Origin of the sequence: Paraburkholderia sp. RL17-368-BIF-A (assembly GCF_046054045.1) — a bacterium.
GTDB lineage: Bacteria > Pseudomonadota > Gammaproteobacteria > Burkholderiales > Burkholderiaceae > Paraburkholderia > Paraburkholderia graminis.
On sequence record NZ_JARESN010000031.1, the window covers coordinates 1 to 55,783 of the forward strand.

General features: G+C 64.4%; 47 protein-coding genes. 33 read left to right on the forward strand and 14 right to left on the reverse strand.

The features are described from left to right. Nucleotides 1-79: 79 nt before the first annotated feature. Entirely contained in the window at nucleotides 80-817 is a 738-nt protein-coding gene (locus P0D87_RS30900) for a glutathione S-transferase (protein ID WP_053858170.1), read from the reverse strand. Nucleotides 818-1,019: 202 nt separating this feature from the next. After that, the gene (locus P0D87_RS30905) at nucleotides 1,020-2,123 is read right to left on the reverse strand and encodes a YeiH family protein (protein ID WP_053858169.1); all 1,104 of its coding nucleotides are present in this window, start codon (nucleotides 2,121-2,123) and stop codon (nucleotides 1,020-1,022) included. A gap of 115 nt (nucleotides 2,124-2,238) precedes the next feature. Here P0D87_RS30905 and P0D87_RS30910 point away from each other — a divergent pair, with 115 nt between their 5' ends. The 8 genes from P0D87_RS30910 to P0D87_RS30945 all read left to right on the forward strand — a co-directional run bounded on the left by P0D87_RS30910 (nucleotide 2,239) and on the right by P0D87_RS30945 (nucleotide 10,634). Further along, nucleotides 2,239-3,150: a LysR family transcriptional regulator gene (locus P0D87_RS30910; RefSeq protein ID WP_006051726.1), complete on the forward strand. Its 912-nt coding sequence runs from the start codon at nucleotides 2,239-2,241 to the stop codon at nucleotides 3,148-3,150. 187 nt (nucleotides 3,151-3,337) lie between these two features. Then, on the forward strand, nucleotides 3,338-4,111 hold the full coding sequence (locus tag P0D87_RS30915) for a sugar phosphate isomerase/epimerase family protein (protein WP_053858168.1): 774 nt from the start codon (nucleotides 3,338-3,340) through the stop codon (nucleotides 4,109-4,111). Nucleotides 4,112-4,408: 297 nt separating this feature from the next. Beyond that, nucleotides 4,409-5,392: a sugar kinase gene (locus P0D87_RS30920; protein ID WP_053858167.1), complete on the forward strand. Its 984-nt coding sequence runs from the start codon at nucleotides 4,409-4,411 to the stop codon at nucleotides 5,390-5,392. 259 nt (nucleotides 5,393-5,651) lie between these two features. Next, nucleotides 5,652-6,941: an MFS transporter gene (locus tag P0D87_RS30925; RefSeq protein ID WP_053858166.1), complete on the forward strand. Its 1,290-nt coding sequence runs from the start codon at nucleotides 5,652-5,654 to the stop codon at nucleotides 6,939-6,941. Between the two features lie 4 nt (nucleotides 6,942-6,945). Next, nucleotides 6,946-7,911: a 2-hydroxyacid dehydrogenase gene (locus P0D87_RS30930; RefSeq protein ID WP_053858165.1), complete on the forward strand. Its 966-nt coding sequence runs from the start codon at nucleotides 6,946-6,948 to the stop codon at nucleotides 7,909-7,911. A 109-nt stretch (nucleotides 7,912-8,020) separates the two neighbouring features. Continuing rightward, the gene (locus P0D87_RS30935; RefSeq protein ID WP_053858164.1) at nucleotides 8,021-9,127 is read left to right on the forward strand and encodes a LacI family DNA-binding transcriptional regulator; all 1,107 of its coding nucleotides are present in this window, start codon (nucleotides 8,021-8,023) and stop codon (nucleotides 9,125-9,127) included. 180 nt (nucleotides 9,128-9,307) lie between these two features. After that, nucleotides 9,308-10,168 carry a YhfC family intramembrane metalloprotease gene (locus P0D87_RS30940; protein WP_053858163.1) on the forward strand — a complete coding sequence of 287 codons (861 nt, stop codon included), beginning with the start codon at nucleotides 9,308-9,310 and terminating at the stop codon, nucleotides 10,166-10,168. A gap of 100 nt (nucleotides 10,169-10,268) precedes the next feature. Next, nucleotides 10,269-10,634: a DUF3022 domain-containing protein gene (locus tag P0D87_RS30945; protein WP_029968588.1), complete on the forward strand. Its 366-nt coding sequence runs from the start codon at nucleotides 10,269-10,271 to the stop codon at nucleotides 10,632-10,634. 17 nt (nucleotides 10,635-10,651) lie between these two features. On the opposite strand, the gene P0D87_RS30950 is transcribed toward P0D87_RS30945, so the two are convergent. Together P0D87_RS30950 and P0D87_RS30955 are read right to left on the reverse strand one after the other, a co-directional pair. Then, complete coding sequence (locus P0D87_RS30950) at nucleotides 10,652-11,089, reverse strand: PGDYG domain-containing protein (protein ID WP_053858162.1); 438 nt, start codon at nucleotides 11,087-11,089, stop codon at nucleotides 10,652-10,654. Nucleotides 11,090-11,332: 243 nt separating this feature from the next. After that, nucleotides 11,333-11,857, reverse strand: a complete 525-nt coding sequence (locus P0D87_RS30955; RefSeq protein WP_006051717.1) for a Spy/CpxP family protein refolding chaperone — start codon at nucleotides 11,855-11,857, stop codon at nucleotides 11,333-11,335. Between the two features lie 224 nt (nucleotides 11,858-12,081). Between P0D87_RS30955 and P0D87_RS30960 the strand changes: the two genes are divergently transcribed. The 3 genes from P0D87_RS30960 (at nucleotide 12,082) to P0D87_RS30970 (ending at nucleotide 14,877) form a co-directional block, all read left to right on the forward strand. Then, nucleotides 12,082-12,966 carry a LysR family transcriptional regulator gene (locus P0D87_RS30960; RefSeq protein ID WP_006051716.1) on the forward strand — a complete coding sequence of 295 codons (885 nt, stop codon included), beginning with the start codon at nucleotides 12,082-12,084 and terminating at the stop codon, nucleotides 12,964-12,966. A 70-nt stretch (nucleotides 12,967-13,036) separates the two neighbouring features. After that, the gene (locus P0D87_RS30965; protein ID WP_006051715.1) at nucleotides 13,037-13,495 is read left to right on the forward strand and encodes an Lrp/AsnC family transcriptional regulator; all 459 of its coding nucleotides are present in this window, start codon (nucleotides 13,037-13,039) and stop codon (nucleotides 13,493-13,495) included. A 275-nt stretch (nucleotides 13,496-13,770) separates the two neighbouring features. Beyond that, nucleotides 13,771-14,877, forward strand: a complete 1,107-nt coding sequence (locus tag P0D87_RS30970; protein WP_006051714.1) for a saccharopine dehydrogenase family protein — start codon at nucleotides 13,771-13,773, stop codon at nucleotides 14,875-14,877. Between the two features lie 70 nt (nucleotides 14,878-14,947). On the opposite strand, the gene P0D87_RS30975 is transcribed toward P0D87_RS30970, so the two are convergent. After that, on the reverse strand, nucleotides 14,948-15,535 hold the full coding sequence (locus P0D87_RS30975) for a P-loop nucleotide/nucleoside kinase family protein (RefSeq protein WP_053858161.1): 588 nt from the start codon (nucleotides 15,533-15,535) through the stop codon (nucleotides 14,948-14,950). A 265-nt stretch (nucleotides 15,536-15,800) separates the two neighbouring features. Here P0D87_RS30975 and corA point away from each other — a divergent pair, with 265 nt between their 5' ends. From corA to P0D87_RS31030, 11 genes are all read left to right on the forward strand, one after another. Then, nucleotides 15,801-16,778, forward strand: a complete 978-nt coding sequence (corA, locus tag P0D87_RS30980) for a magnesium/cobalt transporter CorA (protein WP_053858160.1) — start codon at nucleotides 15,801-15,803, stop codon at nucleotides 16,776-16,778. Between the two features lie 355 nt (nucleotides 16,779-17,133). Then, nucleotides 17,134-18,096, forward strand: a complete 963-nt coding sequence (locus P0D87_RS30985) for a sugar ABC transporter substrate-binding protein (RefSeq protein WP_006051711.1) — start codon at nucleotides 17,134-17,136, stop codon at nucleotides 18,094-18,096. Between the two features lie 287 nt (nucleotides 18,097-18,383). Then, nucleotides 18,384-19,979, forward strand: a complete 1,596-nt coding sequence (locus P0D87_RS30990) for a sugar ABC transporter ATP-binding protein (RefSeq protein ID WP_006051710.1) — start codon at nucleotides 18,384-18,386, stop codon at nucleotides 19,977-19,979. Beyond that, nucleotides 19,976-21,049 (forward strand): ABC transporter permease, encoded by a 1,074-nt coding sequence (locus P0D87_RS30995; protein WP_053858159.1) that lies wholly within the window; start codon nucleotides 19,976-19,978, stop codon nucleotides 21,047-21,049. The genes P0D87_RS30990 and P0D87_RS30995 overlap by 4 nt, the downstream gene beginning before the upstream one ends. A gap of 147 nt (nucleotides 21,050-21,196) precedes the next feature. Further along, nucleotides 21,197-22,237 (forward strand): LacI family DNA-binding transcriptional regulator, encoded by a 1,041-nt coding sequence (locus tag P0D87_RS31000; protein ID WP_006051708.1) that lies wholly within the window; start codon nucleotides 21,197-21,199, stop codon nucleotides 22,235-22,237. 60 nt (nucleotides 22,238-22,297) lie between these two features. Then, the gene (gene rbsK / locus P0D87_RS31005; protein WP_053858158.1) at nucleotides 22,298-23,221 is read left to right on the forward strand and encodes a ribokinase; all 924 of its coding nucleotides are present in this window, start codon (nucleotides 22,298-22,300) and stop codon (nucleotides 23,219-23,221) included. Between the two features lie 499 nt (nucleotides 23,222-23,720). After that, complete coding sequence (locus P0D87_RS31010) at nucleotides 23,721-25,544, forward strand: methyl-accepting chemotaxis protein (protein WP_053858157.1); 1,824 nt, start codon at nucleotides 23,721-23,723, stop codon at nucleotides 25,542-25,544. Nucleotides 25,545-26,017: 473 nt separating this feature from the next. Then, nucleotides 26,018-26,779, forward strand: coding sequence for a 2-keto-4-pentenoate hydratase (locus tag P0D87_RS31015; protein ID WP_107706770.1), 762 nt, complete (start codon nucleotides 26,018-26,020; stop codon nucleotides 26,777-26,779). Nucleotides 26,780-27,607: 828 nt separating this feature from the next. Next, nucleotides 27,608-29,530, forward strand: coding sequence for a PrkA family serine protein kinase (locus P0D87_RS31020; protein WP_013339422.1), 1,923 nt, complete (start codon nucleotides 27,608-27,610; stop codon nucleotides 29,528-29,530). A 131-nt stretch (nucleotides 29,531-29,661) separates the two neighbouring features. Beyond that, complete coding sequence (locus P0D87_RS31025; protein WP_006053195.1) at nucleotides 29,662-30,933, forward strand: YeaH/YhbH family protein; 1,272 nt, start codon at nucleotides 29,662-29,664, stop codon at nucleotides 30,931-30,933. Continuing rightward, nucleotides 30,930-32,645 carry a SpoVR family protein gene (locus tag P0D87_RS31030; RefSeq protein ID WP_006053194.1) on the forward strand — a complete coding sequence of 572 codons (1,716 nt, stop codon included), beginning with the start codon at nucleotides 30,930-30,932 and terminating at the stop codon, nucleotides 32,643-32,645. The genes P0D87_RS31025 and P0D87_RS31030 overlap by 4 nt, the downstream gene beginning before the upstream one ends. A gap of 113 nt (nucleotides 32,646-32,758) precedes the next feature. Here the strand turns inward: P0D87_RS31030 and P0D87_RS31035 are convergent, their stop codons facing one another. Continuing rightward, a complete protein-coding gene (locus P0D87_RS31035) occupies nucleotides 32,759-33,796 on the reverse strand; it encodes a GSU2403 family nucleotidyltransferase fold protein (RefSeq protein WP_053858155.1) in 1,038 nt (345 codons plus the stop codon). Nucleotides 33,797-34,064: 268 nt separating this feature from the next. Between P0D87_RS31035 and P0D87_RS31040 the strand changes: the two genes are divergently transcribed. Further along, nucleotides 34,065-35,369 (forward strand): MFS family transporter, encoded by a 1,305-nt coding sequence (locus P0D87_RS31040; RefSeq protein ID WP_006053192.1) that lies wholly within the window; start codon nucleotides 34,065-34,067, stop codon nucleotides 35,367-35,369. Nucleotides 35,370-35,418: 49 nt separating this feature from the next. On the opposite strand, the gene P0D87_RS31045 is transcribed toward P0D87_RS31040, so the two are convergent. The 6 genes from P0D87_RS31045 to P0D87_RS31070 form a co-directional block, all read right to left on the reverse strand. Further along, nucleotides 35,419-35,640, reverse strand: coding sequence for a hypothetical protein (locus P0D87_RS31045; protein WP_006053191.1), 222 nt, complete (start codon nucleotides 35,638-35,640; stop codon nucleotides 35,419-35,421). Nucleotides 35,641-35,794: 154 nt separating this feature from the next. Further along, the gene (locus P0D87_RS31050; RefSeq protein WP_053858154.1) at nucleotides 35,795-36,976 is read right to left on the reverse strand and encodes a glycosyltransferase family 2 protein; all 1,182 of its coding nucleotides are present in this window, start codon (nucleotides 36,974-36,976) and stop codon (nucleotides 35,795-35,797) included. 212 nt (nucleotides 36,977-37,188) lie between these two features. Further along, nucleotides 37,189-37,365, reverse strand: a complete 177-nt coding sequence (locus P0D87_RS31055) for a hypothetical protein (RefSeq protein WP_006053189.1) — start codon at nucleotides 37,363-37,365, stop codon at nucleotides 37,189-37,191. A 54-nt stretch (nucleotides 37,366-37,419) separates the two neighbouring features. Then, complete coding sequence (locus P0D87_RS31060; RefSeq protein ID WP_053859034.1) at nucleotides 37,420-38,340, reverse strand: LysR family transcriptional regulator; 921 nt, start codon at nucleotides 38,338-38,340, stop codon at nucleotides 37,420-37,422. Between the two features lie 201 nt (nucleotides 38,341-38,541). Next, nucleotides 38,542-39,933: a DHA2 family efflux MFS transporter permease subunit gene (locus tag P0D87_RS31065; protein ID WP_053858153.1), complete on the reverse strand. Its 1,392-nt coding sequence runs from the start codon at nucleotides 39,931-39,933 to the stop codon at nucleotides 38,542-38,544. 230 nt (nucleotides 39,934-40,163) lie between these two features. Then, the gene (locus P0D87_RS31070; protein ID WP_029968571.1) at nucleotides 40,164-40,601 is read right to left on the reverse strand and encodes a carboxymuconolactone decarboxylase family protein; all 438 of its coding nucleotides are present in this window, start codon (nucleotides 40,599-40,601) and stop codon (nucleotides 40,164-40,166) included. A gap of 229 nt (nucleotides 40,602-40,830) precedes the next feature. Here P0D87_RS31070 and P0D87_RS31075 point away from each other — a divergent pair, with 229 nt between their 5' ends. Beyond that, on the forward strand, nucleotides 40,831-41,916 hold the full coding sequence (locus tag P0D87_RS31075; protein ID WP_053858152.1) for an NAD(P)/FAD-dependent oxidoreductase: 1,086 nt from the start codon (nucleotides 40,831-40,833) through the stop codon (nucleotides 41,914-41,916). Between the two features lie 89 nt (nucleotides 41,917-42,005). Here P0D87_RS31075 and P0D87_RS31080 read toward each other — a convergent pair whose 3' ends face one another. Continuing rightward, nucleotides 42,006-42,242: a hypothetical protein gene (locus P0D87_RS31080; protein WP_006053184.1), complete on the reverse strand. Its 237-nt coding sequence runs from the start codon at nucleotides 42,240-42,242 to the stop codon at nucleotides 42,006-42,008. A 199-nt stretch (nucleotides 42,243-42,441) separates the two neighbouring features. Between P0D87_RS31080 and coxB the strand changes: the two genes are divergently transcribed. The 6 genes from coxB (at nucleotide 42,442) to P0D87_RS31110 (ending at nucleotide 48,877) form a co-directional block, all read left to right on the forward strand. Then, nucleotides 42,442-43,536 carry a cytochrome c oxidase subunit II gene (gene coxB / locus P0D87_RS31085; RefSeq protein WP_082367053.1) on the forward strand — a complete coding sequence of 365 codons (1,095 nt, stop codon included), beginning with the start codon at nucleotides 42,442-42,444 and terminating at the stop codon, nucleotides 43,534-43,536. Nucleotides 43,537-43,589: 53 nt separating this feature from the next. Then, nucleotides 43,590-45,650, forward strand: coding sequence for a cytochrome c oxidase subunit I (gene ctaD, locus P0D87_RS31090; protein ID WP_053858151.1), 2,061 nt, complete (start codon nucleotides 43,590-43,592; stop codon nucleotides 45,648-45,650). A gap of 1 nt (nucleotide 45,651) precedes the next feature. Further along, nucleotides 45,652-46,314 (forward strand): cytochrome c oxidase subunit 3, encoded by a 663-nt coding sequence (locus P0D87_RS31095; RefSeq protein WP_053858150.1) that lies wholly within the window; start codon nucleotides 45,652-45,654, stop codon nucleotides 46,312-46,314. Continuing rightward, nucleotides 46,299-46,739: a hypothetical protein gene (locus P0D87_RS31100; RefSeq protein ID WP_053858149.1), complete on the forward strand. Its 441-nt coding sequence runs from the start codon at nucleotides 46,299-46,301 to the stop codon at nucleotides 46,737-46,739. The genes P0D87_RS31095 and P0D87_RS31100 overlap by 16 nt, the downstream gene beginning before the upstream one ends. A 2-nt stretch (nucleotides 46,740-46,741) precedes the next feature. Next, a complete protein-coding gene (locus P0D87_RS31105; protein WP_053859032.1) occupies nucleotides 46,742-48,217 on the forward strand; it encodes a c-type cytochrome in 1,476 nt (491 codons plus the stop codon). Between the two features lie 165 nt (nucleotides 48,218-48,382). Beyond that, nucleotides 48,383-48,877 (forward strand): DUF421 domain-containing protein, encoded by a 495-nt coding sequence (locus tag P0D87_RS31110; RefSeq protein WP_053858148.1) that lies wholly within the window; start codon nucleotides 48,383-48,385, stop codon nucleotides 48,875-48,877. Between the two features lie 227 nt (nucleotides 48,878-49,104). Here the strand turns inward: P0D87_RS31110 and P0D87_RS31115 are convergent, their stop codons facing one another. Then, nucleotides 49,105-50,502, reverse strand: a complete 1,398-nt coding sequence (locus P0D87_RS31115; RefSeq protein ID WP_053858147.1) for an MFS transporter — start codon at nucleotides 50,500-50,502, stop codon at nucleotides 49,105-49,107. Between the two features lie 235 nt (nucleotides 50,503-50,737). Here P0D87_RS31115 and P0D87_RS31120 point away from each other — a divergent pair, with 235 nt between their 5' ends. The 3 genes from P0D87_RS31120 to P0D87_RS31130 all read left to right on the forward strand — a co-directional run bounded on the left by P0D87_RS31120 (nucleotide 50,738) and on the right by P0D87_RS31130 (nucleotide 55,458). Continuing rightward, nucleotides 50,738-50,890, forward strand: coding sequence for a hypothetical protein (locus P0D87_RS31120; protein WP_013588207.1), 153 nt, complete (start codon nucleotides 50,738-50,740; stop codon nucleotides 50,888-50,890). A 732-nt stretch (nucleotides 50,891-51,622) separates the two neighbouring features. Beyond that, nucleotides 51,623-54,175 (forward strand): bifunctional lysylphosphatidylglycerol flippase/synthetase MprF, encoded by a 2,553-nt coding sequence (mprF, locus tag P0D87_RS31125; RefSeq protein ID WP_307258495.1) that lies wholly within the window; start codon nucleotides 51,623-51,625, stop codon nucleotides 54,173-54,175. Continuing rightward, nucleotides 54,172-55,458: a virulence factor family protein gene (locus tag P0D87_RS31130; protein ID WP_053858146.1), complete on the forward strand. Its 1,287-nt coding sequence runs from the start codon at nucleotides 54,172-54,174 to the stop codon at nucleotides 55,456-55,458. The genes mprF and P0D87_RS31130 overlap by 4 nt, the downstream gene beginning before the upstream one ends. Nucleotides 55,459-55,783: the final 325 nt, after the last annotated feature.

Sequence of the window (55,783 nt, forward strand, 5' to 3'; positions counted from 1 at the left end):
CGCCCCCCCGTAACCCCCCGCCCCCCGGCGGCCCCCCGGGGGCCCGCTGCCGGACGTGAACGGGGAAGGGCGGCGCGGCTCAAGCCGCCGCCTTGTCGAGTTCGGGATAGTGCCTGAAGATGCACGCCTCGTTATGTTCAATGCGGCGCTCGGACTGCAGATAGGCGGCGATATTCGGCCGCTCCATCACCGCGGCATGCAAGGCGGCGAGCCGCGGATACTGCTCGCCGAAGCGCTTCAGCGCGCGCGGGAACGCGTAAAGCAATCCGTCGATCAACTGGAACATCGAGAGATCGACGTAGGTGAGCGAGTCGCCGACCATGAAGGTGTCGCCGGCCGGATTCTGTTTCAGCACGCGCTCGAAATACTTCATGAACTTCGGAATCCGGTTGTCGATGAAGTCATGCGCGCGCGTTTTCGCGGCGTCTTTCTGGTCTTCGTAATAGAGGCTGGCCGCGAGCGGGTGATGCGTGTCGTGGGCTTCGGTCACCACGTCGGCGATAGTCAATTGCAGGCCGTTTGCGACGTAGCGCAAGCTTTCCACGGACGGCGCGAGATTCAGGCGCAGTCCGAGATAAAAGAGGATGTTCGCGGTCTGCGCGATCACCAGGTCGCCGTCTTTCAGAAACGGCGGAGCGAACGGCGGATAGGGCTCGTCCCTGCTTTTCATGACCGCCATCATCGCGCCGGTGCCGAGACCTTCGGACGGCTCGCCGCGCGCCACTTCGACATAGTCCGCGCCGGCTTCTTCCAGCGCGAGCCTCACAAATTCGCCACGGCCTTGCAGGCCGTCCCAATAGTAGAGTTCCAGGCTCATCGATCTGTCCTCATTCGGGTTGCGGGAAGGGTGTGCGGAACGCGTCGCGCTTGCTGCTGCGGGCGCTGGCGATGCTGTTTTGCGTCGTTTGCGTTCTTCGCGTTTCTCGCACGCCAGCCAGTATGCCGCGCGGCGCGGCCGGATGCTTTCCCAGACGCACGAAACCCCGCACGCGGCGGGGTGTGTTCGGGTGAAGTGCGGCTTAGCCGAAGAAGTGCTGGACAGCCCATGTGATACCCAGTCCGCCCGCAATCAGCCACACGTACAGGATGAAGCCCGTGGTCAGCGCACGCGGACCTGCCTCGCGGATTTGCGAAATGCGCGTTTCGATGCCGAGCGCGGTCATGGCCATGGTCAACGCGAAGGTGTCGAGCGTGTTGAGCGTGCTGGTGGCGGCTTGCGGCAGCACGTGCAGCGAGTTGATCACGACGAACGCGAGGAAGCCGAGCGCGAACCAGGGAATCGCGAGCTTGCCCGGACGACGCTGTTGAACCGAAGCGCCTTGTTGCGAGCTGGCAGACGATGCGTCAACGTCGCGGCGCGCCGCACGGTTGACCCACAAGCCGACCACGAGCAGCACCGGCACGAGCAGCATCACGCGAGTCATCTTGACGATGGTGGCGATATGCGTCGCTTCCGGGCTTACGTTGCTCGCCGCGCCGACCACCTGCGCGACCTCGTGAATCGTGCCGCCAAAAAAGAGTCCGGCGCCCGTCGTGTCGAGATGCAGCCAGCCCGCCTTGAAGAGAACCGGGTAGAGGAACATGGAGAGCGTGCCGAACAGCACGACGCTGCCCACCGCCATCGCGCTTTTGTGCGGCTTGGATTGCAGCGTCGACTCGAAGGCGAGCACGGCCGCGGCACCGCAGATCGCGCTGCCCGCAGCGGTGAGCAGCGCGGTGTCGCGGTCGAGCTTCATGATTTTCATGCCGGCCCACGTGCCGATTACGAGCGTGCTCACGACGATCAACACCGATTCGGCGAGGCCCGGCAAACCGACCTGGGCGATTTCCTGAAGGCTCACGCGCAGGCCGAAGAACGCGACGGCGATGCGCAGCAGCTTGCGCGCGGAAAAATTTACGCCGGCCGCCCAGCTTGCCGGCATGCCGTCGCGCAGCGCGTTGCCGTAAATCGCGCCGGCGACGATACCGACGATCAGCGGGCTCAGCCCCAGCCCCGCAATCGCAGGGATCTGGGCGATGCGCGTGACGGCGGCGGCGAACAGGGCGACGAACAGAATGCCGTTGAGCTGGCCGCGGGCGGATGACGCTTCGGCGGTGGCGGCGGTGAGGCGGGCGGTGGTCATGGGTGCAGCCTTTGGACTGACTGGAGTCGATGGGTCTAATCCTAAGTTAGATATATGAATATGAAAAATCGTGATTTAGAATGGAAACTATCCGCTTTGCCGATAGTTCGTTGCCATGACCCCTGATCAGCTTATAACGTTTGCCGCCGTCGCCGAACATCTGAACATCAGCCGCGCCGCGCTGGCTCTGCATTTGTCGCAGCCGGCGGTGTCGGGGCAACTGCGTCAGCTTCAGGATGAATTCGGCGAGCCGCTTTATCAGCGCGACGGGCGCGGCGTGCGTCTGACGCCGGCGGGCGAGCAACTCGCGCAGTACGCCGCGCGGCTGCGCGACACCTGGCGCCAGGCGCATGCGTACCGCGACGCGCTGCGCGGCCTCGAACACGGCACGCTGCGGATCGGCGCCACCACCACGCCCGCCAGTTATCTGCTGCCTTATCTGATCGCGGATTTTCATCGGCAGTATCCGGACGTGACGCTGCATACCGCCGACGGCAATACGACCGACATCGTCGGCGCGCTCGGCTCGGTCGACATCGCGCTGATCGAGGGGCCGGTCGGCACCGACCTGCCGCCGGATACGGCCGTGCACGCGTGGCGCGAGGACGAGATCGTGGCGATCATGCCGCGCACGCATCGGCTCGCGGAGGGGATGGGAGCAGACGCGGCAAATGCGGCAAATGCCGGGCTTGACCTTGCCGCGCTCGGCGCGGAGCCGCTGATCGTGCGCGAGGCGGGCTCGGGCGTGCGGCAAGTCGTCGAGCGTGCGTTTGCCCGCGCGGGCGTGCCGATGCGCGTGGCGCTGGAAATTGCCGGCGTCGAAGGCGTCAAGGAAGCGGTGCGGGCGGGCATGGGCATCGGCTTCGTCTCGGCAATGTCGATGCGGCACGAAAACGGCGCGCTGCGCGTGTTCTCGCTGAGCCCCGAGCCGCTGACGCGGCGGCTGTCGATTGTCGTGCCGCACGCGAGCGCGCCGTCGCGTGCGGTCAAGCGGTTTTTGGCGTTGTGTCTGGAGGATGGGGCGTAGACACCGAGCGCTGCGGCGCGCCGTGCCAACACAGCCCACAGCCCCGCCTGGGGATTTCCACTATGGTCTCCGACACGAACCCAAGCGCACTATTCGCCTATCGCAAGCGCTTCGGCGCTTTTTTGAAATCCGCCTTTGGAACCGGTTCCATAGATGGAAGCGGGACGAAACACACGGTAGTGACGACATGACGGATGCAGTGGAAGTAGCGATTGTTGCCAGCGCTTTCGGCGCCGACGCGGTGCGCACGGCGGGTCATCGCAAGTGGGCGGAGGCGAGCCGGCGCGCCCGGGCGACCGGTTTCGAAGTGCGTCGCGAGCTGTTCGGCGACGAAGCCGACGCGGAGCCGGCGTGCCTCGCGGTACTGGGCAAGCAGATTGCGGAGCTGGGCCTGTGGTCGGTGTACTCGACACCGGCGTCGCTGTACGCCGAAGGCGGTCAGCTCGACGCGGCCGCGCTGCGGCGCGCAGTGGATGAAGCGACGGCCCTCGGCGCGCGCTTCGTCAAACTGCAACTCGGCGGCTTCGCGGACCGCGCGCACGGCGACGCGATCGCCGCGCAATTGCACGGCGCGAACGTTCGGCTCGTCGTCGAAAACGGGCAACTGACGCAGGGTGGTTCGCTGCATCAGTTCGTCGGCCTGTTCGACGGACTGCAGCGCGAAGGTCACGCGGATCTGCTCGGCATGACGTTCGACGTCGGCAACTGGGCGTGGTGCGGCGTGCCCGCGCTCGACGCCGCTGTGGCGCTCGCGCCTTACGTCGAGTACGTGCATTGCAAGATCGCGGCGGGCGAGGGCGCGCGGCGTTTTGCGGCCGCGCCGGCTGCCGACGATGCGCGCTTCGCCGCCGTGCTGGACCGGCTGCCGCGCCGCGTGCCGCGCGGGATCGAGTTTCCGCTCGATCCCGCCTGCATCGACGACGACGCCACGCGGCGCGTCGCCTGGTTGGCCGCAGCGTAGGCGGTGGCGAGGACTGAGGCCCGAGAGTCAGCAGCCTAGAGTCAGCGGCCGAGAGCGAGCAGCCAAGAGCCGAAAGCGAAAAGCCGACAGCCGAAAGCCGAGAGCCAGAACCTGAGAGAACGAGCAGCAAACAAGACATAACAACAGAAGCAACAGCAGCAACAGCACCAAGGCACCAAGGCACCAAGGCACCAAGGCACCAAGGCACCAAGGCACCAAGGCACCAAGGCACCAAGGCACCAACCGCAGCAACCGCACCACCGCACCACAAGCCCGACGCACAAGCAGGAGCAACGCATGACCAACCCGCCCGCAGCACTGGACATCATCACCTACGGCGAAGCCATGGCCATGTTCGTGGCCGCCGAAACCGGCCCGCTGGCGGGCGTCGGCCAGTTCACGAAACGCATCGCGGGCGCCGACCTGAACGTGGCGATCGGCCTTGCGCGGCTAGGCTTCAGGGTCGGCTGGATGAGCCGCGTCGGCAACGATTCATTCGGCCAGTACGTGCGCGACACGTTGACGAGAGAAGGCATCGACCAGCGCTGCGTGACCACGGACGAGCGCTATCCGACCGGCTTCCAGCTCAAGTCGAAGAACGACGACGGCAGCGATCCCGCCGTCGAATATTTCCGCCGCGGCTCGGCGGCGAGTCACCTGTCGGTCGCGGATTACGTGGCGGACTACGTGTTGCCCGCGCGTCATCTGCATCTGACCGGCGTCGCGCCGGCAATCTCGGAGAGCTCGCGCGAACTCGCGTTTCATCTGGCACGTGAGATGCGCGCAGCCGGAAAGACCATTTCGTTCGATCCCAACCTGCGCCCGACGCTGTGGCCGTCGCGCGCCGCGATGGTCGAAGGCTTGAACTCCCTGGCCGCGCTGGCGGACTGGGTGCTGCCTGGCATCGGCGAGGGCGAGATTCTGACCGGCTACACGCAGCCCGAGGACATCGCCAGCTTTTATCTGGAGCGGGGCGCGCGCGGCGTGATCGTCAAGCTCGGCGCCGAGGGCGCGTACTTCCGCACCGCCGACGATGCCGCGATGATCGCCGGCCAGCCGGTCGCGAACGTCGTGGATACGGTCGGCGCGGGCGACGGCTTCGCCGTCGGCGTGATCAGTGCGCTGCTGGAAGGCAAGACGCTGCCCCAGGCGGTCGCGCGCGGCAACCGTATCGGCGCGCTGGCGATTCAGGTGATCGGCGATTCGGAAGGCTTGCCGAGCCGCGCCGAACTCGATGCGCTCGAACGCGATGATGCGGCGAGCGTCGCGCATGCGGCATGACGCGCAGGCGCGGCGAACGTGGCGCAGGCGCCTCGGCGGCAGAGGCGGCGCGCACTGGCGAGCGCGCGCACGCACCGGCAGCCAGCGGCACACGCATGCATCGAAACGGCAAGCACACGCATCGAAGCGCCGCGCGCAACGAAGACAGATCCAGCAAAGCACGGCGCGAGCCGCGCACCGATAACAGCAAGAGCGCTCGACAAGCGCCGCACCAGCTCCGTCCATCATTGTTTCGGGAAGCCGTAAAAGGAGACACCCCATGACTTCATCTCTCGCGATCCGCCGCTGGTGGACGATCATGCCGATCGTATTCATCACCTACAGCCTCGCTTATCTCGACCGCGCGAACTACGGTTTCGCGGCGGCCGCCGGCATCAACCAGGACCTGGGCATCAGCAAGGGATTGTCGTCGCTGATCGGCGCGCTGTTCTTCCTCGGTTATTTCTTCTTCCAGATTCCCGGCGCGATTTACGCCGAGCGCCGCAGCGTCAAGAAACTCGTGTTCTGGAGCCTGGTTCTCTGGGGCGGCTGCGCGGCGTTGACCGGCATGGTCAGCAATATTCCGTCGCTGATGGTGATCCGCTTCGTGCTCGGCGTCGTCGAGGCCGCGGTGATGCCGGCGATGCTGATCTTCATCAGCAACTGGTTCACGAAGAACGAGCGCTCGCGCGCCAACACGTTCCTGATTCTCGGCAATCCGGTGACGGTGTTGTGGATGTCGGTCGTGTCCGGTTATCTGGTGCACTCGTTCGGCTGGCGCCATATGTTCATCGCCGAGGGCGTGCCCGCGATTCTGTGGGCCGTGTGCTGGTGGTTCATCGTGCAGGACAAGCCGCAGCAGGTGTCGTGGCTCACGCAGCAGGAGAAGGACACGCTCGCCGAAACGCTGCGCGCCGAGCAGGCCGCGATCAAGCCGGTGCGCAATTACGCCGAGGCGTTCCGCTCGTCGGCGGTGATCAAGCTGTGTGCGCAGTACTTCTGCTGGAGCATCGGCGTGTATGGTTTCGTGCTGTGGCTGCCGTCCATTTTGAAGAACGGCTCGACGCTCGGCATGGTCGAAACCGGCTGGCTGTCGGCGCTGCCGTATCTCGCCGCGACCATCGCGATGCTGGCGGCGTCGTGGGCATCGGATAAACTCAACCGCCGTAAAGTGTTCGTGTGGCCGTTCCTGCTGATCGGCGCGGTCGCGTTCGCGGCATCGTATGCGCTCGGCTCCACGCATTTCTGGCTCTCGTATGCCGCGCTCGTGATTGCCGGCGCCGCGATGTACGCGCCGTACGGTCCGTTCTTCGCCATCGTGCCGGAACTGCTGCCGAAGAACGTCGCCGGCGGCGCGATGGCGCTGATCAACAGCATGGGCGCGCTCGGTTCGTTCGTCGGCTCGTATGTGGTCGGCTATCTGAACGGCGCAACCGGATCGCCCGCGGCATCGTACGCGTTCATGAGTGTCGCGCTGATCGCCGCGGTCATCCTCACGCTGATCGTGAAGCCGCAACAGCAGGCGGCAGCGCCGCGGCACAAGCTCGCTACACCGTTGCAAGGAAAATAAGCTGATGAAGAAGATCGTCGCGTGGAAGCCGTTGCCTGAAGATGTGCTTGCGTATCTGCAACAACATGTCGAAGTGGTGCAGGTCGACCCGGCCCGCCATGATGCATTCGTCGCCGCGTTGCGCGAGGCCGACGGCGGCATCGGCGCGAGCGTGAAGATCACGCCGGCCATGCTCGAGGGCGCGACGCGCTTGAAAGCGCTCTCGACGATCTCCGTCGGCTTCGATCAGTTCGACGTCGCCGATCTCACGCGACGCGGCATCGTGCTCGCGCACACGCCGGACGTGCTGACCGAATCCACCGCGGACACGGTGTTCTCGCTGATCCTCGCGTCCGCGCGCCGGGTGGTCGAGCTTGCCGCGTGGGTGAAGGCGGGGCAATGGCAGCACAGCATCGGGCCCGCGCTATTCGGCGTCGACGTGCAGGGCAAGACGCTTGGCATCGTCGGCCTGGGACGCATTGGCGGCGCGGTCGCGCGGCGTGCGGCGCTCGGTTTCAACATGCAGGTGCTCTATACGAACCGCAGCGCGAACCCCGAGGCCGAAGCGGCTTACGGCGCGCGCCGCGTCGAGTTGGCCGAACTGCTCGCCACTGCCGATTTCGTCTGTCTGCAAGTGCCGCTCACGGAAGAAACGCGGCACATGATCGGCGCAAAAGAACTCGCGTCGATGAAGAAAAGCGCGGTCCTCATCAACGCGTCGCGCGGCGCGATCGTCGACGAAAGCGCGCTGATCGAGGCGCTGCGAAACGGCACGATTCACGGCGCGGGTCTCGACGTGTTCGAGAAGGAACCGTTGCCCGCCGACTCGCCGCTCTTGCAGATGGCGAACGTGGTCGCGCTGCCGCACATCGGCTCGGCGACGCACGAGACGCGTCATGCGATGGCGCGCAATGCCGCCGAAAACCTCGTCGCCGCGCTCGCCGGTACGCTGACGACGAACATCGTCAATCGCGAAGTATTGCAACGGTGACGGCAGTCGCGATGAAGCGTTCGGCGGCCGGCTCGTTCGTTAAGCGACGCATCTTGCGTTGCACCTTGAGTTGCATGGGGCCTCGCATGGCAGCGAGCGCGAGCACGCGATGAGTGCCACGCCCACATCTCAAGGCGCGCCGCGCCGCGCGACGATCACCGACGTCGCGCGCGAAGCCGGCACCGGCAAGACCAGCATTTCGCGCTATCTGAACGGCGAGATGAGCGTGTTGTCGCCGGAACTGCGCGCACGCATCGAGGCGGCGATCGAGCGGCTCGACTATCAGCCGAATCAGATGGCGCGCGGCCTGAAGCGCGGCCGCAACCGGCTGATCGGCATGCTGCTCGCCGACCTCACGAATCCTTATACCGTCGAAGTGCTGCAAGGCGTCGAGGCCGCATGCCACGCGCTCGGCCTGATGCCGCTCATCTGCCACGCGGCGAACGAAGTGGAGATGGAGCGGCGCTATCTGCAACTGCTCACCACGTATCGCGTCGAAGGCGTGATCGTCAATGCGCTCGGCGTGCGCGAGGAAACGCTGCGGCCGGTGGGCGGCGGCGGGATTCCGGCGGTGCTCGTCGATCGTTCCGTCGAAGGCCTCGCCGCCGACATCGTCGGACTCGACAATCGCGCGGCGGCGGAACTGGGCACGCGGCATCTGCTGGACAGAGGCTTTCGGGAAATATGGTTCGTCGTGCAGCCGTTCGAGCAGGTCAGCTCCCGGCGGCTGCGCGAGGCGGCGTTTCGGGACGCGATGCGGGCACATGCGGATGCGGATGCCCATGCCGATGCTGATGCTGATGCAAGCGCTGCGCAAGGTCATACGCTCGTGCTCAATCTCGCCGACGCCGCGCAAACAGAACACGGCCTCGCGGAACTGGATCGGGCCATCGACACCGCGCATCAACGCGCAGGCAGAATAGGCACCCCCGCGCGCATCGCGGTGTTCGCGGCGAATGCGCCGGTCGCGCTGCGGCTCGCGCTGCATCTGAAGGCGCGTTACGGCGACGCCTGGCAGACACGCGTCGCACTGCTTTCCATCGACGACCCCGAGTGGGCCGAACTGACCGGCATCACGACGATTCGCCAGCCGACCTATGACATCGGCTATCGCGCGGTCGAGTTTCTGCATGAGCGGATCGAGGGCGTGCAGACCACGGCGCGCGATTGTCTGCTGCCGGGGGAGTTGATCGTGCGGGCATCGACGGCGAGCTGACAGGCTCACGCGATCTGAGCGGCACTGCAGCGGCACTGCAGCGGCACCGCGCGACGTCATTCGCCCCCGCCGCCCGCCGCACCCCCATCCCCGCGAACTTCGCCGCCCGTTTCCCGCCGATCTGCGATCATTCGGGCTGCGGCGCGCAGCGGGTGCGCGCCGGTCATCGCAAGGAAACTCATGGTCGTTGCACCGCTCACTCTGTCGAGCCTCGCGCTCGCGACGCTTGTCGTCGCCGCTTTGCCGTTTGTCATTTACCGCCGCCTGCGCCGGCCGCTTGCGCTGAAGCCGCGCCCGGCGATCGCCGGCATCGCCATATTCGCGCTGTTCGCGATGGTCATCGAGCGCGCGCTGAACGATTATGTGCTGCATCGGAACGAGGCGACCGCGACGTTCCTGTCGCATCCGCTGGCCTTCGTCGTGTATGGCGCGCTGGCCGCCGGAATCTGCGAGGAAGTGGGGCGGTTCATCGGCATGCGCCTGCTGATTAAGCGTGCGTCTGCAAGTGCTTCGGCAAGTGCGTCTGCAACGCCCGCGCCCGCGCAACAAACCCCGCGCACCGACGACGGCACCGCGCTCGCGTACGGACTCGGTCATGGCGGCGCGGAAGCGTGGCTCGTCGGCGTAATGGTGCAGGTTCAATGGATTCTGTTCGCCGTGTTCGAAAACCGCGGCCAGCTCGACAGCTATCTGAGCAATCTGCCGACCGAATCGTTGATGCGCATCCATCTGATACTCGCGAGTCTGACGCCGCAAACAGCCGGCATTTTCGCGCTCGAACGGATCGCGGCGCTCGTCTTCCAGATCGGTTTGTCGGTGCTGATGTGGCGCGGGCTGCGCGCCGGCTGGCGCGGCATCCTGCCGCTCGCGATCGCGCTGCATGCGCTCGTCGACGTGCCCGCCGCGCTGTTCCAGGCGCAGCTCGTGCCGCTTGCCGCGGTCGATGCGGTCTATGCGCTCGCAGCGGTCGTCGTCGTGGGATTGCTGTTCAAGACGTTGCGGCGTCCCGTCGCGGACGCTGTGACGGAACTGCCTCGCTAGGATGATGGCGTCGCTGCGGCCGATGCGCCGCAGCGGCCTCGATAGCCGCTGCTTTACAATCGACGGCCGTCCACCGCAGCCTATGACCTTCGGCACATCCATGGAAGCTTACCAATACGACTGCGCGAATCCCGAGTTCGAGGAATTGGCGCGCGTCATCAGCGATCTCTTTCCCGAGCAGACGCAGTTCATCCAGCGTGCCGCCGAAGACGGCACGCCCACGCTGGCGATTCACTGGGTCGCGATGCGCTTCGGCGCGACCGCGCGACGCATCGTGATGACGGTGCAGATCGCGCCGGCGGCGCTCGCGCGTTATCGCGCGCTGCCTGCGCGCTTGCGCGGCCGCAGCTTCGCGGTGTTGCGCGCGTATGTCGAGGCGAGCATCGGCTCGCTCGAGGAACAGTATGCGAATGGCGAAGCGGTGCCGCGCGAAGTCACCGTGGATCTCGGCGACGAATTTGCGTAACGCGCGCGTGACGTGCTTTAGTCCGCGAGACGGTAGACCTTTGCGAAGCGCGCGGCCTGCACGACGCCGTAATCGCCGGGCGCGTACTGCATGATCCAGTCGCCGGCCGCGCCGCGCAGCACGTCGCCGCCGTTCGCCGAGCGGGCCAGCGAAAACGCTTCGTGCATCTGTTTCGCGAGCACGACGGCCGGGCGGTTGCGATAGGCGCCGGGCTCGCCGTGCGTGAGCGCGGCATCGGCGGGAACATACTTCGCGTCGAAGCGTTCACGCGACACGACCCAGCGGTCGCCGGTCGAGCCGGTGATCAGCGCGTCGCCTGGCAGATAGCGGTTCGGGCCTTCGAGACTCATCAGTTCGCCTTGCGTGGCGGCGAATTCGACGTTGACCGTTTCGTCCTTGACGACACGCCGGGCGGCGGGGTCCTGGCTCAGGTCGAGATTTTTCAGGTGGTTCATGAAGCGGGGCAGAAGGTGTGTTGACGGCGGCGCCGCGATCTCGATGTGATCGAGCGCGGACTCGCATCATGCCAGACGCATCTTACGGAGCGCTTCTTTTGCGGTGCGACGTGCGGGACGCGATGCGATCCGATTCGACGTGATGCAATCCGGCGCACATCGCGAAGCGGGCGCGGCACTCAGAACAAACGGCGTCTAGCTTCGAACCGCGCCGCTTGCATCACGCACCGCGCCTGCAATCCGTTAAGGCTTCACCGTCGCATCGCTCGCCGGAGCCGGCGCCGCTTTGCCGCTCTTGCCCTTGCCGTGATGACGACGCCCGCCCTCAGCACCGCCTTCGCGATGGAACGTCGTATCGGCGAGCTTCTTCTGTTCCGGCGAGAAGCTGTTGTAGAGCGGATCGAATGCGTCCACCAGTTTCTTCACGCCGTCCGCATGGGCCTGCGCGATGGTCGCATACTGCTTCATGTCGTCGAGCGCGGACAGGTTTGTCGCGGCGCGGCGTTCCTTGAACAGTTCGCCCATCGTCTGGCCGTTGCCGCGCATTACGTCGGCGAATGCTTTCCATTGCGGCTCCTGCTCGGGCGTGATCTTCAGTTGCGAATGCAGATAGGCGATGCGGTCTTCGACATTGCGCTCATGCCCAGCTTTCGCGGCGGGCGCGGACGCGGCCGTGCCCGAGGGCGCCGCTGCCGGCGCCGAGGCTTGTTGTGCGAATGCGCCGCTCATCGCGACTGCGGAGGCCAGCAAGACCAGTGCTTTTTTCATCGAAACTCCTGATGTCTATTCGAATTGGGACGATTGGACCAGTGCGTGCGGCGAGCGTTCCGCGTCATGGCGCGGCATAACGTGACATAGCGCTGGATAACTCGCCAGGCGTCATGATGCGGATCGCTCGATCCTTACGGTCGCCGCTATTAGTATCACGATATCCCTACAATGCGGCTCTTGTGCGACAAACGCTTACAACCGAAACGAACAGGAAATAGCGGGTGGATAAATTCGTCAGCATGGAGATTTTCGTGGCCGTGGTGGAGGCGGGAAGCCTCACGGCGGCAGCGGAGCGCTTCGACATTTCGTCGGCGATGGTGGGCAAACACATCCGTTCGCTCGAGACGCGGCTCGGCACGCGGCTGCTCACGCGCACCACGCGCCGTCAAAGCCTGACCGAGATCGGCCGGCAATACTACGAGCAGTGCCGGCGCATTCTCGCGGACGTGAAGGACGCCGAGTCGCTCGCCGAAGCGATGGCCGCCGCGCCGCGCGGCGTGCTGAAGGTGACGGTGCCGCTCACCTACGGCGTCGAAGTCTTCTCTTCGGCGATGACCGATTATCTGAGCGCATGGCCCGACGTCACGCTCGAACTCGACCTGTCGAACCGCATGAGGGATCTCGTCGAAGAGGGCTTCGACGCGGCCGTGCGCATCGGCCATCTGCCGGATTCGAGTTTTGTCGCGCGGCCATTGAAGCCGTATCGCATGCGCGCGTGCGCGTCGCCGGCGTACCTTGCGCGCGCGGGCATTCCGCGCACGCCGGCCGATCTCGCGCATCACGAATGTCTCGGTTTCCTGCATTGGGGCCGCGAGGGGACATGGCGGCTCGGCGGCGAAAGCGCAACGGAAAACCCGCTCCGCGCAGGACGTTTTCGCGCCAACAACGGTCAGGCGCTCAAGGTCGCCGCATTGCGCGGCTTCGGCCTCGTGCTGCAACCGGAGGCGCTGCTCGCACGCGAGATCGAGAGCGGAGAACTGGTGTCGGTGCTGGAAGAGCATCTGCCGCAAGGCGCGCCCGTGCATCTCGTCTATCCGCGCGACCGCCGCGCCACGCCCAAGCTGACCAGTTTCATCGACTTCGTGATCGAGCGCTTCGGCGTTTGAAGACGCGCCGCATGGCACTGAAGACGCGCGATAATCCGCACCACTCCGACCACTTCTTCTTCCTTCTCCGATGAGACCTCCGCGCCTCGACCAACTCGACGATCTCGACCGCAACCTCGTGGCGCTGCTGCAGGCAAACGCGCGAGAAAGCGTCGCCAATCTCGCGCGCCAGCTCGGCGTTGCGCGTACCACCGTGATCGCCAGAATCGCGCGGCTCGAGCGCAGCAACGTGATCGCGGGCTACAGCGTGCGGCTCGGCCAGGACGTGCTCGATTCGAGCATCTATGCGTATGTGGGGATCATCATCGCGCCGAAGCATGGGCCCGCTGTGCAAAAGCGCCTCGGCAAGATGCCCGAGGTGCAACTGCTATGCGCGGTGAGCGGCGAATTCGACTACGTCGCCTGGCTGCGTGCGGATTCGCCCGATCGTCTGAACGATCTGCTCGACCAGATCGGCGGACTCGAGGGCGTGGAGCGGACCACGACCTCGATCATTCTCGCGCGCAAGATCGATCGCGGCATGGTGTGAGGCGCACCTTGCCGACGTTTGTTGATGCTCTTTTATGGCGCTTTTGACGCGTTCCTGACGTTTCGTCGGCGTGGCTCGTCAAAACGTCGAAGTTGATGGTCATTACGCAGCATTTTGCGCGTATGAACTGGTTTTGCTTCTCCCTACACTGTCGTTCGAGGGTTCAGCCCGCCGCGCGCCGCGCTCGATCGCGGCGCACCTGAAGCTGGAGACAGCGCACGAAATGAACCGGACGAGGTGCTCACGCGCCGCTCCGATCGACAAAGGAGAAGAACATGAAAGTTGCCATCGTTGGTGCAGGTCTGATCGGTCACACCATTGCGCATATGCTGCGCGAAACCGGCGACTATGACGTCGTCGCATTCGACCGCGATCAGCCCGCGCTCGACAAACTCGCCGCGCAAGGCATTGCGACCCGCCGCGTGGATTCCGCCGATGCCGCCGCACTGCGCGCCGCGATTCATGGCTTCGATGCGCTCGTCAATGCGCTGCCGTATTACCTCGCGGTAAACGTGGCCGCAGCCGCCAAGGGCGCAGGCGTGCATTACTTCGACTTGACCGAAGACGTGCGCGCGACCCACGCAATCCGCGCGATCGCCGACGACGCCGACCACGCATTCATGCCGCAATGCGGTCTCGCGCCGGGCTTCATCGGCATTGCCGCGCACGAACTCGCGAACCGCTTCACGGAGATTCGCGACGTGAAGATGCGGGTCGGCGCGCTGCCGCAATTCCCGACCAATGCGCTGAAGTACAACCTGACGTGGAGCGTCGACGGCCTCATCAACGAATATTGCCAGCCGTGCGAAGCGATTCGCGATAGCCGCACGCAGTGGGTGCAGCCGCTCGAAGGCCTCGAACATTTTTCGCTCGACGGCACCGAGTACGAAGCGTTCAATACATCGGGCGGTTTGGGTACGCTCTGCGAAACGCTGTCGGGCCGCGTCGAATCGCTCGATTACAAGTCGGTGCGCTATCCCGGCCACCGCAATCTGATGCAGTTCCTGCTCGAAGACCTGCGTCTTTCCAGCGACCGCGATACGCTCAAGAGCATCATGCGCCGCTCGGTGCCGTCGACCGCGCAAGACGTGGTGCTCGTGTTCATCACCGTGAGCGGCATGCGCGACGGGCAACTGGTGCAGGAAGTGTTTACCCGCAAGATCTTCGCGAAGACGGTCTGCGGCGTGCCGATGAGCGCGATCCAGATCACGACGGCCGGCGCGATGTGCGCGGTGCTCGATCTGTTCCGCGAAAAGAAGCTGCCGCAACGCGGCTTCGTGCGTCAGGAGCAGGTGTCGCTGCGCGACTTCCTCGGCAACCGCTTCGGCCAGCTTTATGAAGGGCAAACTCTGGACTCGCTGCAAACACTCGCGACGGTTTGACGAACCATCTTCGATAGAAGCTGGAAGCGCAAACGCCCCATACGTGGGGCGTTTTCGCGCGTTTTTTCGTTTACTGCGGCTCGCCGAGAATACGCGCGAGCAGCGCCTCGTGATCGGCCTCGCTCGGCGCGGTGTTATCGAACATCAGCAGATCGTTGCACATGTCGCCGGCCGGCACGAAGCGCCGCTGACGGTACTCGTCCCAGTGAGCGAGTTTGTACGCGTCGTTCGGATTGGCGCGCGCCACGATTCGCTGCTGCGCCGTCTCTTCCGACACATGCACCCACGCCACGCGCACGCTGACATCGTCGCCGACGCCGAGCCACGCGCGATCGAAAAGCCGCCGCTCGCGGACTTCGCGTGACAGCGGCCCGACCACCAGTGCGCTCACGCCGAGTTCGAGATTATCGCGCGCGGTGTCGATGAGCCCGCGATACTCCGGCTCGCGCAGATGCTCAAGGAACAGCGGGCTGTCGCGATCGTTCGGGTCGCCTGTCAGCATGCCCATCGCGGCGGCGCTATAGCCGCCGTACAGCGTGTCCTTGTCGAGCAGACAGAACGGCGAACCGGTTGCTTTCATCAACCTGCCGATCAGCATTTTTGCGAGCGTCGTCTTGCCGGTGCCCGCATGACCGCAAATAAAAACGAGGCGGCTCACGACAAGCTGTCCTCCATCCGAACCGCCGCGGCAATGGCAGGCATCGAGATCGAATACCACATTGCAGTCTCCTTACTGTCGTCCTTTGCAACGATCATGAAGAAGAACGCAGAGGCGCGCAAGCGCCAGGGCCTTTAACAAATCGATACATGAGTGCAGCCCGCAGCCCTTAACATGACGGTTACTTATTCCATTCATGCAGAGGGGCTTGTATGCACGCGTGCCGCGATGCAGCCCGCTCTGTTCCGCTTTCAGGGTAACCAACATGCTGATCAATTGCGCCGCCTATCAGGACGGCCGGAAGCTGGCAGACATCGACATCGATAGCATCAGCGACTACGTCGCGCGGCCCGAGTGTTTCGTGTGGGTCGCGTTGAAAGATCCGGGCCCGGGCGAGCTCGCGGTGATGAAGCACGAGTTCGGTCTGCACGACCTCGCAATCGAAGACGCGCAAAACGGTCATCAACGGCCGAAGATCGAGGAGTACGGCGAGTCGCTGTTCGCGGTCATGCACACTGTCGAGATGGACGAGGACGGCGAACTGCTGCTCGGCGAGGTCGACGTATTCGTCGGAGCGAACTATGTGCTGTCGGTGCGGCGCGGCACGCGCGCGGGTTTTCAGAACGTGCGGGCGCGCTGCGAGCGCGAGCCGCAGTTGCTGAAGGCAGGCTCCGCGTTCGTGCTGTATGCGCTTGCGGATGACATCGTCGACCGTTATTTCCCGATCATCGACGCGGTGAACACCGAGATCGAAGCGATCGAAGACCGCATTTTCGAGCGCAACAATTCGGCGGCATCGCGCGCGATCATTCAGGATCTGTATTCGCTGAAGCGGCGCCTCGTGATTCTTCAGCATCACATCGCGCCGCTGCAGGAAGCGATCAGCAAGCTCACGGGCGGGCGCATTCCGAGCGTCTGCGAAGGCATGCAGGCTTACTTTCGCGACGTGTACGACCACCTTGAGCGGATCGTGCGGATCATCGACGGACGGCGCGAAATGGTCGTGACCGCGGTACAGGTGAACCTCGGCATGATTTCGCTCGCGGAGAACGAAGTGACCAAGCGGCTCGGTTCGTTCGCCGCGCTGTTCGCGGTGCCGACGATGATCGCCGGCATCTACGGCATGAATTTTCAGAACATACCGGAACTGCATTTCCGCTACGGCTATCCGCTCTGCCTGGGGATCATGCTCACCGTCGACCTCATCCTCTACTGGCGTTTTCGCAAGGCCGGCTGGCTCTGAGCGCGAGGCCGCGCTTGCGCGCCGGCCCCGCTTGCACGCGGCGCAATAAAAGTCCAGCATAGGCGGCCCGTCGGCGGCGGAGATTGCAGCCGACGGCAACACCGTCACACGCGGACCCAAGCGAGGACCCATTGCCAACCATCGTCTGCCGGACCGTCTGCGAGGCGTTTCGGCGCCCGGCCGTCGAGCGCTTTTGCGAGCCGCCCCGACGCGCCGCATTTTTTGCGCGCCGATGCACTGCAACACTTCGGATCGTTGACAGTTTGGCCGCGATGCGCTGAGAATGAGTCCCGCAAACGTTTGCGCGTAATTAAAAATACGGTTCGACAGAGCCTGACAAACCCAGGAGATATGCATGAGCAATCGCATTCGCCGCCGCATCGTGGCGGCCGCAATCCTCGCCACCGCCAGCACCGCCTTGCCGTTTTCCGCCGCCTATGCCCAGACGGCGCCCGCTCATAAGCCGAAAGTCGCGCTCGTCATGAAGTCGCTCGCCAACGAGTTCTTTCTCACGATGGAAAACGGCGCGAAGGACTATCAGAAGCACAACCCGTCGCAGTTCGACCTGATCACGAACGGCATCAAGGACGAGACCGATACGGCGAACCAGATCCGCATCGTCGAACAGATGATCGTCTCGAAGGTCGACGCGATCGTGCTGGCGCCGGCCGACTCGAAGGCGCTCGTGCCGGTCGTGAAGAAAGCGGTGGACGCGGGCATCATCGTCGTGAATATCGACAACCGGCTCGACCCGGACGTGCTCAAGTCGAAAGACCTGAACGTGCCCTTCGTCGGACCGGATAACCGCAAGGGCGCGCAGAAGGTCGGCGACTATCTCGCGAAGAAGCTGAAGGCGGGCGACGAGGTCGGCATCCTCGAAGGCGTGTCGACCACGACCAATGCGCAGCAGCGCACGGCCGGCTTCAAGGACGCGATGCAGGCGGTCGGCGCCAAGGTGGTATCCGTGCAGTCGGGCGAATGGGAAATCGACAAGGGCAACGCGGTCGCTTCCGCGATGCTCAACGAGTACCCGAACCTGAAGGCGCTGCTCGCGGGCAACGACAACATGGCGATCGGCGCGGTTTCCGCGATCCGCGCGGCAGGCAAGCAGGGCAAGGTGATGGTGGTCGGCTACGACAACATCAATGCGATCAAGCCGATGCTGAAGGACGGCCGCGTGCTCGCCACCGCCGACCAGTACGCCGCGAAGCAGGCCGTGTTCGGCATCGACACCGCGCTGAAAGCGTTGAGCGAGCACAAGAAGCAGTCGCAGTTGTCGGGCGTGGTGGAAACGCCGTGCGACCTGGTGACGAAATAAGCGCCGCCAGCGCATGACCGACTAGCAGGGCGCGCGGATTCGCGCCGCATCAGTACGCAAATCCGCGCCTACTATTCAATGAACGCTCAATAGCCGCTCAAGAAACCCGCCGTGCCGCCGTTAATTCAGAGGTAAGCGTCATGACGGCGGCCGTGCGGCGAGAGGGAGCGCGGCCAGAGCGCCTGCGCATTCCGCGCATTGGGCCGGCATTGACCGCGCGGCGCCCGGCGCCGTCTCGCCCGAGCAGATCGTGTGAGACGCGCCTCGCGCCGCGAAACAGGATCGCGATGGATTCAACCGACCACGACGCCTTGCCTGCCGTGCTGTCCGTCAGCGGCATCGGCAAGACCTACGCCGAACCGGTGCTCGCCGACGTGTCTTTGTCGCTGCGCGCCGGCGAGGTATTGGCGCTCACCGGCGAGAACGGCGCCGGCAAGAGCACGCTGTCCAAGATCATCGGCGGACTCGTCGAGCCGACCGCCGGCACCATGCAGCTTGCCGGCAAACCGTATGCGCCGGCGAGCCGCACCGAAGCCGAGGCGCTCGGCGTGCGCATGGTGATGCAGGAGCTGAATCTGCTGCCGACGTTGTCGGTGGCCGAGAATCTGTTCCTGAACCGCTTGCCGCGCGCGGGCGCGTTCAGCTTCGGCTGGATCGACCGCCGCAAACTGCGCGAGGACGCGCGTCACGCGATGGCGCAAGTCGGGCTCGACGCGATCGACCCCGATACGCTCGTCGGCGAGCTTGGCATCGGTCATCAGCAGATGGTGGAGATCGCGCGCAATCTGATCGACGACTGCCGCGTGCTGATTCTCGACGAGCCGACCGCGATGCTGACCGCGCGCGAAGTCGATCTGCTGTTCGAGCAGATCGAGCGCCTGAAGGCGCGCGGCGTCGCGCTCGTCTATATCTCGCACCGGCTCGAGGAACTGGCGCGAGTCGCCGGGCAGATCGCGGTGCTGCGCGACGGCCGCCTCGTGCACGTCGACGCAATGGCCAATCTGACGAGCGACGAAATCGTCACGTGGATGGTCGGCCGCGAGCTTGGCGAGCAGATCGATCTCGGCGTGCGCAAGATCGGCGCGCCGCTCTTGCGCGTCGAGCGGCTTTCGCGCGGCAAGGTGGTCCGCGACGTGTCGTTCGAAGTCCGCGCGGGCGAAATCTTCGGCATCAGCGGGCTGATCGGCGCGGGCCGAACGGAGTTGATGCGGCTGATTTACGGCGCCGACCCGAAAGACGGCGGCACGGTGGCGCTGGCTCCGACGCCCGGCGCACCGCCTGCGCCGGTCAGGATCGATTCGCCGTCGGACGCGGTGCGCGCGGGCATCGCGCTCATCACCGAAGACCGCAAAGGCGAGGGCCTGCTGCTGCCGCAACCGATCGCGGCGAACGTGTCGCTCGGCAACATCGGCAGCGTGGCGCGGCACGGCATCGTCGATGCGAAGCGCGAGAACGCGCTGGCGAAAAAGCAGATGGACGCGATGCGGATTCGCAGCTCCGGCCCGGCGCAGATTGTCGGCGAGCTGTCGGGCGGCAATCAGCAGAAGGTCGTGATCGGCCGCTGGCTCGCGCGCGATTGCCGCGTGCTGTTATTCGACGAACCCACGCGCGGCATCGACGTCGGCGCGAAGTTCGATATTTATGGCTTGATGGGCGCGCTGGCTCGTGAAGGGCGCGCGCTCGTCGTGGTGTCGAGCGATCTGCGCGAACTGATGCTGATCTGCGACCGGATCGGCGTGATGTCGGCGGGAAGCCTGACCGGTGTGTTCGAGCGCGGCACGTGGTCGCAAGACGCGTTGCTGGCCGCCGCTTTCGCCGGCTATCGCGGCCGCGAAGCGCTGTTGCACGACCTCGACGCCAATGAAGCAGGGAGTTTGTCATGACCGATCAATCGTTGCGCGACGCGCCGGGCGCGAAACACGGCGCAGATGGGAGCAAGGCCGCCGCGAATGCGAATGCAAGCGCCGCGCCGCCGGCCGATCCGTCGGCGCCGCTCGCGAGCGGCAAACCCGCGGGCACCCGGCTCGGCTTTTCGAACTACCTCGGCCTCGCCGGTGCGCTGCTCGCCATGATCGTGCTGTTCTCGCTGCTGAGTTCGCACTTTCTGACGTACGACACGTTCAGCACGATCGCCAACCAGATTCCGGATCTGGTGGTGATGTCGGTCGGCATGACGTTCGTGCTGATCATCGCCGGCATCGATCTGTCGGTCGGGTCGGTGCTTGCGCTTGGCGCGTCGGTGGTGAGCGTGGCCGCGCTGAAGTGGGGCTGGGGCCCGCTGCCGTCCGCACTGCTCGGCGTCGCAGCCGCCGCGCTGACCGGCACGGTCACCGGCGCGGTCACGGTCGGCTGGCGGATCCCGTCGTTCATCGTGTCGCTCGGCGTGCTCGAAGCGGCGCGCGGCCTCGCGTATCAGATGACGAATTCGCGCACCGCCTATATCGGCGATGCGTTCGATTTTCTGTCGAACCCGATCGCGGTCGGCATCTCGCCGGCCTTCCTGATCGCGGTGGCGGTGATGATCATCGCGCAACTGGTGCTCACGCGCACGGTGTTCGGCCGCTACCTGGTCGGCATCGGCACGAACGAGGAAGCCGTGCGGCTCGCGGGCGTCAATCCGCGGCCGTACAAGGTGATCGTGTTCGCGTTGATGGGCGCGCTCGCGGGCCTTGCGTCGCTGTTCCAGATTTCGCGGCTGGAAGCGGCTGACCCGAACGCGGGCGTCGGCATGGAACTGCAGGTGATCGCGGCCGTGGTGATCGGCGGCACGAGTCTGATGGGCGGGCGCGGTTCGGTCATCAGTACGTTTTTTGGCGTGTTGATCATTTCGGTGCTGGCGGCCGGCCTCGCACAGATCGGCGCGAACGAGCCGACCAAGCGGATGATCACTGGCGCGGTGATCGTGGTGGCGGTGGTGCTGGATACGTATCGCAGCCGCCGCAAACGCGCCTGACATGTTCAGCGTAACGTGTGGCGGGTGCCAGAAGGGCGATTTGCGGTAAAGCGTAAGAATTCATGAGTACGGCGTGTTCGATGAGGACGTCCCGGGGTCGGCGCAAAGTCTGACTGGCGGGAAAAACAGGCGGGAGAGCAACAGGTTATGGCGACGATCAAGGATGTAGCAGCCGTGGCGGGCGTGTCCTTCACGACGGTATCGCACGTCGTGAACAACTCGCGGCCGGTGTCGGCCGACGTGCGCGCGAAGGTCGAGCTCGCCATCCGCCAGCTTCACTATGTGCCCTCGGCGGTGGCCCGTTCGCTGAAGGCGCGCGCCACCGCGACCATCGGACTCGTGGTGCCGAACAGCACCAACCCGTATTTCGCGGAACTGGCGCGCGGCATCGAGGACGGTTGCTCCCGCAACGGCTACTGCGTGTTTTTCTGCAATTCCGACGACGACCCGGCGAAGCAGCGCAACTATCTGCGTGTGCTGCAGGAAAAGCGCATCGACGGGCTGATCGTCGCGTCCGCCGGCGACGACGCGGTCCTCGCGCAGACGCTTGCCGACGCTCGCGAGCCGCTTGTGATCGTCGACCGCAATATTGAAGGCGTGAACGCGGACCTCGTGCAGATCGATCACGAGAAGGGCGCGTATCTCGCCACGCGTCATCTGCTGGAACTCGGGCACGTGCGGATCGGCTGCATTAGCGGGCCGGTCGACACGGCGGTGAGCGCGATGCGCGTGCACGGCTTCATTCGCGCGATGAGCGAGCGCGGCATCGAGATTCCGCCGGACGCGATCGTCGAAAGCGATTTTTCGGGCACCGGCGGCCATCGCGCGGCGGCGCAACTGTTCGATACCGTGAAGCCGTCGGCGATCTTCGCCTGCAACGACATGATGGGCATCGGCGCACTGCGTGCGGCGGCGGAGCGCAATATCAGCGTGCCGCGCGACTGCTCGATCATCGGTTTCGACGACATCGAGCTCGGGCGCTTCACCTATCCGGCGCTGTCGACGGTCGGGCAGTCGGTGCGCGCGCTCGGCGACATGGCCGCGCAGACGTTGATCGAACGGATTGCCGGCAAGTCGTCGGCGAACGCGCGGCCGGGCGGGCGCAGGCGCGTCGTGTCGCCGCGGCTGATCGTGCGCGAATCGACGGCGACGTGGGCGGGCGCGGGAAAGCGTCATCTGGCCGCGTGATCGGGCTGGAGTGCAGCGCGGCGTATCGGCAGGTTAAAGGCAGGAGAACGGGAGAAATGAGTGGCCAGTAAGGAAACGCGCTCACGCGTGGCAGTGGTCGGCAGTCTGAACATGGATCTGGTGGCGCGCGCGCCGCGTCTGCCGCATCCCGGCGAAACGCTGGCCGGCCGCACCTTCGCGCAGGTCGCGGGCGGCAAGGGCGGCAACCAGGCGGTGGCCGCAGCGAGGCTCGGCGCGCAGGTGTCGATGCTCGGCTGCGTCGGCGCCGATGCGAACGGCGCGCAATTGCGCGCGGGGCTCGAGGCGGAACGCATCGACTGCGCGGCGCTCGAAACCGGCCGCGAGGCGACGGGCGTGGCGCTGATCGTCGTCGACGATGCGAGTCAGAACGCGATTGTGATCGTCGCCGGCAGCAACGGCGAGGTGACGCCTGAGACGATCGCGCGTCACGAAGCGGTGCTCGCTGCGGCCGACGTGGTGATCTGCCAGCTCGAAACGCCGCTCGCCACGGTGCACGCGGCGCTTGCCGCGGCGCGGCGGCTCGGCAAGACGGTCATTCTGAACCCGGCGCCGGCCACCGGGCCGCTGCCCGCCGAGTGGCTGCCGCTGATCGACTATCTGATTCCGAACGAGCTGGAAGCCGCGACGCTCACCGGCTTGCCGGTCGGCTCGCCCGAAGAAGCGGCGACGGCCGCTGCCGTGCTGCGCGCGGCGGGCGCGCGCAATGTCCTGGTGACGCTCGGCCCGCGCGGCGTGCAGGCGGCGCTCGAAGGCGCGGCGCCTGTGCTGTACGACGCGCCGAAGGTCGAAGCCGTCGATACGACGGCGGCCGGCGACACGTTCATCGGCGGATTCGCCGCGCAGCTTGCGGAAGGCGCGGACGTGGATGCGGCGATCCGCTTCGCGCAGCGCGCCGCGGCGCTGTCGGTGACGCGCGCCGGCGCTCAGCCTTCGATTCCGACGCGGGCGGAGTTGGGCGGGTAGGTTGTTGGGGGCGACGCTGAACTGCGCTCGCCTGGTCTCTTCCTGGTAGTTCAAAGGCTCGGGTTCGGCTGCGCAGCGCAGACGCGGTGCGCCCAAGCGCGCGCGGGCCAGCTTGCCCGCGTGAAAGCCGCCTTTGCCGCCCGAGCCGTACACGCGCGGCCCAAGCCGCAGGTCTCCTTTCCCGCAACTCAAAGCCCTCACATGGCCGCTCGAGCCGCAGACGCCTCGCGGCAAGCTGCGTTCGTCCGTCGCTCCCCAGCGTGTCCCTGCGCAGCCTTGCAACTCTCGCCCCCCGCTCAGCCATCCTCCCCACCCACCTTGTAACTCTTTCCGCCTCGTCTCCTGCCTTTCCTCAGACGTATAAAAACTTCAAGTCCGCATCGCAACTGCCGTTAATGCGGCTATCAGGGCGCCGACGAAACCAATAACAACCAACCGCGCGCGGGCCGTTATCGGACTTTTATTGCTGCAAAGCAGCCTCTCAAGCACAGGACACTTTATGTTGAACAAGGGCATTTCGATCAAGGCCCGCATTGGCCTCACGATGGCTTTTCTCGCCGCCTTGCTGCTGGGCATCGGCGCGTTCGGGCTGTTCGGCATGAGCCGTTCCAACGACGCCTACCAGGAAACCTTCACGAATTCGATGCCGAGCGCCGTGAACATCGGCAACGCCGAACTGTATGCGGCGCGCGAGCGTCTCGCGCTCGATCGCGCGGCCTTCATGATCGGGACGCCGGAAAGCGCGCCGACGCTGGAACGCGCGCGCTCGATGCGCACGACCTCCGACATGTGGTGGAAAAAGTATATGGATCTGCCGCGCGACGCCGACGAGGACCGTCTCGCGCGCGACGTGGTCAGCAAGCGCGACGCGCTGCACCAGCAGGCCGACGCGTTCGCCGCGGTGGTCGCGGCGAGCGACCAGAGCAAGCTGATCGACGGCGCAAAGGGTCTGCAAAGCGCCTACAACCAGCTGGCGACCGCCGACGACGCGCTGCGCAAATATCAGTTCGAGCTGGCGCAAGCCGGCTACGATGACGCGCAATCGAACTTCCATATGTTCCGCATGGTCAGCATCGGCGCGCTGATTGCCGGTATCCTCGCGGCGTTGCTGTCGTACGTGGCGCTCAGCCGCGCGATCGCACGGCCTCTCGCCGAGGCGCTCGACCATTTCGACGCGATCGCCGCGGGCGATCTGCGCCGCCAGGTCGTCGTCAGCTCACGCGACGAGATGGGCCAGATACTGGAAGGCATCTCGAAGATGCAGCGCAGTCTCATCGAAACGGTACGCGCGGTGCGCGGCGGCAGCGAATCGATTGCGACTGCCACGCGCGAGATCGCCGCCGGCAACATCGACCTGTCCTCGCGCACTGAAGAGCAGGCGTCGGCGTTGCAGGAAACCGCGTCGAGCATGGAAGAACTGACCGGCACCGTGAAGCAGAACGCGGACAACGCGCGTCAGGCGAGCGCGCTCGCGGCCAATGCGTCGGAAATCGCCAACAAGGGCAGCGCGGTGGTCGGCCAGGTCGTCGGTACGATGGGCGAGATCAACCAGAGCTCGGCGAAGATCGCCGACATCATTTCGATCATTGAAGGCATCGCGTTCCAGACCAACATCCTCGCGCTCAACGCGGCCGTGGAAGCGGCGCGGGCCGGCGAGGAAGGGCGCGGCTTCGCGGTCGTGGCGGGCGAAGTGCGCAGCCTCGCGCAGCGATCGTCGGCGGCGGCGAAGGAAATCAAGGAATTGATCGACACCTCGGTCGACCGCGTGCAATCGGGCTCGGCGCTCGTCGATCAGGCCGGCCGCACGATGAACGAAATCATCGGCGCGGTGCAGCGCGTGACCGACATCATGGGCGAAATCGCCGCGGCGTCGGAAGAGCAGAGCAGCGGCATCGACCAGGTTGCGCGCGCCGTCACGCAGATGGACGAAGTCACGCAGCAAAACGCCGCACTCGTCGAGGAAGCGGCGGCGGCAGCGTCGTCGCTCGAAGATCAGGCGGACAAGCTGCGCGGCGCGGTCGCCGTGTTCCAGCTCAGCGACGAAGGCAAGGCGTCGGGCGGTTCGTTGGCGAAGCACACGCCGACGCCTGCGCGTGCCGTCTCTGCTGCGCCGCGGGCAGTTTCCCGGACCGTCGCCCACGCACGCTCAGCCGCCGCGCCGCGTGCGGCCGCAGCAGCCCCTGCGCAGCCCGTGACGGCTGCGCACGCTCCGGCCGCCGCCTCGGCGCCTGCGGCACCGAAAGCCGCGCCGGCTCCGCGCGCGCCGGCGAAGTCCGCCGCCGTCGTCAGCGCCGGCAGCGATCAGGACTGGGAAACGTTCTGACGGCATCCGCGGCGTTTGCCGCACGGCTGCGCGAGCGCCGGACAGGCGCCGTGCAACCGGCGTTCCCGGCGCGACGGCGTCTGAATCGACGTCACGACGCCCGAGCCGCCTATATTGAAGACAGCAACGAAAAGACCGCGCCTGCTGACGCAGCCGCGGTCTTTTTTTATGGCGTGCGCATTAAGTCGCATTTGCGAAGCGGCGGGCGCCCTGGCGAGCCTCGCGATCCGGTACATTGACGGGCGGGTGACGGTAATTCGTAACCGGATCGCCGGCGAAGCACGGGTTGGCAAAGCGGCAGTGTGCAAGTCGGCGCCGCGCCCGACCAGTGCATCGCGCTCCACGTCACGTCACGCTTGCCGGTCAGCCGGTCAGCCGGTCAGCCGGTCAGCCGGCCAGCCGCTCGCCCTCACGCTTCTCACGCTTCTCATGCTTCAAACGCACGTTCAATGCGCCAGCCACAAAGGACCGACATGACGCCACACGACCTCGCGCATCGCCTCGTCGAAGCACGCCGGCAGCATCGCCCGATCGACGGGCTGCCCTCCGAACAGTTCCCGCCCGACGCCGCGACCGCGTATGCGATCCAGCAGGCGGTCATAGCAGGCCTCGGCGACTCCACCGGCGCGTGGAAGATCGGCGCGAAGGCGCCCGGCGGATCGACCTCGGGCGCGCCGATCCCGGCTTCGCTGGTGCGGGCTTCGCCGGCGCGCGTCGAGCATGCGGGCTTCTTTCGCGTACTCGTCGAGCTGGAGATCGCGTTCCGTTTCACCGAGGTCATCGAGCCGCGCAGCCGCGCCTATACGCGCGACGAGGTGCTCGCGCTCGTCGGCGTGGTGCTGCCGGCCATTGAAATCGTCGATAGCCGCTTCGCCGAATGGCCGAACATCGCGCCGCTCGCTCAACTCGCCGACGCGCAAAACAACGGGGCGCTCGTCACCGGTCATCCGGTCCCGTATGCGGGGCTCGCGCGCGGCTTCGACTTCGTGTCGCCGGAACTGGAACTGAGCTTCGACGGCGAGTCGCTCGTGCCCGACGCCACCGGCAATCCGGCCGGCGATCCACGCGAATTGCTGGTGTGGTTCGTCAACCATTGCGCCGCCATGGGCATCACGATCGAACCGGAATGGACGCTGACCACCGGCTCTTACGTCGGTGCGCATAAAGTGGGAAAGCCGGGCATCGTGCGCGGCCACATCGACGGACTCGGAGAGGTCGAGATCGAACTGACCTGATTGCGCGACACTGTGTCATGTGACACAGCGCTGCATTTCTTTCGACGCCGTCCTTGTAACGGCGCATTACAAACTCATCATCAAGCGGCTGCCCACGGGCGGCCGTTTTACATTTGACGCGTCGCCGAGGACTCCTTAGCCGTATACCCTATTGAAGCGGTTGCGCGCCGCGCCGTTATCCAGTTAACAAAGTTGAACGACAGTTCAACGAGGCATCGACAACGTAAAGCGGAGCAAAGCCGACCATGCCGTCGACGCGGTTATGCAAAGCATGTGAAGCATCGCATTGATAGCAAAGCATGCGCAGCGATGTGATGGAACAAAAGCTCGCGTGCATGGACGAACTGCATGAACGTGCGACGCCGAACGCCGCTTGCAACTTTGGTCGATCGACGTGTAACAGATGCGCACACAGGTAGACCAAATGCGTGTCAAAGCGTTAAGGAAGCAAGAGGCGAAAGCAGAAAAGAGTGGGGACGTAGCGCGAAAATGCGCGATGTGCGGCTGATGCGAGGCTTCAAGGTACGCGACGTGCGTGTGCAGGCAACGCGTGAATGTAACTGCTGATGAGTGCCGTCAAAGAAGTAGTGAAGCGACACTGTGAAGCGAGGTCGTCAAGCAACGTTCGCGGCACTGTTCGACGCGCAAGATTGTAGGTGGTCGAAACGGTGTTTCCAAGTGATGAATGTCGGGAGGCCCGCACGGCGCGATTTTCGCAACGTAGTTCGTGAAAAAAAATTTAAAAGGGTTTAGGATGAATTCGAGCGATGTCGTTTCCGAATAGCGCGCCGCGCACGACATCGGTCTAGACTTCGGCGAGGAGGTAGCATGGATATCTACAGCAGTTTCGCGACCCGCTTCGAGAAAACGCGAGAGGACGAACTCTCGCTCGAGGAGTACCTCGCGCTCTGCAAAGACAATCCCGCCGCGTACGCCACGGCTGGCGAACGCATGTTGACGGCAATCGGAGAACCCGAACAGATCGACACTCGCAACGATCCGCGCCTGTCGCGCATCTTCGCGAACAAGGTCATCAAGGTATACCCCGCATTCCGTGAGTTCTACGGAATGGAGGAGGTGATCGAGCAGGTGGTCGCCTACTTCCGGCACTCGGCCCAGGGGCTCGAAGAAAAGAAGCAGATTCTGTATCTGTTGGGCCCGGTCGGCGGCGGTAAATCGTCCATCGCCGAACGTCTGAAGCAGCTCATGGAGCGCGTGCCGTTCTACGCGATCAAGGGCTCGCCTGTGAACGAATCGCCGCTCGGTTTGTTCGATTACGACGAGGACGGTCCGATCCTCGAAGAGCAATACGGCATACCACGCCGCTACCTGAAAAGCATTCTGAGCCCGTGGGCGGTCAAGCGCCTGCACGAGTACAACGGCGACATCCGCAAGTTCCGCGTGGTGCGGCGCTATCCGTCCATCCTGCGGCAAATCGGCATCGCCAAAACGGAGCCGGGCGACGAGAACAATCAGGACATCTCCTCGCTCGTCGGCAAGGTCGACATTCGCAAGCTCGAGCAATACGCGCAAGACGATGCGGACGCCTACAGCTACTCCGGCGGCCTGTGTCTCGCGAATCAGGGCCTGCTCGAATTCGTCGAAATGTTCAAGGCGCCGATCAAGGTGTTGCACCCGCTGCTCACCGCGACCCAGGAAGGCAACTTCAAGGGCACGGAAGGCTTCGGCGCGATTCCTTTCGACGGCGTGATCCTCGCGCACTCGAACGAGTCGGAGTGGAAAGCCTTCCGCAATAACCGCAACAACGAAGCCTTGCTCGACCGGATTTTCGTCGTGAAGGTGCCGTACTGCCTGCGCTATTCGGAAGAGATCAAGATCTACGAGAAGCTGTTGCGCAATTCGTCGCTGGCTAATGCTGTCTGCGCGCCCGGCACGCTGAAGATGATGGCGCAAATGTCGGTGCTCACGCGCTTGCAGGAGCCCGAGAATTCGAGCCTCTTCTCGAAGATGCAGGTCTACGACGGCGAGAATCTGAAGGACACCGATCCGAAGGCGAAGTCGTACCAGGAATACCGCGACTTCGCGGGCGTCGACGAAGGCATGACCGGCGTGTCGACCCGCTTCGCGTTCAAGATTCTGTCGCGCGTGTTCAACTTCGATTCGACCGAAGTCGCGGCCAATCCGGTGCATCTGATGTACGTGCTCGAACAGCAGATCGAGCGCGAGCAGTTCCCACCGGAAACCGAGCAGAAGTACCTGTCGTTCATTAAAGACGTGCTCGCGTCGCGTTACGCGGAATTCATCGGCAAGGAGATCCAGACGGCGTATCTCGAGTCGTACTCCGAATATGGGCAGAACATTTTCGATCGCTATGTGACGTATGCGGACTTCTGGATTCAGGATCAGGAGTTCCGCGATCACGACACCGGCGAGAGCTTCGACCGCGCGGCGCTCAATGCCGAGCTGGAGAAGATCGAGAAGCCCGCGGGCATCAGCAACCCGAAGGACTTCCGCAACGAGATCGTGAACTTCGTGCTGCGCGCGCGTGCTGCGAATGCAGGGAAAAATCCTGCGTGGATCAGCTACGAAAAGCTGCGCGTCGTGATCGAAAAGAAAATGTTCTCGAATACGGAGGAACTGTTGCCGGTCATTTCGTTCAACGCCAAAGGTTCGGCGGAAGAACAGCGCAAGCACGAAGACTTCGTCAACCGGATGGTGGCGAAGGGCTACACGCCGAAGCAGGTGCGCTTGCTGTGTGACTGGTATCTGCGCGTGCGCAAGTCGTCATGATACGCACTGCGTGCCGCTCGCGCGGTCCGACCGCGCGAGCACCCTGCGAGCCGCAAGCTGCATGGACATAGCATCGGGCCATCCAGCGTGCGTCTCGCGCACCCGAATTTGGGCAGTATGGGAGACCGGGCGTGCTTCATCAAATCATCGACCGCAGGTTGGCAGGCAAGAACAAAAGCATTGCAAATCGCGAGCGTTTTTTGCGCCGCGTCAAGAACTACATTCGTCGCGCCGTTTCGGAAGCGGTGCGCGACCGCAGCATTAAAGACATTCAGAACACCCAGAGCATCACCATTCCGCGTAAGGACATCGCGGAGCCGTCGTTCCGGCACGGACCGGGCGGCCGGCGCGAAATGGTGCATCCAGGCAACTCCGACTACATCCGCGGCGACAAGATTCAGCGGCCGCAAGGCGGTGGCGGCGGAGGCGGCGGCAGTCAGGCGAGCAACGAAGGCGAAGGTCAGGACGACTTCGTGTTCGAGCTGAGCCGCGAAGAATTCATGCAGTATTTCTTCGACGATCTCGAACTGCCGCGGCTCGTCAAAACCCATCTGATGGCCGTGCCCACATGGAAGAGCATCCGCGCGGGCTGGGCGGCCGAAGGCACGCCGAACAACATCGACGTGGTCCGTTCGCTGCGCAGCGCGCTTGGCCGCCGCATCGCGCTCGGTGCGCCGCTCGTCAACCAGTTGCACGAAATGGAGCGGCAACTCGAGGTGCTGAAGGCCGACCCCGACGATCGCCGCGAAGAAATCAAGCTGCTCGAAGACGAGATCCACCATCTGCGCGGGCGCATCTGGCGCATTCCGTTTATCGACCCGTTCGACCTGCGTTACGTGAACCGCGTGAAGCAGCCCACGCCGTCGAGCCAGGCCGTGATGTTCTGTCTGATGGATGTGTCCGGTTCGATGGACGAGCAACGCAAGGATCTCGCCAAGCGCTTCTTCATCCTTCTTTATCTGTTTCTCAAGCGCAATTACGAAAAGATCGAGGTGGTGTTCATCCGCCACCACACGCGCGCCGAGGAGGTCGACGAAGACACGTTCTTCCACTCGACCGAAAGCGGCGGCACGGTGGTATCGAGCGCGCTCGAGCTGATGCAGAAGGTGATGGACGAGCGCTATTCGCCGACTGAATGGAACATTTACGGCGCCCAGGCGTCCGACGGTGACAACTGGACCGACGACTCGCCGAAGTGCCGCAAGATACTCTCGGATGACATCCTCGAGAAGGTGCGCTATTTTGCGTATATTCAGGTGACGCCCGAAGAGCAGAACCTGTGGCTCGAATATGCACAACTGGCCTTGAGCCAGCCGCATATGGCGATGAAGAAGGTCGAAACCGCGGCTGACATCTATCCGGTGTTTCGCGAGTTGTTTGAAAAGCAGGTGGCGTCGTCATGACGACCAAACATTTGCATAACGAAGCGCGCGGCTATCAGCCGGAGCGTGGGACAGGCGTGCCGCAGCGTGAGTCGGGGCATGCCGAGGCAGGGGCGGACGAAGAGCGGGCCGCCGCAGCCGGAGCAGTCGACAACGCTGACGCACGGGGACACACCGGAACGCCCATCGAGGGGCAAAGGGAAGTCCGTATGAACGTAGCCGATAGACGGCCTCTGCCGTGCCCGTCCGACTGGACCTTCGAGTTGATCGAGGAGTACGACTCCCATATTGCCCGTGTTGCGGAGCAATATGAACTCGACGTGTATCCGATCCAGCTCGAACTCATCAGCGCTGAACAGATGATGGACGCGTATGCGTCCGTCGGCATGCCGGTGAATTACCGGCACTGGTCGTTCGGCAAACACTTTCTCTCTACCGAAAAAAGCTACCGTCGAGGGCAGATGGGGCTCGCGTACGAGATCGTGATCAACTCGAACCCTTGCATCGCGTATCTGATGGAAGAGAACACGATGACGATGCAGGCGCTCGTCATCGCGCATGCGGCGTATGGGCACAACTCGTTCTTCAAGGGCAACTATCTGTTCCGGCTGTGGACGGATGCGCATGCCATCATCGACTACCTCGTCTACGCGAAGAACTACATTGCGGAATGCGAGGAGCGCTTCGGGCTCGATCGCGTGGAAGAACTGCTCGATTCGTGCCACGCGCTGATGAACTACGGCGTGGACCGCTACAAGCGTCCGCAGAAGCTGTCGCTGGAAAAAGAATTCGCCGCGCGGCGCGAACGCGAGGCGTATCTGCAATCGCAGGTGAACGAGTTATGGCGCACGCTGCCCACGCGGCATACGCCGCTGCCCGAGGAAATCGAGGAGCGTTATCCGCCGGAGCCGCAGGAAAACCTGCTGTATTTCGCGGAGAAAAATGCGCCGCTGCTCGAGCCGTGGGAGCGCGAGGTGATCCGCATCGTGCGAAAAGTGGGGCAGTATTTTTATCCGCAGCGGCAGACGCAGGTGATGAACGAAGGTTGGGCCACGTTCTGGCACTACACGCTGCTCAACACGATGTACAACCAGGGCAAGCTGGAAGACGGCTTCATGATGGAGTTCCTCCATTCGCACAGCAATGTGGTCTATCAGCCACCTGTCACCAAGCCGTACTACAGCGGCATCAATCCGTACGCGCTGGGTTTTTCGATGATGAGCGACATTCGCCGCATCTGCGAAAACCCGACGGAGGAAGACCGCAAGTGGTTCCCGGAACTGGCCGGCAGTCCGTGGCTGCCCGCCATGCACTACGCGATGCGCAATTTCAAGGACGAGAGCTTCGTCGCGCAATATCTGTCGCCGCATCTGATCCGCGAAATGCGGCTGTTCTCGGTACTCGACGACGACATGCGCGACGCGCTGGAAGTCTCGGCGATCCACGATGACAGCGGCTATCAGTACGTGCGCCAGGCGTTGTCGCGGCAGTACGACATGCATCATCGCGAGCCGAACATTCAGGTGTGGTCGGTGAATACGCGCGGCGACCGCAGTCTGACGCTGCGGCATTTCATGAGCGACAACCGGCATCTTTCGTCCGATAGCGACGAGGTGCTCAAGCACATGGCGCGCTTGTGGCAGTTCGACGTGTATCTGGAAAGCGTCGACGAAAACGGCACGGTCAGGAAGCGTTACGAGTGCCGCTACGTGCCGCCGGCCGTGAGGGCGTGAGGACGTCTCACGGCGTGAGGGTCTTTTGGGCGCGCCCGCCACTGTCGTGGCCGGCGCGCCAGTCTTTATGGTGTCGAAGCCTGGCAGGCGATTCGCGCGCGGCCTGTCACGAGTTACGCGTGGGCACCCAGATCAGCCAGAAAATCGCGGGCGCGTTCCGACAAGCCCGGCGCGAGGTTTAGCGCCTGGGTGGCCGCCGTGCCGACCCGGCTGCGCGCGTTTTCCTCGAGTTCGTCGGCGGCTGTCGTCAACCAGTCTGGAAACTTCTCCGCGAGCGCGTCGATCAACACGGCGGCCTGCCGCCGGTCCTTGTCCGCCTTGAGCGCCCGCGACGGGTCGCGAAGCGTGCTGACGACAAGCTTGTGAAGCGCGAATCTGGCGGGGTCGGGCAGCATGACCGGCACCACGTGTTCCTTGCCGAGGATAAAGCCTTGCGTAGGGTTCGTTACCAGATACCTGAAGTAGGGAAGTCCGGTTGCGTGGGCGCGCAAGTGCGGCAAGGCCTTCGTCTCGTACGCTTCCGTACCCGGCACGAGCAAGTCCACCTTGAGGTGCTGTCCACGCGCCTTGAACGACGTGGACGGCTTTCGCGAGTGCAGTTCCGGCATCTCGAGAAACGGAATGCCGCTATCACGAAGGATGTCGAGAAAGCTGCGCTCTTCGGGGATAGCCACCGAAATGCTCCCGGCGCTGCCAATGTCGATATCTTCCGTCCGGTAGTTCGCAGGCAGCCGCACGCCCAGGCTGTTCAGAAGCGCGCCGAAGGCGTGGGAGCCGGCCAGCACTCCGCCGTGGCTGAAGATGCCCGCGTTGAAGAGCGTTGCCAGCGTGAGCGCCGAAGAGTTGTCCGCGGCGGCAAAGTTCGCCTTGCGCAGTATCTGGACCTCGGCGGCAAGCGCGCGCATCTCCGCGCTCTCGAGTAGTTTCGCCTCGAGCGCAGCCTCGGTAGCGGGCTCGCCTGCGCGGCCAAGCGACGTTTCCTTATGCTTTCCCGATGCCAGATAGACGCGCCAATAGGTGTACGTTTTCCCGTCGACGGTCTTCTGGGCCGCCGAGCCCGGAGAGTGCAGGGGAATATGACCTTGTGCGCCGGCGCGCTCGGTGACGGACGAATACAGCGTTTGCAATGCGTCGTTGTGGAAGCTGGCCATTGCTGGCGTCTCCTCATACCCTGTGATTGAGCATTAAGGTATAAATTCACAACAGTCAAATTTATACCTCACGATTAAACCCGAGGGATAAACCAGGAATGAGCTCCGAACTGTGCCGGGACCGGACTGGCGACGGCGCTCGCCGTAGCGCTTGCCAACAAACCCCCAACTTTTACTTGCGATTCTGTAAAATTCGCCCACGCTAAAAATCGCGTGCTGAAGGCGGCGCCACGACCGTCGCCTCCGTTCAAGAGACAAGGAAGACAACATGACCGACCTCACAGACCACAGCGTGGCCTCCGCCCACGACACGCGGCGCCGCATTTTCGCGATCGTCGGCGCTTCATCGGGCAATCTCGTCGAGTGGTTCGACTTTTACGTCTACTCGTTCTGCGCGCTGTACTTCGCGCCCGCGTTCTTCCCAAGCGGCAACACCACCACGCAATTGCTGAACACGGCCGGCGTGTTCGCGGCAGGCTTTCTGATGAGGCCGATCGGCGGCTGGTTCTTTGGCCGTCTCGCCGACAAGCACGGCCGGCGTACCGCGATGATGATCTCGGTCTTCATGATGTGCGGCGGCTCGCTGGTGATCGCCGTGCTGCCCACGTACGCGCAGATCGGCGCGCTCGCGCCGGCGCTGCTGCTCGTCGCGCGGCTGTTCCAGGGACTCTCCGTGGGCGGCGAATACGGCACCAGTGCAACGTATATGAGCGAGGTCGCGCTGAAAGGGCGGCGCGGCTTCTTCGCGTCGTTCCAGTACGTGACGCTGATCGGCGGCCAGTTGTGCGCGCTCCTCGTGCTGGTGATCCTGCAACAGACGCTCTCGACCGCGGAACTCAAAGCCTGGGGCTGGCGCGTGCCGTTCGTGATCGGCGCGATCGCGGCGCTGGTCGCGCTCTATCTGCGTAAATCGCTCGATGAAACCACTACCGCCGCGACGCGTCAGCGCAAGGAAGCGGGCACGCTGCGCGGCTTGTGGCAGCACCGCGTCGCGTTCATGACGGTGCTCGGCTTCACGGCGGGCGGCTCGCTGATTTTCTATACGTTCACCACGTATATGCAGAAGTATCTGGTGAACACGGCGGGCATGAATGCGAAGACCGCCAGCAACGTGATGACCGCGGCGCTCTTCGTCTACATGCTGCTTCAGCCGCTGTTCGGCGCGCTGTCGGACCGCATCGGCCGGCGTCGTTCGATGCTGTGCTTCGGCCTCTTCGCGACCATCGGCACGGTGCCGCTTCTGCATGCGCTGAAGGACGTGACGAGCCCGTATGCGGCGTTCGGTCTCGTGGTGCTGGCGCTTGCCATCGTCAGCTTTTATACGTCGATCAGCGGCCTCATCAAGGCGGAAATGTTCCCGCCCGAAGTGCGCGCGCTCGGCGTGGGCCTCTCGTATGCGGTGGCGAATGCGATCTTCGGCGGCTCGGCCGAATACGTGGCGCTGTGGCTCAAGTCGACCGGCAGCGAACCGATGTTCTACTGGTACGTGACCTTGATGTGCGCGATCGCCGGCATCGTCGCGCTGCGCATGCGCGATCCGTCGAAAGAAGGGTATTTGCGTCACGAACCGTGAGCCGAGGCGCGGGCTCGGGTGCGTGCTTAGGTGCGTGCTCAGTGCGTGTTCACGCCACCACGATTTCGGTGCCCAGTACGTGCAGAAGGTCGCGCAGCGCTTCGGCCTGCGCCATCTTCGCGTCGCTGCGCAGGTGGATCTGCACGGCTCGCCCGGCAATTCCGTCGATGGGTTGAGCGAGCCACAATTCCACCGCCAGTCCCAATCCCTCGGGCTGATTGGCGGCGACCGGCTCGATCACACGCGGCTTGAAACAGGCACTGTCGGACATGGCGAATCACCTCGGACTTGATGACGTGTCCGGCTCATCGTAATCAGCGGCGCGCGCGAGTCCAAGCAACAAATACGCCTTTGCTAAGCAGAGGATGCTTAGCAGAAAACGCGCTGACGGCGCATGTCGGCGACCGCCGACGACGTCGCCGCGATCAGCGCGATTCGGTCGTATCGGCGGTGAGTTCCGCGACAAGCTCTTTGATGGTTGTGCCGGGTTCACCGGTCAAGGCTGCTACAGGAGCCGCCGTTGCCACGGCGCCGGCTGCGCCCGCTGCGGCCACCGCCGTAACCGTGGCTGCGGCGCTCGCCCTCACCACGCTCTCCGTCTCCGCCATCACCACATCCCCCGCAGCAATCCCCGCCCGCCCGCGCGCATTCACCGCCGCTCGCGAAAGCATCAGCAGGTGGTAGTAAAGCCGCGCGCTGAATCCATAGCGATACGCGAACAGATGACCCAGCGCGATCTTCAACCCGAGCCGCGCCTGACGATTCCTCGCATGCACCGACACGACGATTGGCGCGAGCCGCCGCAGCGCGAGCTTGCGCGAAGGCTCGAGCTGCGGCGGCAACTTCAGCTTCCTGACGAACGCGTAGGCGCTCAGCGTGGCTGCCGCCGCGGTCCCGCGCGTGCTGTGCGAAATCGAAGTCGCGGTCTTGCGATACACCGACACGTAATCGTGCAGATAAAAGACCTCGCGCGCCGCGAGGCACAGCTCGGTGCCGAACACGAAGTCGCAGCACGCGCCGTATTGCTCCTTATAGCCGACGTGCCTAACGAGCCGCGCGTCCGCCATCCAGCCGTTGTTCGGGAACATCTGAACGAGCCCGGTTCTGCCCGGCAGCGGCTGCAAGCCTTCGGCGTCCTTCGTGCGCCTGAACGCCGCGTTGAGCCGCGCGCTGGCCTCGACGTCGATCGCGCCGTCATGGTTGGCTTCGTACTGTGCGCCGAACGCCGCATCGAGTTGCGGATGCAGCTTCCACAGCGACACGAGTTTTTCGACGCCGTCGGTGGTGAGCAGGTCGTCGTCGTGAAGCAGCAGAATCTTGTCGCCGAGCGCGCGCTCGAACAGGCTCGCGACGTTGCGCGCCTGGCCAAGCGGCGGCTCGTTCCTCGCATAACGGATGCGCTCTTCGCTCAACTCGTGCGGATAACGCGACGCGAGCAGTTGCGCGGTGCGCGCATCGTTTGAATCGTCGCCGATCACGATTTCCAGATTGCCGTAGGTCTGCGCAAGACACGAGTCGATGCACTCGACGATCAGCTCCGGCCGGTTGCAGGTCGGCACGCAGATCGACACTTTGGCTGGCTCGGCGGAGGGCACGGGAATGGACATGGGCGTCGCCTTTGTTATCTGTTGAAGGGGCGGCAGCCGGCTGCTTGTTCGCATACATCGCTGCAAGCAGAAAAGTAGTGCATCGCGCCGAAAAAATATTCGGTAAAAAAGCGGAAAAAATGTCTGCTGTATGAAAGCTGCGGAAAGGGAAAAATTTATGCGGCTTTGCGCGCTCCAACGCAGCAAAGCCGCTTCCAGACCTGCGCTTAATTTCAGCCGACTGACGGCTCGCCTTCACCCGGCTTCTGACCCGGACGGTCCGCCGGCGACTGATCGCGGTCGGCGTCGCCGCGCTCCGGCAGCTTGCTCTTTTCGTTGTCGCTATGTACCGCGGGGTGCGGATGGGCGATGTCGTCGGGCTTGTCGTTGCCTTGCTTGGGGTCGGCCATGGCGTTCTCCTGATCTTGAAGACTTACTCAGGAAGCAAAGCCTGGGCCCGCACTTCACTCGGCGTGAGCGGCGCCCGTCAGCGAAATGATGAAATCGATGAAGGCGCGCACCTTGGCCGGCGGATGGTGCCGCGACGGATAAAGCGCGTAGAGCGGATAAAGCTCGTCGCCCCATTCGGGAAAAAGCTCGACCATCTTGCCGCTTGCGAGCAAGGATTCCGCGCCGAGCGCGAGGATTTGCGCGATGCCCTGGCCCGCGGCGCACACGCTGTGCAAGGTGCCCACATCGTTGACGGTCAGGCGGCCTTGCGGCGTGACGACGATTTTCTTGCGGCCGCGATGAAACTCCCAACTGAACGGATAACCGGTCAGCGGATCGCGAAACTTGATGCACGCATGCTGGCCGCTTTCGAGTTCCGCAGGATTCGCCGGATGCCCATGCTTCTTCAGATACGACGGCGCGGCCACCGTCAGAATGCGCGTGTCGAGCAGCTTGCGCGCGATCAGCGACGACACCGGCGGCTCGCCAAAGCGGATTGCAACGTCGAAACCGTCGCCGACCATATCGCCCAACTGGTCGCGCGTGATCAGTTCGAGCTGCAAATCGGGATGTTTGTCGACGAAACCGCCGAGTCTCGGTCCGAGCACGAGGCGCGAAAAGAACGGGTCCATGTTCACGCGCAGGCGTCCGCGCACGGCCGTCGCGCCTCGGGCGGCGCTGGCCGCCGCGTCCTCGAGGCCGCTTAGCAGCGGCACGATCTGTTCGTAGAAGCGCCGGCCTTCGTCGGTGAGCGTGACCGAGCGCGTGGTGCGATCGAATAGCCGGATGCCGAGCCGAGCCTCGAGCCGCGCCACCGAACGGCTTACGCCCGATTGAGACATGTCGAGCGCAACGCCTGCTGCCGCGAAGCTGCCGCAATCGACGATCGCCGTCAGCACGCCCATGCCGTTCAGCACGCGCTCGTCAAATGGCATCGGAGAATCCTTTTCTTGTTCGTTGACGCGGTACATGCTAACGCGAAACGCGCGGCGGGGAGCCCGTCCACGAAGGATCGCGGGTCCGTCATGCGCGGCGCATATGAGACGCGCGAGCGTGTGAAAGTAACGCGGCGGCGCGGACTCAGTTGCAACGTTACCGAACCCGAACCCGAACCCGAACCCGAACCCAAGCGCGAATCAGCGCCCCGCGCCCTGGCTAGCCGGCGCGCGCACGGCGGGCGCCGCGTCGAGATGGCGGAACACCCACGCGGACAGCAGCGTGATCGCGCCGACGCAGACGAAGCTCAGCCGGAAGCCGAGCGCCGCCGAGCCCCATTGCGCGGCAAAGAGCTTCACGAGCCCGCCGCCGATGGATACGCCCAGGCCGATCGCCAGCATCTGCACCATCGAAAAGAGGCTGTTGCCGCTGCCGGCGTCTTCGTGCGAGAGGCCCTTGAGCGTGACGCTGTTCATCGCCGCGAACTGCATGGAGTTGGCCGCGCCGAATATCGCGAGAATCACGATTTCGACGATGAGCGGCGTGCCGCGCGAGATCGACGCAAACGCCACAATCGACGAACCGACGATGAGCGTATTCACCAGCAGGAAGAGGTCGTAGCCGTAGCGCCGCACGAGCGGCGCGATCCAGCGTTTCGCGACCGTGCCGGCGAGTGCCGCGGGCAGCATCATCAGCCCCGAATGCAGCGGCGTGTAGCCAAGCTGAAGCTGCAACAGCAGCGGCACGAGAAACGGCACGGCGCTCGAGCCGATGCGGCACACGAGATTGCCGACTAGCCCCACGCTGAAATTCGGCTCGCTGAACAGCGACAGTTTGAAGAGCGGGTTACGCCGCCGCCTCGCGTGCGGAATGTAGGCGAGCGCGCTCACCGCCGCGAGCGCGAACAGCGCCGCGGACCACGCCGCCTGATGCGTCGGCACGGGGGCATCGACGGCCAGCGAAAACGCGATCATGCAAAGCGACAACAACCCGCAGCCGATGAAGTCGAACGGCGGCGCCTGGGTCGCGCCATGCGGCGGCAAAAAACGCTGCACCGCGTAGAGACCGGCGGCGCCGATCGGCACGTTGATCAGAAAGATCCAGTGCCATGTGATCGCCTGGACGAACCAGCCGCCGAGCGTCGGTCCGACAATCGGGCCGAGCTGACCGGCGACCGAAATAAACGCGAGCGCCGCGACGTATTGCTCGCTGGACACGCTGCGCAGCACGGCGAGGCGTCCGATCGGCAGCAGCATCGAGCCGCCCACGCCTTGCAGCACGCGCGCGAGCACGAGTTCGCCGAGCGTGTGCGCGCTCGCGCAGCAAATCGAGCCGATCACGAAGACGAGGATCGCGGCGAAATAGACGCGCCGTGTGCCGAAGCGGTCGGCAAGCCAGCCCGAGGCGGGCGTGAGCATCGCCATCGTCAACGTGTAGGCGACCACGATCGGCTGCATCGCAAGCGGCGCGACATGCAGGCTGTGCGCGATGGACGGCAGCGCCGTGTTCACGATCGTCGTGTCGAGCGACTGCATGAAAAAGCCCGCGGCGACGATCCACAGCAGCGCGGTATGCGACGAATCCCTGGTCATGTGATGGCAAGCGGCGGCGCGCGGGCGCCGGTTAAGCGGAGTTTTTTGTCAGCAAACGCTTCAATGATACGGCATTGAGCGGTGTTGCAAGGCGGGGAATGGGGAGGGCGTGCGAGCGGTGGAGGTGTGTGGTACGAGTGCGCAGCGCGAGCCGCCTCTTTGAATCGCGTGATCCAGCCGAGTTGAAAGAGGCGCTGCGCCAGCCAGTGCTGCTATGTACAGTGACGCGCTTATTCAGGCATCGAGCGGAACGAAATCGCGAAGCGGTTCCAGGCGTTGATCGTGGAAACGAGCAGCGTCAGGTCGACCAGTTCTTCGTCGCTGAAGTGAGGGCGGACCGCTTCCCACACGGCGTCGGGCACGTGATCGTGCGAGATGAGCGTCAACGCTTCCGTCCATTCGAGCGCGGCGCGTTCGCGATCCGTGAAGAACGGCGTTTCGCGCCACGTCACGACCGTTGCAAGACGCCGGTCGGTTTCGCCGCCTTTGCGGGCGTCGGTGGTATGCATGTCCACGCAGAACGCGCAGCCGTTGATCTGCGACGCACGCAGGCGAACCAGTTCCGCGAGCGACTTTTCAATCGACGATTTGCCGATGCGTTCTTCAAGGCCCAGCATTGCCTTGATCGCGGCGGGACTGGCTTTGTAGTAGTTCAGACGTTGTTTCATGATTCACTCCTTCGCTTTGGTGGGACGCATCCGGTGATGCGATGAGTGAATACTAGTCCCGGCATTGGCTTTGCAAAATGGCCATTTTCGACGATTTGTAGGTGGCCACTTGAATGTCCGCAACCGGCTGCGAACCCCCGCTTAAGCGCCCTTGCTGGCTGTAATGGCATCGTTGCCGCGCTCACGGCGATTCGGTATGGTGGGTCATCACCTTATGAAGAGATAGCGAATGACGTCCGCCGCCGAGCCTGTTGTGCAACCTGGTTCACCGCCTATCCGCACCGACGTGCTGATCGTCGGCGCGGGTCCCGTTGGGCTCTTTGCCGCTTTCGAGGCCGGCGTGATCGGCTTGTCCTGCCAGATCGTCGATGCACTCGGCAAGATCGGCGGCCAATGCACCGAGCTCTATCCCGACAAGCCGATCTACGACATTCCCGCGATTCCATCATGCACGGCGCGCGAACTCGTGGACCGCCTGCTCGCGCAATGCAAGCCGTTCGACGTGCCGATTCATCTCGATCAGCGTGTGGAATCCGTCGAGCAGCGCAGCGACGGCCGGTGGACCGTGCGCACCGATCGCGGCCTTGTGTTCGACGTCGCGGCAATCATGCTGGCCGCGGGCAACGGTGCATTCGTGCCGCAAAAGCTGCCGCTTGCCGAAGCCGTGCCGCTCGAATCGCGCCACGTGCATTACAGCGTGCAGCGTCTCGCCGATTTCGCCGACAAAACCGTGGTCGTGGCGGGCGGCGGCGATTCCGCGCTCGACTGGGCGCTCGCGTTGCGCAAGGTCGCACGGCGCGTGACGCTCGTGCATCGGCGCAACGGATTCAGCGCCGCCGATTCAAGCGTCGAGTTGATGCGGCGCGCGGTCGAAGCCGGTGAGATGGACTTTATTGTCGGCGCGATTTCAGGGCTGAAGGTGCAAAGCGACGCGCAAGAGAACGCCGAAAGCGCTGCACTCAAATCCATCACATTGCGACATATCGAGGGCGAGACCGAGTTGCCGGCGGAACAGCTTGTCGTGCTATACGGACTGGTCGCGGACCTCGGTCCGATAGGGCAGTGGGGCTTGAGCCTGCACGGCGGCCGCGTCGATGTGGATACGTCCAACTACGAGAGCTCGCGGCCAGGCATCTTCGCGGTCGGCGACATCGCCAACTATCCGAACAAGCAGAAGCTGATTCTGTCGGGCTTTCACGAGGCGTCGCTCGCGTTGCGCAAAGCGTATTCGTATGCGTATCCCGAGCGCAAACGCGTGCACGTCCATTCGAGTTACGACGCGAAGCTCGCGGAAAAAGTCAGCGCGGCAGGCTGAGCGTGCAAGACGATTGAAAGAGACCCGCTGGAGACCGCACGATTGCAAGATGGTCCGATCGCAGCGGGTCTTTTTTACATCACAAGCTGCTATTTTCCCGCAGGCTGACTCGCGGCCGCCGCCGCGCTGGCCGCCTTGTCTTTCTTCTTTGCTTCATGATGGCCGATCGCGCAGCCTGCTGCTGCGCCGGCCACGCCGTGGCCACCCGCAATATGTCCGCCGACGCCGCCGACCACCGCGCCTTTAGTGCAACCTTCGGCATGCGCCGCAGCGTGAACGAACGCGAATGAAACCACGAGAGCCGTGGCGAGAGAGGCATGTTTCAAGGCAAGCTCCTGATGTTGAATTGATCGTGTGTCGATAAAGCAAGTGCGAGACCTGACCCCGTGTTTAGCGGTCTGAAAGGTTCGTTTCTTGCTGCGCGATGAGCGCTGCTCGACGAAGCGCCGGGCACTTCGCACGAGGGTCGGGCGCCGCGCCGCGCAGCGTGAGTCCCAGGTCGAAACGCAATCGGAGCCGAGCGGCATGTCACGCACGAGGACCGCGCGAATCACATCGGGCAGGGCAAACTTTTTCGCGCGTCAGAGCGCGTGGTTCGTGCTGAGCCCGTTGTCCGCGAGCGCTGTTCTTCCATCCACAGCTTCTGCCGACTCCGCGCCCCTCGCGTATTTTCTCCACACCGCAGGGCCCGCTGCTGCGCCGACGATGCGCCTCGGCTGGGTGCTGACTGCAATCGTCGTGCTGGTGGTGCTGATCGTGAGCGGCTTGCTTGTCGTGGCGCTCGCTCGCAAGCGGCCTGCTGAACCGGCGGACACGATTGGTCCCGAAGCGGGCGGATTGCGCTGGATTTATGTGGGGACCGGTGCCTCGTGTGTGGCGTTGCTCGGCATGCTCGTCTACACGATGGCGACGCTCGAATCCGTCGCTTCGCCCGCATCGCATGCGCGGCTTGTCATCACCGTGACCGCCTACGACTGGTGGTGGAAAGTCGATTACGCCGACGACCCCGACGCCGCGCGAAACTTCAGTACCGCCAACGAAATTCATATTCCTGTCGGCGAGCCCGTGAAGGTGCGGTTAAAAAGCGCCGATGTCGTCCACGCGTTCTGGGTGCCGCAGCTTGCCGGCAAGACGCAGACCATTCCCGGTCAAACGAACGAGCAATGGATTCAGGCCGATCGTCCCGGCATTTATCGCGGACAGTGTTCGCAGTTCTGCGGCGCGCAGCATGCGCATATGGCCTTCGAAGTCGTCGCACAAAGCGCCGCCGATTTCGATGCGTGGCGAGACGCGCAAGGGCGCAACGCGATGCCGACGCAGGCATCGGCGCACGGTGCGCACGACGCGCAATTCAGCGCGGGCAAGAAACTGTTCGACGAGCGCTGTGCCGGCTGCCACACGATACGCGGCACCGACGCGCACGGCTCGCAGGCCCCTGACCTCACGCATCTCGGCTCGCGACGTCTGATCGCGGCCGGTGCGCTGACGAACACGCCCGAGCATCTGCTCGACTGGGTACAGCACGCGCAGCGAATCAAACCGGAAGCATTGATGCCGAGCATCGCATTGACGACGAGCGATGCCGCCGCGCTGTCCGCTTATCTCGCGACGCTTCATTGAACCTGAGCCGGTCGCGAGTTTGCGCGACCGCCTAACGTAAGGAGCGCATTTCGATGTCCGATCACGCCGACGCGTCGAGTTCGAGCGCATCGTCTTCATCGGCGGCTGAGGCAGAGACAGCGGCAGCGGCAGCGGCAACGCATGCGCCGCGCCTCGCGCGCCGGCCGCGGCGCGGCCGCGTGCCGCCTGGCAGCGCCGACGAAAAGCGCCTGCGCGAGATCTGGGAAACGCCGCCGGGCTGGCGCGGCTGGCTTTCGTCGGTGGATCACAAGACGATCGGCTTGCGCTATCTGGTGACCGCGTTCTTGTTTCTGCTGATGGGCGGCGTCGAAGCGCTCATCATGCGCGTCCAGCTCGCGCGGCCGAATGCGACGGTGCTCACGCCTGAGCAGTACAACCAGCTCTTCACGATGCACGGCGTGACGATGATCTTTCTGTATGCGCTGCCTGTGCTGTCCGGCTTCTCGAACTATCTGTGGCCGCTCGTGCTGGGTTCGCGCGACATGGCTTTTCCGCGGCTCAATGCGCTGTCGTACTGGATCTTTCTATTCGCGGGCATCTTCCTGTACGCGAGCTTTCCGACCGGCCAGGCGCCCGACGCGGGATGGTTCAACTACGCGCCGCTCTCGGGCCTCGAATACAGCACCGGACCCAACATCGACGTCTACGCGCTGGGCATGGTGCTGCTCGGTATTTCAACGACAGTCGGCTCGATGAACTTCGTCGTGACGTTGCTGCGCATGCGCGCACCGGGCATGTCGCTCGATCGCGTGCCGGTGCTCGTATGGGGCACGCTCACTGCATCGGCCGGCAATCTGCTCGCGGTGCCGTCGGTGAGCCTCGCATTTTTCCTGCTGTGGATGGACCGCCGCATCGGCACGCATTTCTTCGACGTACTGAACGGCGGACGGCCGCTGCTCTGGCAGCATCTGTTCTGGATCTTCGCGCATCCGTGGGTCTATGCGGTCGTGTTGCCGGCGATGGGCATCGTGTCCGATGCGTTGCCGGTGTTCTGCCGGCGCCCGCTGGTCGGCTACGGTCCTGTCGCGCTCGCCACCGTCGCGACTATGGCGATTGGTTTCGTCGTGTGGATTCACCACATGTTCGCGACGGGAATTCCCGCGCTCGCGCTGTCGTTTTTCGGCGCGGCGAGCATGGTGATTGCGATCCCGAGCGCAGTGGCCACGTTTGCATGGATCGCGACCATCTGGACGGGGCGGCCGGTCTTTCGCGTGCCGTTCCTGTTTTTCGCGGGCTTCGTTTTTCTGTTCGTGGTGGGCGGCGTTTCGGGCGTGCTGACCGCGGCCGTGCCGTTCGACTGGCAGCTAACCGACACCTACTTCGTCGTCGCGCATCTGCATTACGTGCTGCTCGGCATCAACGTGTTCCCGGTGATCGGCGGCATCTACTTCTGGTTTCCTAAGTTCACCGGCAAGATGATGAGCGAGCGTCTTGGCAAGCTTGGTTTCTGGGTGATGTTCGCGGGCTTCAACATCGGCTTTTTCCCGATGCATATCGCGGGGCTGCTCGGCATGCCGCGCCGCATCTACACGTATCCCACCGATATGGGCTGGGATACGGTGAACCTCGTTACGTCGCTCGGCTCCTTTCTGTTTGCGTTCGGTATCCTGATCTTTCTCGCCGATCTCGCGGTGAGTCTGAAGCGCGGCAAGCCGGCGGGCAATAATCCGTGGGACGCACCATCGCTCGAATGGGCCGTGAGCTCGCCGCCGCCGCCGTACAACTTCGCCGTGGTGCCGACGCTCGCGAGCCGCCATCCGCTGTGGGAAGGCCGTATCGAGGAACCCGGCAACGCGGGCAACGTGCGCTCGCAAATCGACGAAGGTTATCTGCTGGCAGAAGGGCGCGAGGCGCTCGGCACGACCGCGCTCGAAGCGAATCCCGACGTGATTCTGAAGATGCCTGGCGACTCGTACGCGCCGTTCTTCCTTGCGTTGTTCGCCGCGCTTTTCTTCGCGGCGCTCGCGCTCGCGGCGTGGCTTTTCGCGGGCGCGATGCTGGCGGGCTGCGCGGTGTCGATCATCGTATGGCTGTGGCCGGAGCGCGAACTGATTCAGCGCGAACCGGTTGCCGTCCACGACGCCGGAGGCTGACATGAGCGACGCCGTCAACCTGCAGCGCTCATCGCGTGAGCCTCGCGAGCCGGACGAACCGGCCGGCGTATTGCCGATAGGCAGCGCCGGCGAGCGTTCGGGCGGCTGGTGGGGCTGCCTCACGCTCGTGCTGACCGAAGGCGCATTGTTCGGATACCTGATCTTCACGTATCTGTATCTCGCTTCGCAAAATCCGCAGCACTGGCCGCCGGAAGGTTTGCCCAAACTCACGCTCGGCGTCGTCAACACAGTCATTCTGCTCACTAGCAGCGGGTTCGTCTGGCTGTGCGAGCGTTGCGTGCGCCGCCGACGCGTGCGCTGGGCAGTCGCGTCGATGGCCACGGGTGTCGTGCTCGGCATCGTCTTCATGGGCATTCAGCTTGCGGAGTGGCACGACCATCCTTACGGGCTTACGACGCATCTGTATGGCTCGCTCTACTTCACGATCACCGGCTTTCATATGGCGCACGTCGCCGTCGGCATCGTCGTGTTGCTGTTGCTGCTGTTGTGGACGGCGCTTGGCTATTTCGACGAGCGGCGTTGCGCGGCGTTGAAGATCGGCGGACTGTATTGGCATTTCGTCGATATCGTCTGGCTGTTCATCTTCAGCACGCTGTATCTGACGCCTTACCTCTTTCAGGAGTGGTCATGGCCCAGGACATGAACACGCATTCGACGAGCCCATTGCCCGGCGCGCCGCACCCGCTGCGCCATGTGCTGATCGGTCTGCTGGTCGCGCCGCTCGCCTGGCTCTTGCAGATGACTGTCGCCGAAATGCTCGCTGCGCAAAGCTGTTATCCGTTCGATCATCCGTTATCCGAACCAATTCTGCCGTGGATGAAAACAGCGCTCATCGTGCTCGGCGCATTGTGCCTTGCGGCGGGCTCATTCGGCACCTGGGTCGCGTGGCGCGAAATGCGGCAGCTTGCGCCGGTCGAGTGGGCCGCGCTCGATGCCGCGCGCCGCAAGCGGGTAGAGTTGCAGCGCTTTTTGCTCAGGATCGCGGCGTTGTGCAGCACGCTGTTTCTGGTCGCTTTGATTGCGGTCGACGCCGCCATCGCGATCGTCTCGCCGTGCAAATGGTGGTGACGATGCGCGGCCTTCGTGATTTTCTCGCGATGCGTGGCGGCGGCTTGGTGCCGCGAGGTTGGCGCGCGGGCAGTGTGGCCGCGGTCGCGCTCGCGCTGACGGGCATGCTGTTGCACGATGCCACGAGCCATGCAGGAGAAGCCGCGGCGAGCGGGGCGGGCAACGGCGTAACGAACAGCACAACGAACAGCACAACGAACAGCACGGCCACGCGCGAGATCAACGCGAGCATTACAACGAGCGCCAACCCCACCGAAATCGCCCGCGGCGCCTACCTCGCGAAAGCCGCCGATTGCGCCGGCTGCCACACAGCCCCGCCGCATGTCACCCAGCCGGGCGCCAAGCCCGTAGCGACGCCGCCGTTCGCGGGCGGCCTCGGCATGGGCTCGCCGTTCGGCACCATCTATTCGTCGAACATCACACCCGATCCGCAAGCGGGCATCGGCCGCTACAGCTACGAAGACTTTGCGCGCGCGTTGCGCGAGGGCGTCGCGCGAGGCGGCAAGCGGCTTTATCCGGCGATGCCATACCCATCGTTTTCGAAAATCACCGACGACGACATGCACGCCCTCTACGCGTACTTCATGCACGGCGTGCAGCCTGTGCCGACACCCGCGCCGACGACGCGTCTGCCGTTCCCGTTCAACCAGCGTTGGGCGCTGCTGTTCTGGGACTGGGTTTTTGCGCCGACCAGGCAATACCAGCCGGACCCCGCGCATGACGCGCAATGGAACCGCGGCGCCTACCTCGTGCAATCGCTCGGACATTGCGGCGCGTGCCACACGCCGCGCGGCCCCGCGTTCAACGAGCGCGGCTACAGCCATTCGGGTTCGACGTATCTGACGGGCGGCACCAATGACAACTGGTTCGCGTCGAATCTCACCGCCGATCCAGGCTCGGGCCTCGGCCGATTTTCCGCCGACGACATCGCCGCCTTCCTCAAAGCCGGCCACGGCGGTGGACTCGTGACTTTCGGCAGCATGGTGCAAGTGGTCGAAGACAGCACCCAGTACCTGAGCGATGCCGACCGCGCCGCCATCGCCGCGTATCTGAAGAGCCTGCCGCCGCGCGCGCCGAACGGCCGCTTCAATGCAAACTCGCGCGCCGCGCAGCAGACCGTGCGGGCGCTCAGAACCGGCGACGTCGAGCGGCCCGGCGCCGGCATCTACGCCACGTATTGCGCGCGATGTCATCAGATGGACGGCGCCGGCGTGCCGCAAAAGTATCCGCGGCTGGCGGGCAATCCCGCCGTGCTCGGGGCATCGAGTACATCGCTCGTGCGCTTGCTGGTCGAAGGCGGCGAGAGTCCGCACACACTCAGCGGTCCGGAGCCGCGCAAGATGCCGTCGTTCACGGACAAACTGACCGATAACGAAATGGCGCGCGTGCTGACGTTTATCCGCAATACGTGGGGCAACGCGGCTGCGCCGGTCACGTCGCGCGATGTGTCGCGTGTGCGGGCGAAGCTGGGGAAGTAGCGCCTCGAATAGCGCCTGGAACAGCGCCTCGGAATAGCGCTTCAAAAAGCGTCGCCGCGTCCGGCGATCGGCACATGGTTTGCTTCTCCTTGGCATCTGCTGCCGGTACTGCGCGTGGCCTTGCCTTCATCGAACGGAGGCGGGCCGGACCCGGAGGACAAAACAATGATGGACGCGATTTATCTGCTGTTCGGGCAAGGGCGCGATCTCGACCCGCTGCAGATGAGCCTGCGCGCGGTCGTCGTGTTTCTGATCGCACTCGTGCTGATCAGGATCTCCGGACGGCGTTCGTTGGGACAGCGTTCGCCGTTCGATTCGGTCGTGGTGATTCTGCTGGGCGCCACGTTGAGCCGCGCGATCGTGGGCGCGTCGCCGTTCGTCGCCACGGTGCTGGCATCGCTCGTGATCGTCGTTTGCCATCGCCTGCTTGCGTGGATCTGCATGCGCTCGCATGCGATCGAGCGGCTGGTCGGCGGCGTCGAGCGCGAGCTGTTCAGCAACGGCGCATTCAACGACGATCAACTGCAGGCCGCGCTGATGACCTCGAACGATGTGCGGGAAAGCGTGCGGCAGAAGATCGGCTCCCGCTCGCTCGACAAGGTCGCCGCGGCGATTCTCGAGCGCAACGGCGAAGTGAGCGTGATCCGCAAGGAGCAGTGAATTCGGCGCGGCGGGCAGCGGGGCAGACGAGCAGCGCGGGAGACCAGCAGCGCGACAGACGAGCAGCGTGGCAGACGAGCAGCGTGACAGACGAGCAGCGCGACAGACGAGCAGCGCGACAGACGAGCAGCGCGACAGACAAGTAGCGCGGCAGACCAGCAGCGCGACAGGTAAGTCACCAGCTCGCCAAGCCACCAGCCCCCGCAGACCGCGCTATCCGCTCGTCGTCAGCCGCGCCCACCGCGCGAGATTTCTTCCCCGGCGCCACGCGGCAGCCGCAACGTCACCGGAATCGACGCGAACGAGCACAATCCCACCACGAGAAACGCGGGCCAGAAATCCGACCACATGATCGTGTCATGGCCGTTCAGCATGCGTGAAATCTGCAGCACGATGCCGCCGACCGTCACGCCGAGACCGAGCGACATCTGTTGCACGACACTGCCGAGGCTCGTCGCCCGCCCGACGTCGCGGCTCGCGATTTCCGCGTAGGTCAACGAATTGAGGCTCGTGAATTGCAGCGCGGGAAAGAAGCCGCCGAGCAGCACCACGACCCAGATGATCCACGTCGGCGTGCCGGGAAAAAACAGCCCGCACGCCGCGATCGAAACGCCCGACAGCGCCGCGTTGACCACCAGCACCGAGCGAAAACCATAGCGATGCAGCACGCGCGACGCGACCGTGCGCATGAACATGCCGCCGAATGCCGACGCGCAGGTAATCAGGCCGGACTGAAACGCGCTCATGCCGTGTCCTTCCTGAAGCATCAGCGGCAGCAGGAAAGGCAGCGCGCCGAGACCGATGCGAAACAGCGATCCGCCGAGCACGCTCGCCTGAAACGTCGGCACCTTGAAAAAGCGCAAATCGAGCAGCGGCAGCCGCGCGCGCTGCGCATACACGACGTAAAGCACCAGCAGCACCGCGCCGATCCCGCACATGCCGAACGCGTCGCGATTGGCGATCAGCTCGCCGCCGATCAGCGACAACCCGAGCAGAAGCAGCACCGCGCCCGCCGCCGACAGAAAAAAGCCGATCCAGTCGAGCGGGCCGGGATGCGGCTCGCGCGTGTTGGCGATGTGCTTGTTCGTCAGATAGATGCCGAGGATGCCGATCGGCACGTTGATAAAGAAAATCAGGCGCCAGTGCAGATAAGTCGTGATGAAGCCGCCGAGCAGCGGGCCGGCCGCGGGGCCGAGCATCGCGGGCACGCTCAGATAATTCATCGCGCGGATGAAGTCGACCTTGTGCACGACCCGGAAGATGATGATGCGGCCGACCGGCACCATCATCGCGCCGCCGACGCCCTGCACGAAGCGCGCGAGCGTGAAGGTGGCCAGCGAATTCGACGCCGCGCACAGCAGCGAGCCGGCCACGAAGATGCCGATTGCCGTGCGAAACACGGTGCGCGCGCCGAAGCGGTCGGCGAGCCAGCCGCAAACGGGGATGAACACGCCGAGCCCGAGCACGTAGCTCGTGACCGCGATTTTCAGCGCCACCGGGTCGCGCCCGAAGTCGCGCGCCATCGCGGGCAGGGCGGTGACGATCACGTTGGCGTCGACGCTTTCCATGAACATCGCGCACGCGACGATCAAAGGCGCTATCAGGGCGGTGCGGGCGGCGGTCATGGACAAAGCTGCGGCGGGCGGTCGCAGGCAAAGGGGCCATTATTGCACCTGTACGGTGCGGTTTGTTAATACCGCGGGCCTGCATGCCGCCCTTTTTGCGGTCATCGACCTCGGAGCGCGCTGCCGACGCCGCTGTGATTCTTGCGCAACAGGTTTATTTTTTTGTTGCACTGCGCAACGAGAGGACTATAATCGGGTTATTACCTAGGTAGAAACCCTATACAGGAGCCTCGATATGAATACCGCCACGAACGCTGCATCCGCCCGTAACACCGTCGCCGCCAAGGGCAACTGGCTCGCGAAACTGCGCGCTCTCGCGCTGCACGCACTGAATCTGCATCTGCAAAACTGCGCCGTGATCGCTGAGGCGCATCGCCGCCCGCAGTAAGCGGCAAAACGCGGCCGGGCGCGCTGAAAGGCGCGGTCGACGGTCGCGCGTTAAAGACGGTCGCGCGTGACAACGAACGCGGGTCAGCAAGCAACAAGCGGCGCATTTCGCGCCGCTTTTGCTTTGTGAACGCCGCGCGCTTCCCGTGGCTTATTCGCGGCTGACTCGCGGCTGACTCGCGGCTTACTCACCCGAACGACGCGGCAAACGGATAAGCGTAACCGTTCGCCGCATTTTCGCCGCTCGCGCGGACCAGGCGCTCATCGCCAGCACGGTCGACGCGAGGGCCGCCAGATACAAGCCCGCCATCATCCAATCCTGTTCGGCCATCATCGTTTCTCCCGTCAAGTGCCCCGTTTGTGCGACCAACGGATCGCATCTCGCGAGGCTATTGCTTGCGATTACGGCACTTGCGGCAAAAAGCTTAGCCAGCCGTGGCTCACAGCTCACGTCAACCCGCGACGAATCTTCGTTGACCCTCCACGATTAGCGTTTAAACTTCAGCCCCCTGACTTCCGGGCCGGCCGGCGCGGCGCGGGTTCGCCCAGGTTAAACCCCGGCGCAAAGGCCCGCAGTGTCAACCTTTTGATCTGCTTGCCGTTATCCAGTTGTAATCGCCGCAAGGCGACCTGGCGGCAGACGGCCCGTCGCCGCGACAGCTGACAGCTCCACGCAAGGCCCGCATTGACCATGTTCCATCGATATAAGAATAAATTCGACCGGCTGGGCGCGATGTTCGTCCGCGCATCCAAAGCGCGAGGCATCAGGGGATTGCTCTCGCCCGTGCTCGCGCTGGCGATCTGCGCGCTGCTGCTCGGCGTGCTCCAGCATTTGTCGCAGGCCGTCGACTACCGCTCGGTGATGCACGAGCTGCGCCGCTTGTCCGCCTCCGAGTGGACCGCCGCGCTGGCCGCCACGGCGCTCAGCTACGTGGCGCTCGTCGGCCGCGATGCAGTCGGCTTGCGCTACCTGGGTGCGAGCGTGCCGCGCCCGGCGCTATGGATCGGCGCGACGGCCGGCTCGGCGCTCGGCAACGCCACCGGCTTCGGCGCGTTGACGGGCGGCGCGGTGCGCGCCCGCGTGTATGGCGCCTCGAGCATCACGCCCGCGCAGATCGGCCGCATGACGGTCTTCACGAGCGTCTCGCTCGCGCTTGCACTGGTCCTGATGACGGCGTTCGGCATGGTCTGCCTCGCCGGCCCGCTTGCGCCGATGCTGCATCTTTCGCCCGTCACGGTCCGCTGGGTCGGTGCGTTGCTGCTCGCCGCGCTGATTCTGCTGACCGCCGCATGCCGCGCCGAGACCCGCGCGATCCGCACGCGCTGGCAATGGCTTTCATTCGACATTCCCGCGCGCCGCGACCTGCTCGAACAAGTCGGCCTCGCGGTCGTCGACGTGATCGCCGCCGGCCTCGCGTTGTGGGCGCTGCTGCCGCATGCGCATGTGAGCTTCGTCACCTTCATTACCGTCTATGCCGCGGCCATGCTGCTCGGCCTGATCGGCCATACGCCCGGCGGCGTCGGCGTGTTCGAAGCGGCGATGGTGTTCACGCTGAACGGCAGCGTCGCGACCCAGCAGATGGTCGCCGCGCTGCTCGCTTATCGCGCGATCTACTTCGGCGCGCCGCTCGTCGTGTCGGCTGCGCTGCTCGCGGGTTTCGAGGGCCGCGCGCTGAAAGGCCGCTTGCCGCTGCGCCATGCGGCGGCCGCGTCGAAACTCGCGCCGCTGTTTCTGAGCCTCGTCACGTTCGTGGTCGGCGGCATGCTGGTGATCTCGAGTGCGACGCCCGCGTTCTGGCAGCGCCTTCATATTCTTCGCGACGTGCTGCCGCTGTGGGTGCTCGAAAGCTCGCAGATGCTGTGCAGCGTGCTCGGCGTGCTGCTGCTGTTCGTCGCGCGCGGGCTGCTGCGGCGTCTCGATGCCGCCTGGTGGATGACCTTGCTGCTCGCGGTGCTGAGCCTCGCGTTGTCGCTGACCAAGGGCCTGGCGTTCGTCGAAGCGGGCGTCTTGTGCACGCTGATCGTGCTGCTGCTCGCGACGCGCCGGCGCTTCAATCGTCATTCGTCGCTGTTCGCCGAGCGCTTCACGGCCGGCTGGCTCGTGTCGGTCGCAATGGTGCTGATGCTCGCGACGTGGGTCATGCTGTTCGCGTTCCGCGACGTTCCGTATACGCGTGACCTGTGGTGGCAATTCGCCTTCGACGAACGGGCGCCGCGTGCGCTGCGCGCAACGCTCGCCGCGAGCCTGTTCGCCGCGACGTTCTCGTTCTGGCAGTTGCTGCGTCCCGCGCCGGGCCACTTCGTGAAGCCCGCGCCGGAAGATTTGCAGGACGCGGCGCGCATCGTGCGCGCGCAGGAGCGCAGCGACGCCGGCCTCGCGCTGATGGGCGACAAGAGCTTCCTGTTCTCGGAGTCGCGGCAAGCGTTCCTGATGTACGCGAAATACGGCCGCACGTGGGCCGCGCTGCACGATCCCGTGGGTCCGCGCGCGGAGTGGGCCGGTCTCATCAGCAAGTTCGTCGCGCTCGCGCATGCGCACGGCGGACGCGCGGCCTTCTACCAGGTGCGCGCGAACGCGTTGCCGCTGTATCTCGACGCGGGCCTCTCGCTGATGAAGCTCGGCGAGGAAGCGCACGTCGTGCTCGACGATTTCGATCTCAAGGGCTCACACCGCGCGCATCTGCGCTACGCGCTCAAGCGCGGCGAGCGCGACGGCTTCACAGTCGAAGTGATCGACCAGGCGAACGTGCCGGCGTCGCTCGAAACGTTGCGCGGCATTTCCAACGGCTGGCTCAATAGTCGCGATGCGCGCGAGAAGAGCTTTTCGGTCGCCGCTTTCACCGACGAATACCTCGCCGCGCAATCGGTGATGCTGGTCCGCCAGAACGGCGAGCCGGTCGCGTTCGTCACCTTCATGACGACCGACCTGAACACCGAGGCGACCGTCGGCGTGATGCGTCACGTGGAAAGCGCGTCGCCGTACGCGATGGAATATCTGTTCACGCAACTGGCCTTGCATCTGAAGCAGGCCGGTTTCCGCTCGCTGAGTCTCGGCATCGCGCCGCTCTCGGGCATGCAGCCGACGCCGCTTGCGTCGCGCTGGCACCGGCTTGCCGGCATCGTGTGGCGCTTCGGCGGCCGCTTCTATAACTTCCGCGGACTGCGCGCTTTCAAGAGCAAGTTCCAGCCGCATTGGGAGCCGCGCTATCTCGCGGCGTCGGGTTCGGTGGGCGTGGTCTTCACGCTCGCGGACCTGTCATTGCTGGCAGGAGGCCGGCGTTCATGACTTTGCAATCGTTTTTCAGGCTCGCCGTCGTGGCGGGCCTCGTGGCTGGCGGCACCCTCGCAGACGCGGCGACGACCACCATTTCCGGCGGCCGCTACGGCAACGTCACGGTCACGCAGCCGGCCGGTCCGTTGCGCGGCTTCGTGGTGCTTTACTCGCAGGCGAGCGGCTGGAGCGCGGCCGATCAGCAAAGCGCCGACGCGCTGGCGAAGCAGGGCGCATTGACCGTCGGCGTGGATACCGCGCGCTATGCCGCGAAGCTCGCGACCGATCCCGCGCAGAAGAAAGAAGCCTGCCATCAGCTCGTCGGCGATGCCGAAGCGTTGAGCCATCAACTCGAGCGGCAGTCGCTGTCGAACCATTACTTCGCGCCGATCGTCGCGGGCACGGGCCAGGGCGCGACGCTCGCGATGCAGGTGCTCGAGCAGGCGCCGTCGAACACGATCGCCGGGGCTGTCGTGGTGGATGCGGAGCACACGCTCGATCCGCGCTTCAAGCCGTGCCCGCCCGATTCGACGATCATTCGCGACAAGATTCCGGGCTTCGTCGAAAAGGCATCGACGGGCAACGCGGGCAACGCCGACCGCGCGCGTCTTGTCGCGGTGATCGCGCCGCATCTGCAAACCGTGTCGACGCATGACGAGGACGTCTCCGATCTGCCGCTCATCGAACTGCCCGCCGCGCATCCGAACGGCCTGATGGCCGTCGTCATTTCCGGCGACGGCGGCTGGCGCGATCTCGACAAGACCATCGCCCAGGCGTTGCAGAAAGACGGCGTGTCGGTGATCGGCATCGACAGTCTGCGCTACTTCTGGAGCGAGAAGCCGCCCGCGCAAACGAGCCGCGACCTCGCGCGCGTGATGCAAACCTACGGCGCGCGCTGGCATGCCGAGCACATTGCGCTGATCGGCTATTCGTTCGGCGCGGACGTGATGCCGTTCGCGTATAACCGCCTGCCCGAAGCGTTGCGCGCGAAGGTGTCGCTGATCTCGCTGCTCGGCTTCGCGCCGGACGCCGATTTCCAGATTCGCGTCGGCGGCTGGCTCGGCATGCCCGCGAGCGACAAGGCGCTGAAAGTGCGCCCGGAACTGGCGCGTGTGCCGCCCGCGATCGTGCAATGCATCTACGGCCAGAACGAGGAGGACACGCTGTGTCCGACGCTGACGAAGACCGGCATCGAAGTGATTCGCACGTCGGGCGACCATCATTTCGGCGGCGATTACAACGCGCTCGAGCGGCGCATTCTGAGTTCGTTCAAGAAGCAGAGCGGCGTGCGGGACTGAGTGCGCTGATCGCGCGCTCGTTTCGCACGGCGTACTCGCGGCACACTTGCATTGACAAATCCTGACCAGTCAACGATGATCGTCCGCATGAACTGCCTCGACATCCGTATTGCGCTGATTATTAGCATCATTCATCGAATGGTGGGTTAGCGCGCGTCTGATAGCAGTCACACATAACCCGCCCCACGAGGCGGGTTTTTTTATGTCCGCTTGCTCCTGCCTCCTGGTCGACTTTCGATGACACGTCCTTGCCGCACAGGAGCTTGCCTTGCCCTCACGCGAATCACAACCGCTCGATGAAGCCGTCGACCATGTCGCGCTTCGT

What these genes read in the sequence shown, in the direction of transcription:
- P0D87_RS30900 (WP_053858170.1), bottom strand. Translation starts at nt 817, where the DNA reads ATGAGCCTGGAACTCTACTATTGGGACGGCCTGCAAGGCCGTGGCGAA.
- P0D87_RS30905 (WP_053858169.1), bottom strand. Translation starts at nt 2,123, where the DNA reads ATGACCACCGCCCGCCTCACCGCCGCCACCGCCGAAGCGTCATCCGCC.
- P0D87_RS30910 (WP_006051726.1), top strand. Translation starts at nt 2,239, where the DNA reads ATGACCCCTGATCAGCTTATAACGTTTGCCGCCGTCGCCGAACATCTG.
- P0D87_RS30915 (WP_053858168.1), top strand. Translation starts at nt 3,338, where the DNA reads ATGACGGATGCAGTGGAAGTAGCGATTGTTGCCAGCGCTTTCGGCGCC.
- P0D87_RS30920 (WP_053858167.1), top strand. Translation starts at nt 4,409, where the DNA reads ATGACCAACCCGCCCGCAGCACTGGACATCATCACCTACGGCGAAGCC.
- P0D87_RS30925 (WP_053858166.1), top strand. Translation starts at nt 5,652, where the DNA reads ATGACTTCATCTCTCGCGATCCGCCGCTGGTGGACGATCATGCCGATC.
- P0D87_RS30930 (WP_053858165.1), top strand. Translation starts at nt 6,946, where the DNA reads ATGAAGAAGATCGTCGCGTGGAAGCCGTTGCCTGAAGATGTGCTTGCG.
- P0D87_RS30935 (WP_053858164.1), top strand. Translation starts at nt 8,021, where the DNA reads ATGAGTGCCACGCCCACATCTCAAGGCGCGCCGCGCCGCGCGACGATC.
- P0D87_RS30940 (WP_053858163.1), top strand. Translation starts at nt 9,308, where the DNA reads ATGGTCGTTGCACCGCTCACTCTGTCGAGCCTCGCGCTCGCGACGCTT.
- P0D87_RS30945 (WP_029968588.1), top strand. Translation starts at nt 10,269, where the DNA reads ATGGAAGCTTACCAATACGACTGCGCGAATCCCGAGTTCGAGGAATTG.
- P0D87_RS30950 (WP_053858162.1), bottom strand. Translation starts at nt 11,089, where the DNA reads ATGAACCACCTGAAAAATCTCGACCTGAGCCAGGACCCCGCCGCCCGG.
- P0D87_RS30955 (WP_006051717.1), bottom strand. Translation starts at nt 11,857, where the DNA reads ATGAAAAAAGCACTGGTCTTGCTGGCCTCCGCAGTCGCGATGAGCGGC.
- P0D87_RS30965 (WP_006051715.1), top strand. Translation starts at nt 13,037, where the DNA reads ATGAGACCTCCGCGCCTCGACCAACTCGACGATCTCGACCGCAACCTC.
- P0D87_RS30970 (WP_006051714.1), top strand. Translation starts at nt 13,771, where the DNA reads ATGAAAGTTGCCATCGTTGGTGCAGGTCTGATCGGTCACACCATTGCG.
- corA (WP_053858160.1), top strand. Translation starts at nt 15,801, where the DNA reads ATGCTGATCAATTGCGCCGCCTATCAGGACGGCCGGAAGCTGGCAGAC.
- P0D87_RS30985 (WP_006051711.1), top strand. Translation starts at nt 17,134, where the DNA reads ATGAGCAATCGCATTCGCCGCCGCATCGTGGCGGCCGCAATCCTCGCC.
- P0D87_RS30990 (WP_006051710.1), top strand. Translation starts at nt 18,384, where the DNA reads ATGGATTCAACCGACCACGACGCCTTGCCTGCCGTGCTGTCCGTCAGC.
- P0D87_RS30995 (WP_053858159.1), top strand. Translation starts at nt 19,976, where the DNA reads ATGACCGATCAATCGTTGCGCGACGCGCCGGGCGCGAAACACGGCGCA.
- P0D87_RS31000 (WP_006051708.1), top strand. Translation starts at nt 21,197, where the DNA reads ATGGCGACGATCAAGGATGTAGCAGCCGTGGCGGGCGTGTCCTTCACG.
- P0D87_RS31010 (WP_053858157.1), top strand. Translation starts at nt 23,721, where the DNA reads ATGTTGAACAAGGGCATTTCGATCAAGGCCCGCATTGGCCTCACGATG.
- P0D87_RS31015 (WP_107706770.1), top strand. Translation starts at nt 26,018, where the DNA reads ATGACGCCACACGACCTCGCGCATCGCCTCGTCGAAGCACGCCGGCAG.
- P0D87_RS31020 (WP_013339422.1), top strand. Translation starts at nt 27,608, where the DNA reads ATGGATATCTACAGCAGTTTCGCGACCCGCTTCGAGAAAACGCGAGAG.
- P0D87_RS31030 (WP_006053194.1), top strand. Translation starts at nt 30,930, where the DNA reads ATGACGACCAAACATTTGCATAACGAAGCGCGCGGCTATCAGCCGGAG.
- P0D87_RS31035 (WP_053858155.1), bottom strand. Translation starts at nt 33,796, where the DNA reads ATGGCCAGCTTCCACAACGACGCATTGCAAACGCTGTATTCGTCCGTC.
- P0D87_RS31040 (WP_006053192.1), top strand. Translation starts at nt 34,065, where the DNA reads ATGACCGACCTCACAGACCACAGCGTGGCCTCCGCCCACGACACGCGG.
- P0D87_RS31045 (WP_006053191.1), bottom strand. Translation starts at nt 35,640, where the DNA reads ATGTCCGACAGTGCCTGTTTCAAGCCGCGTGTGATCGAGCCGGTCGCC.
- P0D87_RS31050 (WP_053858154.1), bottom strand. Translation starts at nt 36,976, where the DNA reads ATGTCCATTCCCGTGCCCTCCGCCGAGCCAGCCAAAGTGTCGATCTGC.
- P0D87_RS31055 (WP_006053189.1), bottom strand. Translation starts at nt 37,365, where the DNA reads ATGGCCGACCCCAAGCAAGGCAACGACAAGCCCGACGACATCGCCCAT.
- P0D87_RS31060 (WP_053859034.1), bottom strand. Translation starts at nt 38,340, where the DNA reads ATGCCATTTGACGAGCGCGTGCTGAACGGCATGGGCGTGCTGACGGCG.
- P0D87_RS31065 (WP_053858153.1), bottom strand. Translation starts at nt 39,933, where the DNA reads ATGACCAGGGATTCGTCGCATACCGCGCTGCTGTGGATCGTCGCCGCG.
- P0D87_RS31070 (WP_029968571.1), bottom strand. Translation starts at nt 40,601, where the DNA reads ATGAAACAACGTCTGAACTACTACAAAGCCAGTCCCGCCGCGATCAAG.
- P0D87_RS31075 (WP_053858152.1), top strand. Translation starts at nt 40,831, where the DNA reads ATGACGTCCGCCGCCGAGCCTGTTGTGCAACCTGGTTCACCGCCTATC.
- coxB (WP_082367053.1), top strand. Translation starts at nt 42,442, where the DNA reads ATGTCACGCACGAGGACCGCGCGAATCACATCGGGCAGGGCAAACTTT.
- ctaD (WP_053858151.1), top strand. Translation starts at nt 43,590, where the DNA reads ATGTCCGATCACGCCGACGCGTCGAGTTCGAGCGCATCGTCTTCATCG.
- P0D87_RS31095 (WP_053858150.1), top strand. Translation starts at nt 45,652, where the DNA reads ATGAGCGACGCCGTCAACCTGCAGCGCTCATCGCGTGAGCCTCGCGAG.
- P0D87_RS31100 (WP_053858149.1), top strand. Translation starts at nt 46,299, where the DNA reads ATGGCCCAGGACATGAACACGCATTCGACGAGCCCATTGCCCGGCGCG.
- P0D87_RS31105 (WP_053859032.1), top strand. Translation starts at nt 46,742, where the DNA reads ATGCGCGGCCTTCGTGATTTTCTCGCGATGCGTGGCGGCGGCTTGGTG.
- P0D87_RS31110 (WP_053858148.1), top strand. Translation starts at nt 48,383, where the DNA reads ATGATGGACGCGATTTATCTGCTGTTCGGGCAAGGGCGCGATCTCGAC.
- P0D87_RS31115 (WP_053858147.1), bottom strand. Translation starts at nt 50,502, where the DNA reads ATGACCGCCGCCCGCACCGCCCTGATAGCGCCTTTGATCGTCGCGTGC.
- P0D87_RS31120 (WP_013588207.1), top strand. Translation starts at nt 50,738, where the DNA reads ATGAATACCGCCACGAACGCTGCATCCGCCCGTAACACCGTCGCCGCC.
- mprF (WP_307258495.1), top strand. Translation starts at nt 51,623, where the DNA reads ATGTTCGTCCGCGCATCCAAAGCGCGAGGCATCAGGGGATTGCTCTCG.
- P0D87_RS31130 (WP_053858146.1), top strand. Translation starts at nt 54,172, where the DNA reads ATGACTTTGCAATCGTTTTTCAGGCTCGCCGTCGTGGCGGGCCTCGTG.